The organism is Paenibacillus hemerocallicola (assembly GCF_006265175.1).
Classification (GTDB): Bacteria; Bacillota; Bacilli; order Paenibacillales; family NBRC-103111; genus Paenibacillus_AB; species Paenibacillus_AB hemerocallicola.
The window spans coordinates 1-57,671 of sequence record NZ_VDCQ01000061.1; the positions used below are offsets into that span (position 1 = coordinate 1).

Genomic DNA, 57,671 nt, shown 5'->3' on the forward strand with positions numbered 1-57,671 from the left:
AATATAACGGAACAAGCTTCCGCTATTTCGATCTCTCCGGGTGAAAAGGGGAGTGAACGGCGGGATAAAGGAACTGGCTTCGTTATTGTGCGGTCTGCGCTGCTTGGCGGTCCCATAACATACGCCAGTTCCGCTAATTGACGGATAGGCGGTTCGCGCGAGCGCCGGCAAATGCGGCAAGCCTTCACTTAGCATGAGAGGTATGTCTTTCTGTATGCGAATGATGCTGTCGTAGTTTTTTTCGAATGCATGCTTATCGAATCAAATAAAATCGACAAAAAAATCGAATTTCACAATAAAAATCGACTTATTTTTTGGTTTTGGAATTTAAAATATGAGCATTTTTGCCCCCATTCGCCAAAATGTTTAGAAAGTGTTTAGAGCCGATCCTTATAATGGAGGGATGCAGGGCGTACCAGGACATAAGCGCTAAAGGGGGCTTTTTACGTGTCGATTCGATGGCTCGTTTATGCCTGAATCACGAATGGATTCATGCATCCAAAGTACTAGTTTACGACTTTAGGAGGGAGCTTGCTTCGTGATTAAGAACAGAATTATATCCAAATGGATAGCCGTCAGTTTAATCATGTGTTTGATCGTATCGCTGCTGCCCGTGTGGGAAAGCAAGACGGCTTATGCGGCAAGCGACGAGACGATTTTGCTGGACGGTACAAAAATCGGCAATGCGACCGTAGCGGCGGATAATGCGTTTCGGAACTTTAATGTAAGCGGTGGCGGTTTTGCGAGCTCTGCAGGGTTTGTGCAGACGGAGCAGGACCGACATGCTACGATTTATGCCGACGGAACAGTGACAGGTTCCGATGAAGTGAATGTATGGTTCGAGATACGTGTGAAAGACAACCCTCTGCTGAAAACGATCGCGGAAAGCGGGGATGCAGAGGTTGTGGTTGGTTGGGAGTTGTTGGGGTTTGATGAAAGCTGCTTTTTGTTCATTTGCTCTGATTCCTATTCAAAGGCTGAGTTTTATGTTGACGGAACTCTTGTGCTCGGAGCCAATACTGACCACACTCAAGGTGAAATCGGATATACCGAACATACGGCAAAAATAACAGCCAATTCTGTAATTCGCATTTTCGCTGAACTGGAAGATGAGGACGTTACTATTAACGGCCTGTTCATCAAATTCCAAGACAAGATACGCCCCGAGTTGACAGGCTATACGTTTACGGGAGACGGAGTGAAAAGGACCAACAAAAAAGGCGAGCCCGAGCTGTACGCCAAGCAAGGGGAGAAAATTTCGCTTACTTACAACTTCAGCGAGGCGGTCCGACCGTTCGGACTGAACTCCGGCTACAACGATCATTTTCTTCGCCATCCGTTTTTCACGAATCCGCCCGGAGACGGGCTGCCCACGCAAGGTCTGGAGCAATTTTTGATCAATACGACTTATACGGCTGCCGATTTCGCCGGACAACCTCTCCATTTTCCGCTCCATAAGGACATCAATTATACATACACGGCATCCAAATACCATCACAGCGGCAATCTTCCTGTAAAGCCGCGGATGAGGCCGTCCGACGCTTTGGAGGGCATGAATCGCGGACCGCTCGATACGAGCATGGAAGAGAAGCTGCAAAGCGCGGATTTTATCGACGCGGCGGGGAACCGGATCAAGCCGATCTCTTTGCCGGTCAAGGGAAGCAATGACAGTTTGACGGAAGTTAGGGGCAAACAAATCAATCCTTTCGATTATGAGAGTAAAGGCTACCGCGTTATCGTCGATGCCGTTGCGCCGAAATATTCCAAGGTCGGCAACGGGATTCAGCCGGAAGTCGTCACCGGGGCTACGGTGAACGATCTGGACGTGATGGATTTTACAGTGCAGTTCTCCGAGGATGTGGTCCCAAGAGACGACCGCGACAACAATCCATATAATTCGGCCCAGATGTACCTTCTCTTCAACAACGGCATGAGAGCCTATTACTATAGTCAGGAGAATAACGACAATCTCGGCTATATCACGAAAAACGTACGTTTTCGCATGGTTATTCCCGACGGAGTGATCGTGGAAGCGCCTCTATTGAAAGTGCTGGCTCTGACGCACGACCGGAAAGACGCCCAATATCCGGCGGACAGCCAGTTTTTGGCCAAGGACAAGGACGTCATCCAGGATTATGCCGGCAATTTGTTGATACAGCCCGCCAACTACGAGGGAGTGCACGTCGATGGGGACAGCTCGAACGTCAACTCGAAGATCGACTGGGCCAGATTTTCGGTAGACAATACGAAACCGCTTATCAACTTCCACTATGAAAGCGATGGCGCCACCGATGCGGTATACAAGAAGCGCGGCAAAATAACGATCGATGTCAACGATCCGCCGGTGCCGGTGCCCGTAATCGATCCCGATTATAATGCGGCCACGAATTTCGAGCGGCCGAGCCGGGGCATTTACCGCCCTTCGAATATGACCGGTCCGTCTTCGCCTGCGGTAGGGCTCGTATACTACGCCTGGACGCGGAGCAGTCAAGACCCGCTCTCCGGTAAGGAGGAAGACAATTACGCGGCGATCAAGCGCTTCTCGCTGACGGCGAAGCAGCCGAGAGAGGATTTGTATCCGCAAGATACCGGCTTAGCCAATTTGAATTTGAACGTCGTCAACAACAAGACGAATATGATCGCGCCGCCGGCCGAAGCGTTCACCGCGGATGGCAGCGGGACTTGGTACTTGCATACGTGGTCGGCCGACATGACGTGGGACACGGCTCGGGAGCTGATGCAGTACAAGAAGACGAAGTCGTTCGCCTCCGATTTTCCGGACCGATACCATGCATGGATAAACGAGGCTGCGGGCTCGGAAGCCGACAAAATCACTTATGCAGACAGCAAGGTAGTCGCGGCGGTAGCCCAATACGACGATTTCGAAATATGGAAAGAAACGGACTTCAAGAAAAATAAGGATTCCAACTGGAAGTACGGGGTCGCCTCCTTGCTGCTCGACAACAAAGGACCGACGATCTCGATGACGGGGCTGTCTAACGACCGATCCGCCAATGTGGAGGTTACGGCGACCATCTCGGACGAGCACAGCGGTCTCAAGGAAGCTTATTACCAATGGGCAAGAAAAGGCGCAACGCCCGAAGAGATACAGTGGAAGCCGGTCGTCCTGAACGGCGGCCAGTTCGCGAGCGGCACGAGGAACGAGGTAGCCGAGGACGGGGAATATGTGCTGCATATTAAGGCGACGGATATGCTGGGCAACGCGTCGAGTCTGGCGAGCGAGCCGGCCACCGTGGATTCGAAAGCGACGGTGAAAGGCGCCTTCGTGAAAGGAACCGACGGCGTATACGCGCAAAGCCACGACGTTCTGTTTTATTTAAACCGGCCCGAGACGCTGACGGTCAACGCGGTTACTTATTCCGTCTATACTCCGTCCGTATCGATGTCGACGTACGGCATGATGCCGATGCTCGCCGCTATTCCGTACCAAGTAAGCTACGCATTCAGCCATAGCTCGGTTCGTCCGGAAGGCAGCTCCTTCTATACGCCGCTGAATGGAACGGCGGCGAGCGCGGGCGGTTACGAGTACGTAATTCCGGCCAACAAAGCGTTGAACGGAACGCAATATTTGCATGTAACGGTGAAGGAAGCGGCCGCCGATCGCTACTATTATTTCAACCAGGCTTATTATTTCGACAATCAGCCTCCTGCAGTAGAATTCTCCACGGAGGAGGACCTGTACACGAGAAGCAAGCAATCCGTCAGCTTCGCGGCGAGCGATACGCTGAATTCGGTCGTCGCGCGCAAGTACCAGTGGGTGAAAAAGGGTGACGCGGCTCCGGATGCAAGCTCCGTATCATGGACGGAATTGAAGGATGGCGAAACGGCTTCTTCCGTCGATTCCGCCAATCTGGCTCCGGGAGAAACGCAAGACTATAAGCTATACATGTATGCCCGCGACAAAGCAGGCAACGAAACGATAGTATCCACAACGGGTTATTTCAGAGTATCGAAGCCCATCGTTCAGCCTCCGGCCAATGCCAGATCCGATCTGCTCTACGTATTCGGCGACCAGGCGGACGGATTCACGGCGGTCGTACAGCTTAGCCTGGACGTTCTCGACAAGACCGGCTACGAATACTCCGTATCGCCGGACTATGGAAAGAGCTGGCTGAGATGGCGTTCGTATACGAACTTCGTAGCCGTGCAGGTGCCTTCCGCGAGCGTACAAAACGGTCAAATCCAAGTCCGCTACAAAACGGGACCGCAGGCCGACGGCAGCGAAGGGACGATCGGGGAAGCGAAGCCGCTGGATATCGGTTCCGTATCCGGGACCGAGCCGGTCTATGCGCTGTCGACGCTCAGCACGGATCGGCCCGTTACGCCGACGACCGGCGTGGATATCGATATTTCCACCCCGCTCGGCATCAAGGTCGTGCCTTCGGCCGTAAATCCTTCGGTGCCCGTGCGGACCGGGAACCGGTTCCATGTCGGCCAGAACGGCTACTATTCGTTCGATCTGACGGATGCGGCGAATCCCGACCGCAAGGCGACGCTCTACGCGGTCGTCAGCAACATCGATACGACGCCTCCGACGGGAACCATCGAGAAAGTATTGGGCGGCGACAAGACTGCCGGCAATGTGACCGTAAAGCTGAAGCCGTCGGAGCCCGTGCGCATTACCAATAATAATGGAAGCAATACGTACACGTTCAAGGAAAACGGCACCTTCACGTTCGAGTTTCTGGACGAGGCCGGCAACAGCGGCACGGCCGAAGCGTCGGTAAATACGATTGACCGGGAAGGGCCGAAAGTGAAAATCGCCCGCTCGTATACGAAGGCCGACGGTACGGAGTATACGCGTATCGGCGTCGGGAACGCGGAACTGATCGAGGGCGTCAGGCTGACGGTCGAGAAAATTACGGCGACTGACGACGAGTTCATCGTTCCCGCCGGCATGCCTACAACGATTTATATGACTGCGAACGGTGTCGCCGAGTTTACGGCATATGACGAGCTGAACAATATGACAATCGTCAAAGAAACGGTGAGCAACATCGTCGGTACGGCTCCGCAAGCGTCTGAGGTAGAGTATACGCTGGTGGACGACGAAGGGAATGCCTTGCCGGAGAGCGCCAAAGTGATCGTGAACGGTCAGGCGTATGCCAAAGGCAAGATGAAGGTCGAGATCCGCGGACAAACTTCGGCTCCGAACCGCGTATTCCTCGGAACGGCTCCTTACCGGCCCGATCCGGGCGTCGAGGAATATCCGAACCAGATCAGCTCGGCGGACGGGAGCTTCGTCACCTCGCGGCTGTTCACGGCGGACGGTACGCTCTCGATTGCGATATCCGATCTGCTGGGCAATGTGAACCGGATTCCGGTGACGGTCAAAGGACTGGACAACAAGGCGCCGGAGCTGACGCTGAATGCGGCGACGATCGGAGTAGCCCGGAACAAGCCCGATTTTGATTTCCGCAAAGATCTGGGAGGGTATATGGTTCGGGATAACGTATCGTCGCCGGAGCACATTCAGGTGTCGATCGGCGGGTTGGATCTTACACGGCTCGGGCGTCAAACCGTCACCTATACGGCGGTGGATCAGGTCGGCAATGCGGCCACGGCCACCCAAGAGGTCGTAGTTGTCGGCGGAGACGGCATGCTGATCTTCGGCAACGACATGCTGATCTCGGCTGCAAGCGCGGAGACGGCGATTTTCGAAAGCAATAAGGTAGGCTTCAAAATAACGGGCTTCAACCTGATGGAAGTGTCCGGTCAAAAGCTGACCAACGAATCGGGCACTTACGATTTGTACTATTACTCCGGTCTGTTCCGCGAGGGGCAGATGAAAACGATCGCGACGAAGCTGACCTATCAGGAACTGGTAAGCGGCAATTACGAGGTGATCTTCCCGAAAACAGGCTGGTACACCCTTATCGTACGGAATCAGGAGCGGGAGCGCGAGTATGCGACCTTCTTCATAAGCAAGACGGAGTAAGGAATCGATAAATACGAAAATGCTTCTAAGCTGCTGACAGGGACCCCCGCGACAGGAGGGGGTTCCCTCTACCATCCGTACGCGCAGGCTTTATTCAGAAGGAGGCTCTCACGTGAAGCTGTTTAAAAGAACGCTTGTGTCGGTCCTGGCTTTATTGCTGTTGCTCGGTACGTTGACCCAAGCGACGACGGCGTTGGCCGCCGTTGTTTCGCAGCCGCAGACGACGGTGCTCGAAAACAAATACATTAAAATTACGGTAAACAACAGTACGGGCCGCTTCGGTATCCGCACGGCGGACGGCCAGCCGATCCGCAAAAAAGACGACAATGTCAATATGCTGTTCCGCGGAGATGACCCGGATACGTCGTTCACCAGTTTCCGGATCGACGGGACGGACTACATATTCGGCAATCCGTACAAATTCGGAGCGGAGTTTTTCTCCGAGATTACCCCGCCGGTCATCGTCGAGAACAGCAACGGCACGAAGCAGATCGAGACGATATGGACGATCAAGGGCGTGGCCATCAAGCAAATCTTGATGCTGTATCCCGATCCGCAGGACAAGCTGAACGCCGGCAACGTCAACATCCGGTACGAGGTGCTGAACAACAGCGGCGCCAAAGTCGAGCTGGGGACGAGGATTATGCTCGATACGCAGATCGGCAGCAATGACGGCCCGGAATTCCAGATCGGCAACATATACAAGGCTCCGCTGCTCGTGGAGCGCAAGCTGGTGCACGATCCGGAGAACAACCCGAACATTTCCGAGGAGGATCGCGCGTTTTACAAGCTGCCTCCTTACTGGGTCATGAGAGACAAGCTGGATTTGACCAATCCGCTCGCAACTAATGTAGTGGCCTACGGCTTCAATAATTTTGCCGAAGCCAATATCAATATTGTCGACGAAATGATCGTCGGCCACTGGAACGGTCTGTCCAATACGAAATGGGACTATACGCCGAACGGCAATCTGGACTTTACGCGGGATACGAACGATTACGGGTCGGCCGACTCCGCGGTCGCATTCTACTGGCAGCCGAAGGCGATCGAAGACAAGAAAGTTCAGACGTTCGAGACGGTTTACGGACTCGGCGAAATTATCGAGCCGGATAAAGTGTTCTCGATCCGGTACATAGACCCGCCGCTGCAGTTGGCCACGAATGCGGACGCAAGCGCATACGACAATGAAGGTATTTTTACGATTACGGCCGAGCTCGAGAACTTGGCGATGTTCAATATGGAGCATACGAACATGACCGCCTCGCTGGAGCTGGAGAGCGGACTCAGCTTCGTGAAGCTGGACGATCAAGGCAAAATCGTCAGGGACGTCTCGACCGGCAAAGTCGTGACGGAATCGTACCGCAGCAAAGAGATGGTATATCGGAAGCAAGCGACGCCGGAGGAAGCGGCGAACGGCATCGAGCCGAAATACAAACCGGGCGACACCGAGACGATTTCGTTTATGGTCCAAGCGAAAGGCAAGCCGTGGCCGACAACCCGGCAATATATGTTGACCGTCAAGAGTCCCGAAACGGTAAAGAAAATCGAGGGCATTCAGGACGAAGGACTGAAAGCGCAATACGAATCGGTCAAATCCAACTTCATCCTCCTTCCGGCCGTAGGTCAAGCGACTCCGACTTATGTGTACGGACTCGCTCCGAAGGAGACATACAGCACCGACGTGAAGTATTTGACCGTCAATATTACGAATATTGAAGCTTACAATACGGGCAACGAGCTGATGGCGCCCAATTTCGACCTGTATTTGAAAGAAAAAGTCAGCGGCAAAAGGTACAAAGTATCCGTCAAGGATTCCGTCATCCTGCAGCCGGCCGACGACGGCTTCTCGGGCGACATGCGCATCACGTACAGGGGCGGTGAACGGGTAGACGCCAAGGGCAACGTGCTCGAAGCCGGACTCGGAGCGGAGCTTCCGCTCGGCGAGTACCAGGTGGAGATCGACTTCAAGGGCGATACGGGCGGCGACGAGGAAATCGCGGCCATGTACGATATTACTACGAAACAAACGTTCAAGGTGACCAACAATCAGGAAGCGCGCGTCCGCGAAGCAAGCCTGATGGCGGTTTACAAGCAATATGCGGACTTGAGCGGGGTCACTTCCTCGGTCGGCGGGGAGTTTCTGAAGGAAATCAACAAGGCGTTCCCGGAGCAGCCTTTCCAGAGCGGCGCGCTGTTCAAGGATGCGGTGGACTCATACAAAACTATCAAAATGCTGGTAGCGGCCGGCAGCAAAGCGTTGGACCCGAAGTTCGACACGGTTCGATATTTGGAGGAGGAATCTCTGAAGAAGGTCCCGGTCTACCAATACCGGTTGTTTGCTTCGGAAAAAGAATACGAGCAGTTTTTCGAGCAAAAAAACGCAAACAGAGAGCCGATCTACGAGAAGCTTGTCGATATTCGCGGAATGATCAAAGAGGTCGGCACCGGCGATCAGAAGCAGGTGATCGTCGATACGAAGACCGAGCCCGCCCTCATTAACGAGGCGGTTGCCTACAAAGGCAAAGATATGGTGTTCGTACGCGGCAAGCTTGACATTTTCGATATACCGAAAAAAATTAGCGGCTATGCCAATATTCCTTTTTTCAATACGTTGTTCGTAAAGGGCGAAGGGACGCTTAGCGTAGCGAACAGCGGCTTCGTCTTCCATTCCGGCGAATGGACGCTCGATTTCTTCAACGGCTTCGAGAAAAAGCTGGCTCCGAGCCTGATTCTGAAGCCGGAGGACGAAATCGAGGTGTTTCCGGACAATCACAGCAATCCGGAGGACACGAGCTTAAACGGCACGCTGAGCTGGGCGACGGGCGCGCTCGGCGACCGGTTGAATCCGCTGCGTCAGCTGATGCTGACCCACGTCTACTTCAACAAGCATAGCCTGTTTGCCGCGCCGGGCTTTATGGTCGGCGGCTTCGGCTTTACGTTCAACGACTTTATTTTGCGGCCGGGCGGCATCTCGTTCGGGGGCAAAGTGTCGATGAAGATTGTCGACGGCGAGGTTCGCAACGTCGTCTTCAACGACAAAGGCTTCGTCGGCGTGGATGCGCAGCTGCGCTTCGATCTGGGCAAGGATCTCGGCTTGTTCGAATCGAAGAAGAAGGAGAAGAAGGAAGGCGAGAGCAGCGCAAGCGGAAAAATTACGGTAGTCCACTACGTGCAGCAAGTGGACGATAAAATCGCCAACAAATACGGCATCGCGTTCAAGGCGGATGTGAAGGGCAAATTCGAGGTTCAAGCGGAGCTTGCCTTCAAGCAGGTGAAGGACGGCAGGGTGCTGCCGGACGTCGTGGCGTTCGGAACGACGCTGGGCAAGCCGGGCGTGCTCATTACGGGCGCCACCTACTTGACGGCCGTCCGCGGCGCGGTCCGCGAGCTGGCGGATACGATCGCCGGAGGAACGGCCGACGATCCGTTCCCGCTGGTCATCCAGGCCGGTGTGGATGTTACATTCGGGGTGCCGCCAGTGTACTTGCTGGGCAAAGTCGATATGACGGTGAAGCGGACAGGGCTTGCCATACTCGGCAAGCTGGACTACTCCTACAGCCCGGACGGCAGCAACAAGATCGATCTGATCACCAAAGCGCTGCTGGAAGCCCAGTGGGTTACGCCTTGGTTCGTAAGAGTGGAAGCCGAGGTCGATATCGGCGGCTGGGGAGTTATTGTGGGGAAAGCCGGCATCTTCGTCGGCCAAAACCTGGAGAAGCACCGGACGGACTTCGAGGGTTACATCGGAGCGCGTCTGCAAATTCCGGAAAGCGTCCCGGTCGTCGGGGGCATGCCGCTTGCGAGCGTATTTCTCGGACTGAACAACGATAAGATATGGGGCAGCGTCGGCATTTTGTTCATATCCCTCGGCATTACGTATTACTGGGGCGGCGGCGTCGAATTCGGCACCTCGCAGGCGGATATGCCGGAAGGCTTTGCCCATTTGCTGATCGAGGATCCGGAGAAAGGCTCGCAGCTGCTGGTCATCGGGGCGGGAATGAGCACGGTCGCCACTTCATGGCTCGATTCCGAGAAGGGCAGCCATGGGATCGTGTACCGCGACATCGCCGAAGGCGTCAAGCTGATGGACAACAGCGCGATGGAAGCGGGAATCGGCGGCATTCATGTAAAAGAAGGCGGCCGCGTTCACGAAGTGCCGATGGGCGGCATTTCGGGCAACGGCATCATCGAGATCGAATATGATCAAACGGAAATGCCGGCCTTCACGTTGAAGGACAGAAACGGCGTCCTGTATCCGGTAGTGTTCGACAATTCGAATACGAACCCGCAGGCCAACGCCTTTACGCAATTTATTCCGGCCGCCCAGTCGGCCACGAAGGCCGACGTGCGCAAAGCATTCGTCCTTATTCCGCAGGCGAAGGCGCTGGAGGGCGGAACTTGGACACTTACTTCGGCGAAGCCGGTCGCAACGCGACTGTTGAACGTGCCGACGGTGGCCGACCTGAAGAGCGCAAACGTGACGGGCAGCCAAACCGATCCGAACAAATTTACCGCATCGTGGCAGGTGGAACATGCGAAGTCGGGAGACACGGTCGACTTGTATTTGACCAAGGAGCCTGTTACTGCCGATAAAACGGTCGTAGGCGGCGGAGAAGTGCTGAACCCCGGCGACCCCGGAGTGCTCATTGCCAAGGAGGTTCCGGCAGATGCCGGAGGGCGCGTCGACGGTACGATCACCAGCGGGAAGCTGGACGTGGATGTGAGCCAGGTTTCGCTGATGGGCAAGGTGGAGGATTTGCGCGGATTGCTGCAGCAGGGCGACTATTACTTGCGGGCCGCTCTCAAATCTCCGGCATCGTTCAAAACCGTAACCTCTGCGGAAACATTCCGGATCGTCGATCCTCTGGCTCCCGGCGAAGCGACGGACGTGCGGATCGAGCCGGCCGGCAACGGCTACTTCAATCTTTCTTTCAAGCCTGCGGTCAAGAAGCCGGGCTTGGAGAACGCGGAGCACAGCTATTCTATCTCCGCGATGCAGCAGCAGGACGGCAAGCTGGCCAATTACGCGCATTTTGCCGAGCAGCTGTTTACGGAGGAGGAGCTTCGTCCGTACTGGAACGCGGCCAGCGGCCGGTATGAAGGCATCCATATCGGAGGATGGACCGAATTCTCCGATTCCAACGAAGTGAATACGGAGAGCTTGACGGGGCCGGTGCCAAATCAGGAAGAGAAGAAAACGTACCTGGGCCTGCAAACCGGACAGCATTACGTATTGGGCGTATCGTCCGCTACGAAGCCGGGCAAGGGGCTCGACCCGAACGACAATTATCATTTCGCGGGCAGAGCGGACAGCGCGAACACGCTCCTGCCGATACCGGCCGAGCCGAGACTTGGTTTGGTTTCGGGCCAATACCCGGATTATTTGGAGGTACTGACCAGTCAAACGAAGCAAACGATCCATCTTGTCGCGGATCAGCCGGATATCGAAGTCGAAGCGTTCCAGGACGGCAAATCGCTCGGGAAAACGGAGCTGACGAATAACGGCACGACGAGCGAAGGGGACTTGACCTTCGAGCAGTTCGCGACGGACGGCACGTTCGGCATCGAGCTGATGGCCCGCAACAAGCGGACGAAGGACAGAAAAGTGACGTTCCTGTACTTGAACGTCGATACGAGCGCGCCGATCCTGTATTTGGACGCTCCGGTTACCGGACAGCGGACGATTAACGGAGAGATAGGCGTGGCCGGGACGACGTCCAAGGACGCGAAGCTGACCGTCTATATCGATCGGGTGTCCGAAGGAACCGGCGTAAACGTTCCCGTAGCGGACAATGGCAAGTTTTCCGCCAAAATTCCGATTGCCGTCGACAGTCCGGAAGTACAGCTCCTGTTCGTCGCTCGCGACGGAGCGGGCAACGAGAATCGGGCGACGGTAGCCGTCACGAATAGCGGATTCAAAGTGCCGGCCGCTATCGTGCTGAAGCCGATCGGGACATTGAAGCCGGGCGAAACGGTCATCGTCGAGCCTGTCTTGAGAGTGCAGGAAGGCAAGACGGGGAACGGCAAGGCGGTCTTCGGCGAGGTGAAGATGACGCCGGAGCAGTCGCAGCGCGTCACTTACTCGGTCAGCACCGGCGAGGCCGTGACGATTGAAGAAATTCAGGTGCCGGATAACGGCAAGAGCAAAAAAGTGCTGCAGGTTACCGCGGGACCGGATACGGGCGCAAGTTTGATCCAAGCCCAGTACGCGATCGCGGCCGGCGGGGAAGCGGAACAACCGGCAGGCGATTCGGTCGTGCTGGACTCCATGCTCGTCGCCTCCGTCAAAGTGCCGGCTCCTGCCGCACTGGAGCGTTATACGGTAACGACCGAGGCGATATCGAACAATGCTTCCTCGACCAAAGTGAATGTGGGAGATACCGGGGAACCGTCCGGTTACCAAATCGTGTATAAAGTATTTGCAAATGCGACGCAAGCCGCCGCGCCCAAATTCGGAGAAGATCTGAGCGGCTGGGGCTTTCTGCCGCAAGACGGAATCGTAGCCGCCAAAGCGGGGAACGTTCTGGTCGTTGCCAAGAGAAGCTCGGCCAAGAAGGAAGCGGTCGGCGCATCCGCCGTCGTGAGCGCCAAAGTATGGAGCTCTGCCGGCGGCTTCGCGGGAGGGGGCGGAGGCGCGCTGCCGACAACGGCCAAAGATTCCGTCACCGTCAACGATCAGAAAATTTCGGCCGAGCGCAAAGGCGACAGCCTGACGGTCCATGTTACGGTCAAAGGCGGCGCCGATGCCGGCAAAGGCGACATTGTCGTCCGATCGGCGGACGCCACCGTCAAGGAGTTCGCGCTGCGCTTCGACAAGGAAGTGGCGCAGCAGGCGATCGCGAATAAGCGGAGCATCCGCATCGAGCTTCCACAGGCGATTCTGGTCATCCCGCCGGAGCTGCTCCAAGGCATGCAGCAGGATCTGGAAGTCAAGGTGCGTCCGAACGGAGCATCCTCGGTGCTCGCCATGCGGCAGCTGGCTGCCGATGCGAAGGGGATCTTGCTGGCGGACGGTCAAGGCGTCGAGATCGAGACGAACTTGCCGGAACAAAACCGTACCGTTTATTTGAAAACCAAAGTGCGGGTCCCCGGATCGATTCAAGCGGGCGATATCGACGCCGTTATTTTGCGCGGTCCCGGCGGGGAATGGACGACCGTTCCTTGGAAGCCGGAAACCGTTAACGGCGAGTCCTATATGGACGCGATGCTGACCGGCGACGGCAGCCTGGCGTTCCTGCACACCGCAGCGGCTTTCGGCGATGTAGCCGACGATTTCTGGGGCAAGCCCGGAATCGAGTCTGCGGCCGCGAAGCTGTTCATGCAAGGCAAAGGCGAGGGACAGTTCGATCCGGAGAGCAACATTACCCGGGCCGAATATCCGACCGTGCTGCTGCGGGTAGCCGGACTGATGAACAAATCGGCATCTTCGGAATTCATCGACGTTCCGTTCGACGCATGGTACAACCGCAGCGTATCGATCGCGGCCAAGCTCGGCATCGTGAACGGACTCGAGAACGGCGGCTTTGCGCCGCACGCCGCTCTGACGCGCGCCGAAGCGATGACGATGGTCGGTCGAGTGCTCTCCGCGCTCGGACTGAGCGGCGATATCCCGGACGACGAGGTCGATCGATTGCTAGGCGCCTTCGAAGACCGGCAGCTGATCCCGGATTGGGCGCGCAAGCAAACCGCGCTCAGCGTCAAGTACGGCATCATTCAAGGCGAAGGCTCGCACGTGAACCCGCAGGGACTTCTCACGAGAGCCCAGGCGGCGGCCATAGCGATCAGGCTGGATCGATGGATTACGGGAAATTGATCGTTTCATGACGGCAAGCATGCCCACACCAACGCGCAACGTTGGTGTGGGTACATTCCTTTCGCGTTTTGAATTCAAGAAGGCGGTGTGCAGATGGTACGGAAGCACAAAGCAAAAGCAGTGTTCGGAATTGCATTTGCTGCAATTTTGTTGGCCGTATTGGGAGTGGCCGGCGTATTTAACGTCAACGCCGATACGGATAAATGGACAGACCATATGGTTGACAATTGGTACAATTCAGATTATGTAACCTTTACGATCGATACCCCGGCCAAGCTGGCGGGTGCGGCCAAATTGGTCAACGAAGGAGCCGTCGACGGCTTCCGCAATAAAATTTTGGAAGTGGATCGCGATCTCGATCTGTCCGCTTACGAATGGGTGCCGATCGGGACCGACAAGCATCCGTTCCGCGGGACTCTGATTGCCAAGAACAACGCCACTTTCAAGATCAACGGGATGAAGCTGTCGGGCAATCTGACTTATGCCGGACTGGTCGGTTATATGGACAGAGGCACCGTAGGCGGCTTCGAGTTCACGAACAGCGGCAAAATCGAAATCGGCTCCGTCAATACTACCGGTATCCTGTACGTGTGGCAGTCCGTCTATTCGCAAACGTACGGCACGATATGGGACTACGTTCCCGTGCCGGATACGACGGCAGCCTACGCGGGCGCGGCGGTAGGCAAGATGGTGAACAGCAGCATCGTCTATAACATAACGAATCATAGTCCGGTCAAAGCGGACTTCGCCATCAAACATGTGTATGCGGGGGGCATCGTCGGCGCGGGCGAAGGCAGCATCTCCAACTCCAACAACTTCGCGCCCGTAACCGCCAAAGGACCCAACATCGAAAGCGGCGGGATCGTCGGTTACGGCGAGAGACAAGGGATTGTCATGAAAAAGGTGGCCAACCAGGCGGCGGTCCAGGCGAATGGCAGCGGCACGGTTCATGCGGCGGGCATTATCGGCCATGCGGCCGGGCGACTGGGCATGGCCGACGAGGATACGCCGATTGCGAATACGGGAGCCGTTCAGATTACGGGCGCACGAATCGCCTATGCGGCCGGTATCGCCGGCAGAGCGGGAGCGGCCGTAGACTTCTCGGATACGACCTCGAACGGCGGAGCCGTGACCATTCAGTCTCCGACGGCCGAAGGGTCATACGCGGCCGCCTTGATCGGCTCGATCGATGCGGAGCAGGCGAATCCGCAGTTCCGGAGCGCCTTTGCGAACTCCGCGCCGGTTACGAATCATGGCGGCGCGAACGTTCACACGGGCGTGCTGGCCGGCAACGTCAACAGCACATTCGTGTGGGGCAAATCGTACGTCAACACCGTTCCGGTCACGGTCAGCGGCTCGAATCAGGCCTATACCGGCGGCTTGATCGGAAGAGCGACCGGCAACGTTACGTTCGGCGATATGGCCAAAAACAGCGCGGCCATTACGGTAGGCTCGGGCGCGCTGAAGCCGAATGAAGCATATACGGGCGGACTTGTCGGGTACGCGGGCAACCGGGTGCTGCTCGACAGCACGGCGGGTCAAGCTTACGTCAACAGCGGAGAGATTACCGTGAACGGCGGAACCGGGGTTTATACGGGCGGCATCGTGGCGAACAAAGCCTATGCCAGAACGTCGGGAGACCCCGGCAACAACGTATTCAGCACGGCGGATATTCGCGTCAACGGGCTAAGCAAACTGTATACCGGCGGTTTTATCGGACTCGTTCCCGGGGATGGAGCGGATAAAGCGATCTCGGGCGCCGTATTTAATAAAGAAATTACGGTCTCGGCGGCATCGTCCGCTCCGGGGGCAACGGTCAGCACGGGAGGCATCGTCGGCTATTATGTCAATCAAAGCGTCGGCGACCGGGCAATCGATCTCGCCGTCTTCCAAGGCAAGATCCAGTCGACCGGCGGCGGAAACGAGTCGTATACGGGCGGTATTGCCGGGTATGTGGACGGCGGCGTCATCAAGAACGCCAATATGGGGAATACCGCAGCCGAGTTTGCCAGGTTGACCACGGACGGAAATGCGGGAGGCATCGCCGGCTACATGAACGGAACCGTGGACACCGCAACCGTCAAACATGCCGCCATTGTCCTGCAGACGGCGGGAGGCATCGCCGGCGGAATCGCGGGCAAAGCGCAAGGCGCGATCACGGCGGCGACGGTAGGGGACGCGGCATTCGCGACCGACTACAGCGTCAGTCTGGAGGCGGCGGCAAGGGACGCGATTGGCGGCGAGGACAGAATCACTTTCGGCGGTATCGTCGGAGCGAACACCGGCGTCTTCTCGCTGACGAACAGCCAAGCGGCCAAAATCGGCCTCTTGAACCAGCCGGGGAAAAGCTACTACACGCTCGGTTCCGTGGCAGGCTCTTTGACGGCCGACGCGCAGGTAGGTCAGGCTGGGGCGCCAGTCGTTGCAAGTCATATGAATATCGGGCTGCTGGCCGCGAACAGCCAAGCGGGCGGGGCAATCGGATATAACCGCTCGGCGAAAACTTACGTCAAGGCCGAGCAGATGACGTTCGGCATCCAAGGCGCGCAAGCGAAAGCGGGCGGCATTTCCGGTATCCACGACGTTGCCGCCGGAACGATTCCGGGCTCGGACGGCCAAGGCGCGGCAGGCTTTGCGTTGGTTGCCAGCAACATGTCGTTTACATCGACCGGCAGCGGGGCCTCCGTAGGCAGCGTAATCGGGGAAAATCTCGGGGATACGCCGAGAGCATCGGCGGATAGCGTTACGATTACCTCCGGCGGAGCCGATAGCCGTTTGGGCGGGATCGCCGGTACGAACCGGGGAATCTTGACGGAAAGCAGCGTTTCCCGGACGACAATCGCGACTAGCGGGGCGGCTGCGGAGGCAGGCGGCATCGCGGGCCGTTCGGACGTCGTCGTCGTCGGACCCGTCGCAGCCAAGATTATTGGTCCTCATGTCCATGTAGAGGATGCCGTGCTGATCGCCTCTACCGGGGAGCGTTCCTGGATCGGCGGTATCGTCGGTTCGGCGAAGCAAACGGAGATCGTGAATCCGCGCGTGGAGGCCGTCACTCCGAACTATGTGTCCATGACGGTCAATGCGGCGCAAAACGGCGTAGGCGGACTTGCAGGGCGGATCGAGCAGGGCAAATTGCTCGGAGACTCGACGCTGGCCAATATCGAGAATTTACTGATTACGACGAGCGCCGGCTCGACCTCCGCCTATGCGGGCGGTGTAGCCGCTTATCAGGACCAGACCTCGATGGATAAAATAACGGCCAGAACGGCCAACCTGGTCGTGAACGGCGCACAGTCCTCAGTCGGCGGGATGGCCGGCTACAACCGGAGCTCGGCTTCGGCTTTCATCTCGAATACGTTTATGGACGGTCTGAACATCAAGACGAGCGAGACGGCCGCGCAGTCGAAGTCCGGCGGGTTTGTCGGCATCAACGACAAGCAGGACGTCGACCCGGCCGCCAACCCGGCTTCAGGAGTCAGCTCGATTCAGAACAGCCGCTATGTCGGCTCGGTGCAGGTGACCGCCCCATTCTCCGTCACGGGCGGCATGGTCGGAGAAAACCGCAGTCTGATTGCCAACAACAGCATCACGGATAAAATTCCGGTTTCCTCCAAAGGACAGAGCGGCATCATCGGCGGTCTGGTCGGGGTGAACTCGGAGACCGGCACTTTATACTATACGTACTCCAACTCCACCCTTGCGATCGAAGGGGAAGGAACGCTTGCCGGCGGCTTCGTCGGCGATAACAAAGGGAAAGTGATCGCCTCTTACGTCGATATCGATGTGCTCGGCAATGCGCATGGAACAATCGGCAGCCCGGTATTCCTCGGCGGACTTGCCGGACGCAACACGGGAACGATCGATAAATCCCATTCCGTTTCCAAGGTGACGGCGAACGGCGGCTATACGAACGTCGGCGGCCTCGTCGGCGACCAGGCGGGCGGGACGATCTCCAACTCCTATGCGGGCAATGTCGTCGCGGCTGCGGCTGAAGGCTCGTTCTCCGGCGGCTTCCTCGGCCGAATTACGGGCGGCGAGGTGACTACCGTTTATTCCGCCGCACTGGTTCAGGCGTCGAACGGAGCTTATGCCGGCGGTTTCGCCGGACGGTACGACAATGCGAGCAAGGAGCTGCTGTACAAGGCTTATTATATTAAGGATGAAGGGCTTGAGATCAACAAGGATTTGCCGGACTTCGCGGACGGCAATCACCGCTGGCTCCAGGTTCATGCGCGGTTGAGCACGCTGCTCTCCTCGACGTTGATGGATCGCGCGACGTTCCCCGGACTGTCAGGCTGGGATTTCGCAGGTACGTGGAAATATGGCTCCGTTAATGCGGAGTACAAATATCCGGAGCTCCAGCGGAGCGCGAATACCGGCGGAGACGGCGGCAATGGCAACGGCGGCGAGGTCAACGCCAACATCGCCTGGTATATGCGCGACAAAAACGCTTTTACGTACGACATCAAGACGGAAGCGGAGCTGGCCGGACTGGCGGCGCTGGTCAACGGCACCGTAACCGGCGCGGAGCGGTTCGACTTTGAAGGACGGACGATCCGTATCGCCAATCCGATTCATATTCAGTCGAGGCAATGGGTTCCGATCGGCAAAGCCGAGAATACGCCTTTCCAGGGAACGTTCGACGGCGGCAGCCATTTGATCGACGGGCTGATGCTGCAGCCGGACTACGGCTACTCCGGGCTGTTCGGGGTAATCGGCGAGAAGTCCAAGGCGAGCCATATCGTCATGGAGCCTCTCTCCGTGGCCGGCACCGGCTACACGGGCGTACTGGCCGGTTACAACAAGGGCCAAGTTTCGAACGTGACGATCAAGGTAGCGAAAGATATAACGATCAGCGGCGGCACGGTCGGCAGCCTGATCGGGAAAAACACGGGCACGTTCCAAAACGCGAGCGTTACGCTGGAAAGCGGCAGCAGGCTGGAAGCCGTCGGGGCCGACGCCATCGCGGGCGGCTTGATCGGAGACAATGCGCAGGCGCTCGATCCTAGCTTCTTCGTCTTCCGGTCGACGGGCGCGGCATTGAGCGGCTCGGCCGAGCATGCGACGATCGGCGGCTTGGTCGGCAAGCAGACGGGCACTGTCCGTTCGTTCAAGCGGGACATGGACTATACGATATCGACGTTCGGTCCGAACAGCGTGGCGGGCGGCTTGATCGGCCGGCACGTCTCGGGCAAGACCGAGGATGTGACGCTGACCTACGCCTCGGGCACGATCGCGGCGCAAGGCGCAGGCTCCATCGTCGGCGGTTTGACCGGACTGTCCGATGCGGGCAACGCTTTGAGCGACGTATCGGTTACCGCCACCCAGACGGGCCGTCAGCTGACAGGCAGCGGCACGCTCGGCGGCTTGATCGGCAGCAAGACGGGCGCGGGCGCGAACAGCTTCGATATCGAGCGGGCGAAGGTCGATAAACTGCTGATCGCTTCGCTGGAAGCGAGTCCCGAAGCCACGCTCGGAGGCATTGCGGGCAAGCTGTCGCGCACAGCCGTGCATCAAGCGACGTTTAATGCGCTCATTCAGGCGGCAGGCGGGCAAGTAACCGCCGGCGGAATCGTCGGCAGCGGGCATGATTCCATTCTCGATCAGGTGGATGCCGTCTCCAATATGACGTTCGCGGCCAAGTCGGGCGAAAGCTCGCTGGGCGGCATCGCCGGCATCATGTCGGCGACCGATATGGACCAGGCGTTCGATTTCGGAAGAAGAGCGCCGTTGTATCCGGGCATTTATGAAGCCAAGGTGCACGGTAATTCTCTGAATGCCCAAGGCAGCGATAATGGCGCGGACCTGAACGTAGGCGGTATCGTGGGCAAGCTGATACAAGCTTCCGTCTATTACGCCAAGACGAACGTCGATCTGGCTGTGCATGGCGGCAAGGTAGCGGCGGCAGGCGGCATCGCCGGCGCGAGCAGCGGCACCATCGTAAGCTCGGAGCCATTGCTAAGCATCAAGGCGGATTCCAGTGTCGTCTACGATATCGGCGGCGTCGTCGGACGCTCGACGGGCGGGCAAATCCACTTTACGTCCGCGGCCTCGCCGGACGGACAGAACATCGCGGTGGAACGGGCCGTAGCGAAGCAGGGAACGGTGCCTGCCGCGCATGTCGGCGGCTTGATCGGACGCGGCGACAATACGAAGGTGACGAACGCTTACGCGACGATGCCGGTGAAGGTAACCGACGACAATCCGGACACGACGATTTACGCGGGCGGATTTGCCGGATTGCTGGGCGACTCGGATATCGGCAGCAGCACGATGGAGCGGGTGTATGCGCTGGGCTCCGTCGAAGCGAAGGGCATTACCGGCTCGTATGCGGGCGGCTTTGCCGGCTCCGTCGACCGTTACGCCATTGTCGATGCCTATGCAGCCGGTCAGGTGTCGAATACCGGCTACGATACCGGCAGCGGCGGATTTGCCGGGGCAGTGGAACGGCGCGCGGTCATCCGGCATGCATACGCGATGCAGGACAGCTTGACCACGACGGGCGTCAATCACGCCACCCGCTCTTATACGGGCGGCTTCGCCGGCTACAATGACGGAACGCTGGACGGCGCTTTTGCCAAAACGGCGGCTCTGACGGTAAACGTAACCGGAGCGAACGTGTACAAAGGAGCGCTCGTCGGCTACAATTTCCGCGACGGCAAGGTGCTCTCATCCGCCTACACGGCGGAGCTGAGCCCGATCGGGCATAATCTGGGGACTTCGACCGGCAATGTCCAGGGTGATGCATCGGAATCGTATGGAGAGTTCCAAAGCTGGAATTTCGACCTGGACGCATCGTTTTTGAACAAGACGATCGCAACCGATTGGATCATCATGAACGGGAAGCAGCTCGCAAGCGTCGTCCGGCTGTATAACGCGGATACGGGGCTTGGTTATTACAACCTGTTCCATAGAACGGCGGCCGAGAAGCCGGCAATAGACAAAATCGTGCTGGGTGCGGATATCGATCTGGCGGGCAAAAAATGGACGCCGTTTGGCGATTTCCGCGGGCAATTCGACGGACAAGGCTACAAGCTTAAAGGCTTTAAGCATTCGGCCGCTTCGGCGGACTTACAAGGTTTTATCGCGGAAAACCACGGCCTCGTTTCACGGATTGCCTTTGAAGACGCGTTTGTATCGGCCGGATCGCGGGCGGGAATCGTTGCCGGCATCAACCATACAGGAGCCGCCATCCGCGACGTCGTAGTGGGCGGCCGGGTAGAAGGCCGTGAATACGTCGGCGGTGCGGTCGGAATCAATAACGGCCAGATTAGCGGCTCGACGGTGAAAGCGGCGGTAACCGCAACGGGGAACTATGCAGGCGGTATCGCAGGCTGGAACGAGGGCGAGCTGAATCAAGTCGAAGTGCAAGGCAGCGTCAAAGGCGCCGAGAACGTAGGCGGCGCGGCAGGCGAGAACAAGAACAAGGTGATCGCTACCAAGGTCAAAGATCTCCGTGTCGACGGAGTGTCAGGCGTCGGCGGTCTGGCCGGATTCAACAACGGATCGATCGAAAGCTCATCCGCGAAAGCGGCTGTTACGGCAACAGGAAGCTATGCAGGCGGTATCGCCGGCATTCATGAGGGTTTGATTAAGCTTTCGCATGCTGCGGGCAAAGTTACGGTCGACACGACGGAGCGATCGGCATCTGCCGGAGGTATCGCAGGCGTTCTTAAGCAAGGGGGCAGCGTGGAGCAGTCGTTCTCCTATGCGGACGTCCATGCGAAGGGCGACGAAGCGTCCGCCGGAGGAATTGCAGGCGTAAGCGACGGCTCCATCAGCAACGCGTATGCATCCGGAAAGGTGTACGCTCAAGGCCAAACGGCGGCCAAGGCAGGGGGCATCGTCGGCTATGCGGCGAGTGGAACGATTAGCGGCTCGTTAAGCTACGGAGAAGTCATTGCCGGCGTCAACGAGCTGATTCATCGCAACAAAACATTTTATGGCGGTATCGCCGGACAAAAGGCGGCCGAGGCAAGCATCGTCAACAGCTTCTTCCACAAGCAAGCGCTGAAAAACGATGCGGCTTATTACGGCGCAGACGGCAAGCGGGTAAGCGGAGCCGTTTCCGGCGCTGCGGGCTTGACGGCTCGGCAGCTCGCGCAAGGCCAACTGCCTCAAGGATTGGACGGCGCCGTATGGGAAGCGGCTGAAGGATATTATCCGGCCCTCAAGCCGTTCAACGGCTCGAATGCTTCCAAGCTGAGTACGGCGGCGGTAATCTTGAATGAAAGCGACCTGATGAGCCGAATCGGCAGCAGCTTCACGCTGACCTCCGATACGGCGATCAATTGGCAAGCGGACGGTGCGGTGCAGTTGATTCGGGACAACGCGGGAGTGCTGACCGGAAGCCTGAAAACGACGGGGCGTGCCGCAATAGCGCTCCAGGCGGGCGACGAAAGCCGCAGCATCGAGCTTAACGCTCCGTCCTTCAAGTACGCGGAGACGGTGCCGATCCCTAAAGCGGCTTCGGCCGGCTCGACGTTCACAGACAAGGTGGTGGTGACGCTGACCGTCGACGAACCTGCCGCCAACATCTACTATACGTTGAACGGCACTCAGCCGAGCTCGAGCTCGCAGCTCTACACGGGGCCGATTACCGTATATTCTACTACGACGATCAAGGCGATCGCGATCGCGGAGGACATGGAGAGCAGTCCGGTGATGACCGGGGTTTGGACAAAGCTGACCGTCTCGATGGGTGGCGGAGGAGGTTTCTATGTAGCGCCTCCGGCCATTGAGGCCGCGATAGGCACCGGCAAAATTGCCGTCGGAGGCTCCGAGCCTGTCAAGGTAGCCAGAAACAGCATTTTGCAGTTGAAGGCTCCGGCCGGTCAAGTGATTTACTACACGACCGACGGCAGTACGCCGACCAAGGAAAGCAAGGTGTACAAGGAAGGTTCCATCGTCATTACGGGTGAAATGACGATCAAGGCGATTACCGACAAAGACGATCGCGTCATCACGATCAAGTACGAAGTGGAAAACGCCAAGTTCGAGCTCAAGAAGGACGCTGGAGAAGTGAAATATATAGCGGGGTATGGAAATAAGGAATTCAGGCCGGACATGGCGATCACCCGCTATGAGCTGCTCGATGCGCTCGCTCCCCTGCTCGATAAGGAAGAGGTCAGCGTTGACAACCTGCTGGCGGAAGTGAAGGAAGAAGCGAAAGCCGAGGTTGCCTTCTTCACCTCGGCCGGCATTATCGAAGGCTACCCGGACGGAACGTTCGGCGGAGAGCGCGGGCTGACGCGCGCCGAGTTCGTCGTGATGATGTCCCGTGTGCTTCAGCTGGATGTGGCCGCGAGAGGGAATACGGTATTGACGGACGTGGTCGGACATTGGGCCGAGTGGTATGTCAATGCATTTACGAAGGCGGGTTATGTGGACGGGTTCCCTGACGGAACGTTTCAGCCGGATAGCGAGATTTCGCGGGCACAGGCCGTAGTGGTCATCAACCGGATTATCGGCACGAAGAAGCAGAACGTGCCGGCCGCATTCAGCGACCTTACGCCGGATCATTGGGCCTTCCAAGATATTATGGCGGCTAGCAAGTAACCGACAAGGGATCGAGAAAGGCGGCGGAACGGAACGATGAAACGAAAAATCGCGGCTTTATGCATCCTGATTTGTTTATTGTCCGGCGCGGCCGTGTGGCTGAATGTCGAGGCGGACATACCCGTCTCGTATAACGCCGAGGATATTTTCGGACAAAGCGAGCAGGCCGTCTTCTACATCCGGATTCTTCGGGAGGACGAATCGTTGAAAGCGACGGGAACCGGAGTGATCCTGTCGCCGGAAGGGTTGGCCGCGACCGCCTATCACGTGGTGAAAGGGGCGGAGCGTATCGAGGGTACGCTCCGCGACGGCCGCGTCGTTAGTCCGATCGAGGTGCTCGGCTATGACGAGCAGACGGATGCGGCGATTCTTCGGCTGCCGGCTCCGGAGAGCGGGAAGAAGGCTGCGTACGATTATTTGCCGGTTCGGGACACAGCCGTCCGGTACGGCGAGAAAGTGTTTGCGATCGGTTACCCGATGGCGAATACCCCTATTATTACCGAGGGCATCGTCAACAGTCCCAACGCCGAAGTAAACGGACGCAACCGGATTCTGACCTCGGCCCAGATTGCCAGCGGCATGTCGGGAGGCCCCGTCCTCGACCGGCTTGGCCGTGTGGCCGGAGTCGTCTCCGGCTCGCTGCGGACGATGAACAACATTCACCTCGTGATCGGCATGGACGATGTGCGCGCCTTGCTTGCGGCTCGGGCGATATCACTTGAAGCGGCATGACATGAATGCGAAGAAGACGGTACCTATGCGGAAGCATCCGCTGAAGGTGCCGTCTTTTTTACGCCACAATTAATAAGTTTCGGGTTCCCGCAAAGTAGCTGGATAAGCATCGGAGCAAAAGCCCCGGTTAGTGGGGCGAGGTTGTTGAGAAAGCAGGCAAAAAGAGGAAGCGATGAAGCAAGGAGTCGGGGAATACACTCCACTTCCGTTAAATCGAGTTATTTTTATGAGCTGCAGCGGTAATAACTCGATTTTAAAGTCAGACGCTTCGCTTTACGTACATTTCCCCAACTCCTTTTAGACGGTTCTTTCACTTTTGACTTTCTCAATAACCTGGCCCGCTTTGTGGGGTTACTTTCGTACAGGAGCCGTTAAATTACGCTAGGCGCTCCGTCTGCAGGCGGATTGAATCGAGTCGGCCGTTAGACTATAATTACCGGGTAGAGAAAAGGAGGAGAAAACCATGAATACGTCTGGCGCGGCAGCCGCACCGGCAGCTCTCGATCTGGGAGATGTCAAAAGGCTGCCGATTATGATTTCGCTTATTATCGGAGCGTTTTTCTCGATACTTAATGAAACGCTGTTGAATATCGCGTTTCCCGAATTGATGATCGAGCTGCAGGTAACGGCTCCGACGCTCCAGTGGCTGGCGACCGGCTATATGCTCGTTGTCGGCGTGCTCGTTCCGGCGTCCGCTCTGCTGGTGCAGTGGTTTACGACGCGGCAAATGTTTTTGGGCGCGATGACGTTGTTCGCCGTCGGAACGCTCGTGTGCGGAGTCGCGCCGCAATTTTCCGTTCTGCTGATCGGCCGTTTGCTGCAGGCGGCGGGAACCGGATTGATGCTGCCGGTTCTCATGAACACGATTCTCGTGCTGTACCCACCGGAAAAACGGGGAGCGGCAATGGGAACGATAGGGCTTGTCATTATGTTCGCTCCGGCTATCGGCCCGACGATATCCGGTCTCATTCTCGAATCGTTGCATTGGCGGTGGCTGTTTTTCATGGTGCTGCCGTTTGCGATTTTCTCCATCGTGTTCGCGTTCCTTTATTTGAAGAACGTATCGAAGCCGACAAAACCGAAAGTGGATGTCGTGTCCATTATTTTGTCCACGATCGGATTCGGCGGTATCGTGTACGGCTTCAGCAGCTCGGGCGAAGGGCATGGCGGCTGGACAAGCCCTCAAGTGTACGGCACGGTCATCATCGGGACCATCTCGCTCTTGCTGTTCGTGCTCCGGCAGCTCAGGGTGAAAGAGCCTCTGATGGATCTGCGGGCGTTCCGTTATCCCATGTTCACTCTGACTACGCTGCTGCTTATCATTATGATGATGACGCTGTTCTCGACGATGTCGCTGCTGCCGTTTCTGTTCCAGGGCGCTCTCGGCCTGACCGTCTTTGCATCGGGCTTGCTGATGCTGCCGGGCAGCCTTCTGAACGGGCTCATTTCGCCGCTGATGGGCAAGCTGTTCGACAAGTTCGGTCCGCGGGCTCTCGTCATCCCGGGAACGGTGTTCCTGGTAGTCGTTATGTGGTTTTTTACGCGGGTATCGGTGGACACGTCGAAGATTACGTTTCTGGTGCTGCATATCTGCATGATGGTCGCCATCTCGATGATCATGATGCCGACACAGACGAACGGCTTGAACCAGCTGCCGCAGCGTTATTATCCGCACGGCACGGCGATTTTGAACACATTGCAGCAAGTCGCCGGGGCGATCGGTGTCGCCTTCTTTATCGGCATCATGTCTGCGGGACAACGCGGCTTTCTGGAAGGCTCCTCCGATCCGACCTTGCCGGCGCAGCAGGCCCAAGCCATGGTGGCGGGCGTGCATAACGCCTTCATGATCGGGTTCGGTTTTGCCGTTGTAGCCGTAATATTGGCATTGTTCTTGAAACGCACCAAAGCACCGACGGAGTAAGAGGTGCTCCCGGGGAGTCCGGAGGTTTTTCCGGGTCTGCCAAGGGGCACTTCATTCCCGGGCGAGGCTCCGTCTCCTGACTAAATCGGTCAGAGATACGGGGCCTCTTTTTTTTATAAGACCGCATAATCCGCATACAATTTGGAGGCCTTTTGGTGAACGTGGGCAACACGTTGCGCCTGTATAGCGGCACTGAATTCCGTTATTGTCCCGAATTTCGCTGCACTACGGAATATAGCGGCACTGAATTCCGTTATTGTCCCGAATTTCGCTACACTACTGAAAATAACGGCACTGAATTCCGTTATTGTCCCGAATTTCGCTACATTACTGAAAATAACGGCACTGGCTTCCGTTATCTTGTGCTTTCGGGGCGAATATGACCGATGAACCGCGTTATAGAGGAATGGTTTTCCGTTATTTTGCAGTCGACACTCCTATTCGGGGCAATAGCATACGCCAGTTCCGCTATGTTATGGATCGCGTTCTCGCGAAGGCCGGCTAAGGCGGCAAGCCTTCACCGATCATGCGATGCATACACTTCTGTATGAATTATGCTGTGGTAGTTTTTTCGTTCGCCCCATACCATGCTCGTACGGTGCTGGCAGACCTCGGATAGCCGTCGGCGGCGGCATTGGCATCGCATTTGGCACGATTCAGACATCAGTGAACCGGATTTCGTCCTACTGAACTTACGTTCAGCAGTAGTGAAGTCCGGTTCATTCATTTTGCCCGCAGCCCAGATGTCATTAGAGCGGCAAGCCGATAACCGGATTGTACAAAAAAACAGGTAAGCGTATACATAGATACGCCCACGGCTTTGATCTATACTTTAAAGCAGGAAGGATTCGCTTAAAAGGAGTGGTGAGTCGTGAAATTCGGAGTTTGCGCAAAAATCGAGCAGGCGCCCGTCGTCCGCGCGGCGGGTTATGATTTTATCGAATGTACGGTAGTTTCCTTGCAGCCGGAGGAGAGCGATGCGGCGGTGCGCGACATCTTGTCCCGGTTTCTCGAAAGCCCGGTTCCGGCGGAGGCCTTCAACGTTCTGCTGCCAGGCGATCTGAAGGTCGTGGGCGAGAACGTCGATGAAGACCGCGTCCGCCGGTATTTGTCCAAAGCGCTGGAGCGGGTCAAGACGGTCGGCGGGGAAATCGTCGTATTCGGCAGCGGGAAAGCCAGAATGGTGCCGGAAGGATTTCCCCGGGCCAAAGCGGAAGAGCAGATCGCCCGATTCCTCGAATGGATCGCCGATATTGCGGATCCGTTGCATATTACGGTGGCGATCGAACCGCTGAATACGACGGAATGCAACATTATCACCAGCGTTCCCGAAGCGGTACGCTTCGCCAAGGAAGCGAACCGCAAATCGATACGCGTGCTGGCGGATTTTTACCATATGCAGAAAGAGAACGAGCCGTTGGAGCATATGGTCGCGCATCGGGAGCTTCTGCACCATGTCCACGTATCGGACAATCGCGCCGCCCCCGGAAAGGGAGATTACCCTTACGACGCTTTCGTCGACTGTATCCGGCGGGCGGACTATGACGGCCGCATTTCCCTCGAGTGTGCGTGGAGCAGCTTTCAGGAGGACATTTTGTCGGCAAAAGCGTTTTTGGACCGGAAGTTTTAACGTTTCGCGTTCGGCGGCGAATGCCATCTGGATATTGTTCGCTGAATCGTCCTTGGAAAATGAGAGCAAACATCCAAAAGGTGCGGGGGCAACTCGATTTTAACGGAAGTGGAGCGCATTCCCCCGCACCTTGTCTTCCCAGCCACCTCTCTTTGCAGACTTTATCGAATTCATTAGGAAGTCGGCACTTTTCGAAGTACCGATCGTATGTTATAATTAGATTAGTCGACTAAACTGTTAAGGTTGTGAATAGAATCGGATGGACAATCGGAATGAGGAGCTAATCGCCTGCGTCAAAGAAATGAACGAGGCCAACTACGAGATCAACACGCTGCTGCTGCAGGAATACCGGTCCCTTCTCGACGACGAGATCACGACCAAGCAAGCGATCATTCTGGAATGGGTTCACAAGCGCGGCAAGCTGACGGTCAGCGAAATCGCCGAGTTGATGCAGGTATCCTCGAGCGCGGTCAGCCAAATTATCGGCAAGCTGGAGAAGGGCGGCTACGTGAAGCGGGAAATCAATTTGCAGAACCGGCGGGAAATATTCGTGCTCTCGGGCGAACGCGGGGATGCCTATTTTGCCAAGCACGAGCAGGTGGAGCGGAGCATCGTCGAACGGTTTTACACGAAGCTCGACTTCGAAGAGGCGGTACTGCTGAAGAACATCATGTTGAAGCTGAAAGGAATCGTCGAGAAGGAGCTGGGCGTCAGGTAAGCGGTCTTAGAAGGGCGCGATCCGGCTTACTTTTTCGTCAAATAGGTTAGAAAACTTAACTATTAATTACGCTAAATATAAGGAGCCGATGTTATGAAAGCGAAACGGCGGCAATTGCAGGAGCTGTTCGAAGCTTTGGCGGACAAAGGACATATGAATGGCGCGGTACTGGCCGCACAGGGCGGCGAAATCTTGTATAAGTCGGCTTTCGGAGTCGCCGACTTGGCCGACGGGAGGAAGCTGACGACGGGATCGGTGTTCGAGCTGGCTTCATTGTCCAAGCCGTTCACGGCTATGGGCATCGTTTTGTTGAACGAGCAAGGCAAGCTGAGCTATGAGGACGGCGTGGAGCGTTGGATTCCGGATTTCCCTTACCCGGGCGTTACGATCAGGCATCTGCTGTGCCACACGTCCGGCTTGCCCGATTATATGGGACTGCTGTTCGAGCATGGGGACCGGTCGAAGATCGCCGACAATGGGGACGTTTTGCGGATGCTGACCGAGCATCGCCCCCCGGCCTACTTTGTGCCGAACGAGAGCTGGGCATATAGCAATACGGGCTATGTGCTGCTCGCCATCATCGCGGAAAGAGTGGCGGGGCAGCCTTTCCACGACTATTTGAGGGACAGTTTGTTCCGCCCGCTCGGCATGGACAGCACCCGCATACACAACAGAAGGCACCGCCCTGCGCATATTGCCGATTATGCCTATGGGTATGTCTACGATCCCCATACCGGCCGCCACGAGCTGCCGGATCGGATGCCGGAAACGGATTATGTCGTATTTCTCGACGGAATCCAGGGAGACGGGACGGTAAATTCGAATTTGGATGACCTATTCACATTCGACCGCGCTTTGCATGAGGGAAGCTTCGTCGGCAAGCAGGCGCTGGAGCAAGTCTTTACGCCAGTACGATTGAACAACGGAGACACTTTCCATTACGGCTTCGGCTGGATCCTGGAGCAGACGAACGACAGAGGAAGAGTCGTCAGTCATAATGGAGGCTGGCCCGGTTATGCGACTTCCATGAAAAGGTATATCGACCGGGACATGACGCTCATCTACTTTGGAAATATGGAGCAGCAGATCGAATACGAGCAAGCGGTCTTGGAAGCGGCGGAGCATATATTGTTCGGCGAGCCGTTCGAGATTCCCGAGCGTGCTCCGGACAAGAAGGCGGCGAATATCGATACGGCGGTATACGGGCAATACGCCGGAAATTACCGGTTCGATTCCGCAGCCGAAATGACCGCTTCCATAACGATAGAGAGCGGAGACAGGCTTTATTTGCAAATAACCGGGCAAGTTCGGTTTGAGCTGTATCCTTACTCGGCAACGCGTTTCTTTGTCCGCAATCTTCCGGTCGAAATCGAGTTCGTCGCCGAAGCGGGCTCGCAAGCGGAAAAGCTCGTCATCTACCAAGACGGGCAAACGGATTCAGCGCTTCGAATCGATTAACCGCTGACGAAAGTCCGGATGAAACTTCCGTTTCAACCAAGCTTTCCGATTCCCGCATATCGGGGTGCTGTGCTAAGATGATGGGACCATGCACGGAACGTTCGCGCCGCCGCTCCCGAGTATACGACCCGCGAGTGATGCCTTCGGACGGCTGCGCACGGGATAAGGGGGAATACGGAAATGGATTTGGTTCAAGTTCGGCAGCATATCCCGGCCATGCGGCATGCAACCGACGTTCGTCCGATTCATCGGGGGTTTTCGGCCGACGGCAAGTATTTTCTATACGAAAGCGGCGGCGATCGGCCGGCCTACGTGCTGCGAACTGCCGCTTTGCGGCATATGGAGCGAAAGCGAGGCGAATTCGATATTATTCGCCGCGTCTATGAGACCGGGGTGCTGACCTCCGAGCCGATTTTGTTCGGAACGATCGAACCGATGGACATTTGCTATATGATTCTACGCTATGTGGAAGGCGAGGATGCAGCGGACGTGCTGCCCGCCTTGACGTCGGATGAGCAGTACCTCATCGGCGAGCAAGCCGGTCGCGAGCTGCGGCTTATGCACGAGATCGAGGCGCCTGCCGATCTGCCTCCTTGGCATATTCATCGAGCGGCCAAGCATAACCGGCAATATGCCGACTATCGCGGCTGCGGCGTCAAGCTTTCCGAGGAGGCTGCGATCATAGCGTTCATCGACGAACATTCGGCGCTGATGACCGACCGCCCGAACCGGTTCCAGCACGACGATTTCCATCCGAGCAACCTGCTCGTCCACAATCGCCGCTACGCGGGAGCTATCGATTATAACCGCTACGATTGGGGCGATCCTTACCACGATTTTTTGAAGGTGGCGTATTTCGGCAGGGAAGCGAGCGTTCCTTTCTCCATCGGACAAATTTACGGCTACTTCGACGGACAAGTTCCCGATTCGTTCTGGAAGCTATACGCGCTGTATACGGCGTTGATCGTGTTCCCTTCGGTTACATGGACGCTTCAGGTCGTACCGGAGCAGCTCGATTCGATGCTGGAACGCATCGGGGTCGTACTGGAGGACCATCGCGGCTTCCGAAGCGTTGTTCCCGTCTGGTACAGGCCATGACGGTCCATACATGCATTAGCGCAGAGGGCTGCCTTTCGGCAGTCCTCTGCGCTTTTTTGGATAATACGGCCGGCCATTAATCCTCAATTTCGCGGGTGCGGACCTTGGGCTGGAATAGGCTCCAAAACGTCTTTTTCTGCGCCGGATGCCGCTCGGAGCGTGGAGGAAGAATGGGCTTCGGCGCATCGAAGCGGTGCCCGAGCGCAAGCGAGGTAACCGCAACGCTTGTCCATTCCGGCTTGGGGTTATCGGCTCCGGATTTCGGCAAAAGCGACAGTTCGGGCATTTCCGTCGTGGCCGCTGCCTCCCTGCGGGCGGCAGACTGTTCGGACAACCTGTCTTCCAACGCATCCAAACGTTCGGCAAGCTTGCGGTTCTCCCGGTGAAGCTCGAGTATGAGCTCGTGCAGCATTTTCATCGAGAGCTTCGGTTTCTTTGGCGCTTCCTGGACTTCCTGGGCGAGATGGGAAGGCAGCGGCGGCAGCGGACGGTCGGCGGCGATTTCCAATTGGTGTTCCACGATACGGCCTCCTTTATGGAATAGCTAGATGAATGGGGTTGTACGTTCCATCCTACAAGAACTCAGGTAAAGATGCTGTCGAAGAGCGCTGTCAAAACGAATGAGCTTATCGCAAAAAAAAGTACCTTGCATTTTTAAGTACTTTACCCTATTATGGTTATGTACCTAAAATAGTTAAGTACTTTCAAGGCGGGGATGCATCGATTGAATGCGGAGATGTTAAAAGGGACCGTTGACCTTCTGATCCTCTCGGTCATTAAGGAAAACGATAATTACGGGTACGAAATTTCGAAGGCGATCAAGGAGAGGACAGCGGGATCGTTCGAGCTGCAGGAAGCGACGTTGTACTTATCGTTGAAGCGTCTGGAGAAGCAGCGCGCAGTCGCTTCCTACTGGGGGGATCAGACCCACGGAGGAAGGCGGAAATATTATTCGATCACGGACGAGGGAAGAACGCTGTTGGAGAGGTACATACAAGATTGGCGGCAAACGTACGAAATCGTCAACCGATTTATTTAAGGGGACTGAGCCAAGATGAAATGGTGGAATAAAGCCTTCAGCTTAAACGATATCAAGTATTACTGGCTGCTCGTTCTGTCCATCGTCCTGTGCGGCGCGTTCGTTTACTGGGATCGTATGGACAGCCCGGACAAAACGCTCTGGTTGTCCGTCGGTTACGGTGCATCGTTCGGATTGGCGGTATTATGGAGCGGCGCCAATTACGTCGGCCATATTCGAATCAATGCGATGTACCGGAAACATAATGACATCCAGGCCTATGTCGAACAGCTGGCGATGAACGATGAGGACAAGATGGAGCTGCGCAATTATTTGGAAGACTATACGCAGGATTTGATGAGCCAAGGGAAAACGAAGGAGCAAGCGACTGCGGAGGCTATCTCGCAATTCAAAGTAAAGGAGCTGCTCTCTTTATCGAAGCATACCTCCCTGTTCGATTTGCATGCCCATCATTATTTATTGGGCTGGGCCGCGGTCGCTTTTGTTCTGCTGCTCTTGCTCGAGCTGCTGGACGGGCTCCTGTTCTCCCATTCGCTGCTCACGATGATTGTAGAGTCGATACTGGCCGCTTACGGCGCTGCGTTCATTATGCTGTTCTTCATCTATAAAGTGTTGGATGTATGGGTTTATCGGAAATTGAATAGCCATTTGTCTTAAAAATTCGGATATCGAGCGGAGTGTTGCAGATGGAAAAATGGATTACAGACATGATGAACGAGTTCGGCTATATGGGCGTCTTCCTCTTAATTGCACTTGAGAATTTGTTCCCGCCGATTCCATCGGAAGTCATTTTGACGTTCGGAGGCTTTATGACCACCTATTCCGATCTGAGCATTGCGGGCGTAGTTATAGCTTCGACAATCGGATCCATAGTCGGGGCGGTCGTCTTATATGGGATCGGGTATTGGATAGATGTTAAGAGAATGGAACGATTCATAGGCAAGTGGGGCCGGATTTTGCGTCTGACCGAGGCCGACGTGCGTAAAGCTTACAATTGGTTTGCCAAGTATGGGGTTTGGACCGTATTTCTTTGCAGGCTCGTACCGCTGCTCCGCAGCCTGATCTCCATTCCGGCAGGCAGCACCCGCATGAACTTCGGATTATTCATGCTTTTGACGACTGCGGGATCCCTGATCTGGAATATCATTCTCATCAGCATCGGCGCGGCGGTAGGCTCTTCCTGGGAAACGATCGTGGCCTACATGGATGTATACTCCAACATTGTATATGTCTTTATTGCCCTTGTCGCACTGGCTGTATTGTTTGTCCTGTTTCGGAAAAAGAAAGCGACGTACAACCGGTAAAACACCGGGTCCGGCATGAGAAAGAGGCCGCCGGGGCATTCGGCGGCCTTCTCTCATACGCGTCAGCGGGCCAGCTCGGCCAGCCGTTCCTCCAGTCGATCGAGCGTCGATTTGGCTCCTTCGATCGCTCCGTACTCGTTGGCCGCTCGCTCCAGCTCTTCCGCCGATTTGAACAGCGTCCGCATCTTAAGCTCGGTTTGACCGTCCTTCTCCTCGAACGTCACGGTCACATGGAAGTGCTCGTCGTCTCCGTCCCCGCCGTGGGAATAGACGAGACGCTCGGGACGGACGACCTCGCGATAGGTGATTTTATTATCGTAATCGGTGCCGTCCGGACCGTGCATGATGTAATGCCATACGCCGCCCGGCCTTACGTCTATCTCCAGGACGGTAACCGTAAATCCTCTCGGTCCCCACCAATGGGGCAAATGCTCGGGATCCGTCCACGCTTTGTACACAAGCTCGCGCGGCGTGGCGAAAGCACGGGTAACGAGGAGCTCCCGGTCTTTGATGGACGTTGTAGTGTTGGATGCTTTCGATTCAAACATGGTTAGATCCCTCCATTTGTTCTCGTCGGTTATTGGTCAAAGTATACAATTTACAGAATATTCCTGTCAAGGAATATTGGAAACATTGAAATCAAGGCCGACCTATGTTAAGCTTTTACATATTCATTTCGGAATGGAGGGTTACGTGTGGTAGATTATGCCCGATTGAGAAAGCAATGCAACTAATTGCAGCTTGCTGTTCGGCTCTGCCTGTGCGGAGCAATCGGGATAGGTCTGTCTATGCACGTATACTCCTGCTTGTGTCAGGTGAGTGAGAGGGCGTTCTCCGTCGACATTCGGGGAGAGCCGTCTTCCTTTGCGCACGGGCGGACCATTCGTTCGTGCATTCCTTTTTCGATTGCGATCACACAGGCGGCCATCCGTCTGTGTTTTTTCAATTTAATAAAAAGGAGTGTTGTTCCTTATGACTACGCCGCATTCAAACGAACGTCAACAACTTATAGATGAAATGGTATCCGCCGCCGGTCAAAACGGTTTGAACGTAAACCCCGGACAAGTGGAATTAAACGAATCGGGGATGGATTTTGTCGTTGCCTTCGCAACGGACGACGCCGGCAAAGCATGGGTGCTGCGCAAGCCGAGGCGCTCAGACGTATGGGAGAGAGCGGAGAACGAACGCAAGGTGCTGTCTCTCGTTCGGGAGAAGCTCTCGGTTCACGTGCCGGACTGGCGTATTTTTACTCCCGAGCTTATCGCCTATCCCTTGCTGAGCGGGCGGCCGATTGCGACGGTAGATCCGGCGGGAGGCGGATACGCGTGGCAGTACGAGCAGCAATCGCTGCCGGAGCTGTTCTTCGATTCGCTCGCCGAGACGCTCGCGTCGCTGCATAACGTCGATCCCGGAGCGGCCTCCGAGGCGGGACTTCGCGTGAAAAGTCCGAAGGAGGCCCGCGAGGCATTTTCCGCCAATATCGAAGAGATCAAGGGCAGCTTTGCGATTCCCGACAAGCTGCATGAGCGTTGGCAGGTTTGGCTGTCCACAGACTCGTACTGGCCCGGTCATTCGACGCTGAATCATGGCGATTTGCACCCGCCTCACATTCTCGTGGACGAGACAAGGCGGGTGACGGGGCTGATCGATTGGACGGAAGCGGAGTGCGCCGATCCGGGCAAAGATTTTGTCATTTTCTTCGCTCTATTCGGCGAGGAAGGTCTCCGGGATTTGCTCCGTCGCTACGAGAAGTTCGGGGGCAAAGTATGGCCCCGCATGCAGGAGCATATCGCCGAGCAGTGGGCCGCTTATCCGGCGCTGGTCGCCAAGTTTGCCCTGATTACCGGGAAAGAGGCGGATATGGAGATGGCCAGAGGCATGCTAGCGAGCTGGAGTGCAGGTTGACTTGCGACTGTTGAATCGCATGGAGAACGATTAGTTCTACCGATCAAGTTGGCTTTGGTAAAGTCGGCGTAACGGTTATAAATGGAAAACTTGCATTTATTTTCGGGGGACAGCCCGGTTCTGGTCCGATAGATGGAAAACATGCCGTTATTTTTGCCGCATAGGTGCTTTTCCCGGTATAGCGATGAAATAACTGCTAGTTTTCCAGTTAAAAGCACTCTCCGGCCGATAGTGCCGCGATTACCTGCATGTTTTCAGGTTGTTGAAAAAGTCAAAAAGAGAGAATTGTCATACAAAAAGAGGTGGGGGAAATGTGCGGAAAGCGAAGCGGTTGACTTTAAAATCGTGTTGTAACCGCTAAAATCATATAAACAACACGATTTTAACGGATGTGGAGCGCATTCCCCCACCTCTTGTCTCCGGCGCTTCCTCTCTGTGCAGACTTTTTCAACAGTTTCATGTTTTCCATCTATTCGCTGGAGAGCGAAGAGTGGATAGCGCTGCCGACTCCCTTAGCTCCATCTAATAGGCTGGAAATTGAAGTCGGGTCGGGGCCTCGGCCTCCTGTGCAGCTTCTTGTGAGGGCGGGAAAAACCGCTTAGAGCATTTCTACGGAATCGGAAAGCGATACTTCTCCACCCTGAATAACATTGGCATAAACGCCCAAGCACAGCCCGTAAGTATCGGATAAATGCTTCAGCAAACGCGGCTCGCGTCTCAGCTCGGCCTGGGCAAAAGTGGTCATGCCGCATCGTTCGGTCGTCTCGACGATCTCCAGCGTTACTCGGTCGCCGATGCGCAGCCGCCGGCCAACCCAACCGTGCTCCGACGGCTCGCTGCCGGCTACGTCGAGCAGCAGGTTGGGGCGGAACCGGCGCTCGTCGATCTGCATGCCGGGCAAGGCTAGGCGAAGTGCGGCGAGAGCCGCGCTCGTAACGATATGGACCGGCCCGGCATCGAAATGAGAGATGTCGGCCTCGCGCGTCAGTGCTACGGGCTGCCCAAGCACCTCCGACATCGCCGCATCCGTGTCGGAATCCGGCCCGGCGCGTTCCGTTCCATCGGGGAAAACGACCGTAAGCACGTCGTCCCGGTAATACGACCGAAATTCGAACAGACCGTCGATTTTCTGGAACCGGCGAGTCGTCTTGCCGCTGCCGAATTTGCCCTTCGCGTCATATACCGCATACAACCGATCGCCCTCAGCGCCGCGCGTGTCGAACTTGAGATGCCGGCAGGACTCCCCCAGCAACGATTTGACCGGGTAACGCCATAAGGCGCCCACCGTGCCGAAATGACTCATTTTATCATCTCCCGCATTTTTTCTTGTTTCAGTATAAACGGAAAATCCGATTATCGATACGGAAATTCCCGACATGCATATCGCATAGCTGACGTTGGCAAGAAACGACATCTCGAAATGGCGGAACTTTACACAAATTCCATACGTCTACTTAGTAGTAAAATTGGCGGTATTGGGGGTTGGGGAGAATGTCCGGGACTGTAGCGCGGGTCATGGCATGTCTGTTGGTTCTTGCAGTGTTGACCGCCTGCAATAACTATACGTTGCAGGAAGCCAAGAAAAATGGCGATCTTATAGAAGGAACGCCGGATGGGCCTCTCAACATGGAAAAAATAACGCAATTCATAAAGGACGCAGATCAATCCAAGGACAGCAAGCTGAGAATAACAAGCTACACCAAAGAAGGAGACGCTATCATTAGCGATCTGCATTTTGACGGGAAGAGCATTCATTACAGCTACGATGATTCCAGGGATAAGTTTGGAGGCAAAACAAAGGGGAAATCGGAAACGACTTGCGTGAAGATGGACAAAAGGGATGCCGCCCGCGGCAATGCGAAAGGGACCCAATACGTCCTGACGGGCTGCATGGAAGCAATCGGCATGCCAAATGAAGCGGATCGACAAGAAGTCGTTGTCCTATTCGTTTACGACTAGCGAAGGCTTGGCGTCCGTTCGTCGGCGCGAGCGGCTCCCGGGGCGATTGAGTCGTCTTATTACGGTATCGAACCGCACGCGGCTCTTTTCTTCGGATAAGTCGGCGGATCATGCGACCCGAGTTGGAGCATTGGCGAAAACGACTATAGATGTACTTTACTATAAATTGAAGAATCGGCTTGTGGTACACTTATACGAAACAAGCTCCTGCGCAAAGGGGGAAATTCGCGTGAAATCATTCAAGCCGGAGATGAGTATCGAGTCGGCGAAGCAATATTTGCAAGAAATAGAAACGGGCGACATTTCCGATATAACTCCGATCGAGATGGGGGAGCTCAGCAGAGTTTTCAGTTACCGCAAAGGCGACCAAGAGCTCGTTATCCATTTCAAGAGCAGCAGGGATAGTCTGGATAAAGCGAAATGGATCTACGATCGTTACGCCCGAGAACTGCCTGTTCCGAGGGTCGCAGAGGTTGGCACGCGCGGTCAGTTGCATTATTCCATTACGGAGAAAGTGCAGGGCAAGCCGATTATCACCTTGCCTAAAGAGGAGATCGGTCGATTGATTCCCGAATTGATCGAACGGTTTGGCGCCATGAATCGGATAGGCGTCGACAATTCCGCGGGGTATGGGTGGATATCGCCATCGGGAGAAGCCTCCTTTGCGAGTTGGACGGAATTTCTCGCTTCTACCTTTAAGGAAGAGCAGGAAGGATTTTACGAAGGCTGGACGTCGCTTTTCGAAAATGGATTTCTGGAGCGGGATTTGTTCGAGGAGATGTACGGGATCATGATCGATCTTGCCCAATATGCGCCGCGGGAGCGGTATTTGGTACACGGCGATTTCCACCTCGGCAACATGCTGTCCGACGGTCAAGGGATAACGGGCATCGTAGATTGGGAAATGGCAATGTATGGGGATTTTATGTTCGATGCGGCGGTGCTGCACTTATGGGTTCCCCAACTGCAATTTCCGCAGCGCCTCCGCGAAGCCTGGGAGGAGAAGGGGCAGCCGATTCCGCACTTTGACAAGCGGCTACTGTGCTACCAGCTGTTAAAGGGTGTCGACGGGTTGAGATTTTACGCGAAGAAGGGAGACAAGCCCGGTTACGATTTTATAAAAGCCCGGTTGCACTCTTTGGCCGAGGGAAGATAAGGATGACCGCCGGTATTCGGGGAAATCATTTCGACGAGTGCTTTATCGGTTGAAAAATCAGCAGCAGCGTAATTCGCGCGCACGAATCCCCGTGAATGGGGAGGAATAGCGGAACGAGCTTCCGCTATTTACCCGAAACCGGAGGATTTCCGTATAATAAAGGAACAGGGTTCCGTTAATTTGGAATTCAGGCCCTTTTCCATGCCGAAAAAGTCGAATTAGCGGATTCCCGTTCCGCTATGTTTCGGAGCGTTTCCAAACCCGCGACTTTAACGGAATACCTTTCCGCTATGCTTGCTTCAGGAGTAGACCGGGAGGATAGGATAGACACGGCCGGAGAAAAAAAGGCTGACTGTACATGGTGTCCGCCTAAAGGAGTCCCTAAGGAGCCCTAAGGAGCCCTAAAGGAGCCCTAAAGGAGCCCTAAAGGAGTCCTAAAGGAGCCCTAAAGGAGCCCTAAAGGAGCCCTAAAGGAGCCCTAAAGGAGCCCTAAAGGAGCCCTAAAGGAGCCCTAAAGGAGCCCTAAAGGAGCCCTAAAGGAGCCCTAAAGGAGCCCTAAAGGAGCCCTAAAGGAGCCCTAAAGGAGCCCTAAAGGAGCCCTAAAGGAGCCCTAAAGGAGCCCTAAAGGAGCCCTAAAGGAGCCCTAAAGGAGCCCTAAAGGAGCCCTAAAGGAGCCCTAAAGGAGCCCTAAAGGAGCCCTAAAGGAGCCCTAAAGGAGCCCTAAAGGAGCCCTAAAGGAGCCCTAAAGGAGCCCTAAAGGAGCCCTAAAGGAGCCCTAAAGGAGCCCTAAAGGAGCCCTAAAGGAGCCCTAAAGGAGCCCTAAAGGAGCCCTGAAGGAGTCCTAAAGGAGTCCTAAAGGAGCCCCAAAGGAGCCCTAAGGAGCCCTAAAGGAGTCCTAAAGGAGCCCTAAAGGAGCCCTAAAGGAGAGGGCCCATTATTTCAAGCAAAAGAACCTGCAAATCCACATAAAGTGGAGATGCAGGTTCTTTTTTTGCGTAAATTTTGACGGGAGCTGCCCCATACCGTGCGCGCTATACCGTGCCGCATGGCAATGGCTGCGGCCGGATCCGCGCGCCTTGAAGCTTACTCTCCCGCCCAAGCGCTTTCCAGTACGGCGCGGTTCCGCAATATCCAGGCGGCGGATCGGGCTTTCCAGGCGAACCCCCAGAGCGGACCGTGACTGTCGGGAACGACATGGCGCTCGATCGCTTCTTCGGCGGTTTCGTGAACGATGACCGCTACGATGCGATCCAGCAGACCGCGCCGCTGGTCCGCGGAAGCGCCGTAAGCATCGGCGAGCAGCCGGACTTGCCGGGCCCGGACTTCCAATGGCGGCAAACCGGCCATCGAGGCGACGTCGTCGTCGTGAAGCTGCGGAAACAGCCAGCACACTCGCGCGAGCTCCACCATCGGGTCGATGGGGCCGGCATATTCCCAGTCAATGAGCGCGACTGGCATGCCGCCTCTTGTAACCGTATTCCATGGGGCTACGTCGCCGTGGCTCATGACATACCCGTTCTCGCCGCCCAGCTCGCGCAGAAACCAAGGCTGCCATTCGGCCTCCGCCGACGGCCGATAATCGGCAGTCGCCCGATGGAGCCGTCGCAGCAAGCGGCCGACTTCCATCAAGGCTTCGTCGCTCCAAGGACCGGGATGCACGAAGTCGCCTTCGACATAACCGAGCATCTCTCGATTGTTCGAGTCGAATCCCGAATCGACGATGCGGGGAGCCGCCCCGAATCCGATTTTTTCCAGATGCCGCAACAAAGTATGGACGCTGGACGTCCAACGATGTACGGGACGGAAGACGACATTGTCCCGTCGGTGCACGGATTTCGATGGCGACAGCAGCTTTTCGTTTTCGTTGCCGGCATCGTTTGTGCCGCCGTTTTGACTCGTCCCGTGATTGAAGTCGTTTTGCAACATGTAAGATCCCTTCCTTCTCGGAGGGGAAGCACGCAGTTTACCGGGCGACTATGCGCCAGTCCCTCCATTATTCGCCCTGAGCTTCAAATGGCTATCCATCACAACGCCTCCTTTTTAAACTAAACATAGAGTAGCATCCGAAAAAGACGGAGGTCAACAAGCTTGTGCCTGTCGAATCTGCATTGGCTCGTCGTGGAATCGGGATGGCATTATTGAACCAATGATCACTATATGTAAACCTCAATTCGCTAATCGATTGCTGGATGTGCGTAATCAGCGAATAGTGAACCTAATCTCATTGTTAGTGAACTTGAGTTCAGTAACAGCTACTTTTGGTTTACTATCGTTCCATTTGCCGAGAAACGGGGCAAAATAGCGTAATGGGGTTCACAAATAAGCAAATTTGGTTCACTATCGCCAGCCCGTGACATGAGTGGCGTATGTCCGATCTCCGTTCCCGCACCGCAGACGTGAAGTCGGTTGTATCAGCGATTGTGGATGAAATATTTCTTTACAGGTATATAACCGAATGGTAATGTAAGAAAGTGAGCTTTACTTCATTTCGAAGCAAAATCGTTTCGCTTTGCCAATCCAGCGTATGACAAAGGAGGACTTGCCATGTTGGCCGTTATTCAAAAAGCGGAAAACGGATATACCGCCCGCTACGAACGTCGTCTGAAGCATTCCGTCGAAAAGGTATGGGCATCGCTCACGGAAAACGAAAAGCTTGCCAAATGGTTTTCCGAGCTGCGGGTCGACGATCTTCGGGAGGGCGGGAGCATCAAGTTTGACATGCAGGACGGCACCTTCGAGGAAATGATCATCCTCGAGCTTAAAACGAATTCCGTATTGGAGTATACATGGGGCGAGGATCGCGTCCGTTTCGAGCTGTATCCGGAGCCGGAAGGCTGTCGGCTCGTGTTCATCGAGTTTATGACCAAGCTTACGGATCACACTTCGAAGGATCTCGCCGGCTGGCACGTATGTCTCGATGTGATCGAAGCGCTGCTGGACGGCAGGACGATAGAGGATCGGAAAGAACATTGGGCGGTATGGCACGTCAAATATGTCCGGGCATTGGAGGAGTTTAGGTCTGCGCAGCCGTAAGGGCTGTTCTTCGGTTGAAGGAGGGAGAGCGTTGGACGATTTCCGGAAGAAGCTGAGAGAACTGCAGCACGGAGAGGTCAATTCGATTTTGGATGACGTTCTGCGGATGACGGCGCAAAGTGCCGCCGAAGGGGAAGCGGAGCGGAGGACGCTTGCAGACCGGATCCTGCGGCTGTGGAGCGAGCGCGAGCAACAATCGCGGAGAAGCAGGCTGGGTGCGGACGAGATGCGACGCCATGTCCATATCGTGTTCGCCTTGTCCGACGCCGGTTCGTTAAAAGTAACGTTAAGCGAGCTCGGGAAACGTCTGGAGAATGAAGTGTTGGCGTTTAACGACTTGTTCTCCGTCGGACCGATCGGGAATTTGGATCAAGAGGAGGGGCAGCGGTGCAGGGAGCAATGGATGAACGAGCGGTTCCCCTCGCACAGAGGTTCCAGCTTCGCTAACCGGGAGAATCGGATCGAGCAAATGATTCAAACGCTCGGTAGCATACCCGAAAGCAAGTCCGTGACGATTTGGTGCGCCGATAATGCCCATGACCAGACAGGCTTGCGATTCGCCCTGCATCTGCTGGGGGATCGCAAGGGGCCGGTGCGCGTCGTGAACGCTTCGGACGCTTGCAAATCGTTCTCGCCTTATGCTGGAGACGAGCCGCCATACGCCTTGGGCCTTATTCCCAGGGAAATTTACGGGGAGATCGTGGGACGCTTCGAGTTGTTAGCTCCTATGGAGTCGGACGAGAGGCGGCAATATGAAGCGGAATGGCTGGAGCTGTCCGGGCAAGCGCATACGCTTCGCTTTTGGCGGAACGGGCGGATTGTCGGAGTCGCGGAGGAAGTGCTGGATAGCGGTATAACGGGTGCGGTGCGCAAGCTTCGGTATGAGGTTGGTGAGGACGGATTCGTCAAGGCGGGCCGCGTCGTCGCCGAGGTGTTCGAGCATACGAATCAATTGGTCGGCGACTCGTTCCTCTCTTACCGGATGTGGAGGCTCATTAGCGATGGCGTCTTGGAATTCAAAGGGCTTCCGGGCGAGCTGTATCAGTACTCCGTTCGGCTTCGATAGTAGAAAAATGGGCAGCCGCGATTGTGTCGCGGCTGCTTTTCGCTGTGCGCGGCGGGAATTTCCTTCGTAGCGTATCGTTTGTTGTCGGGTCTGCCCTTTACTCCTGATTTTGGCCGTGAGTGGATGACTGAAATATACAAATAATTTGCGCATGCCGTCAATGGATGCGCTCTCATTTATACTCTATACTCAAAAGTATCGGATCCGATAAGCGTTAAGGGCATGCTGACATTTTCGCGAATGCGCGGCTTGCTGTTGAACCGTTTTTACAAGGCGTTGCTCTTCTTGAATTGAGCGGGGGTGACGTTCATCTTCTGCTTGAAAAATCGCGAGAAATGCGCCTGATCGAAAAAGCCCAGCGTTTCGGCGATTTGCTTCATGCTCAGTTCCGAATGGAGCAGGAGCGAGCACGCTTTGTTGAGCTTCAGCTGATGATACAGGCCCATGACGCTGCAGCCGAACTCCCGGTTGGCGATTCTTTCGAGGGTGGACGGACTGACGGCGAGACGGGACGCCAGCTCGCTAAGGCTCAGGTTGTCGGCCAAATGGAGATTCATCAGAACGACCATTTTCGACCGGAAGCTCGTCTGACTGTCCAGCATCTGCAGGCAGCTTAACAGCATCGAATCCAGCAGGGCGGCCGTCTGCAGCTTGGCCAGCAGAGTAAACTGCCTGTTCTGCTCCTCCAGCTCGGGAATCGCGGCCAGTCGGTCGGAGCGGTCGAGCACGACGAAATCCTTGACCTGCTTCTCCATCAGGGCGACGATCCCCCTCTTGTCGTGCTGCTCGTTCAAATCGATGCCGATTTGGAGGTAGCCGTCGTCCGAAGCGAGCGCATGCGGGTGAAAAGGAGGGATGATGCACAGCTGCCCCCTCCCCAGACGGTGATGGACTCCGTTATGGGTCACGTACAGGACGCCCTTCGTCACCCAGATGATTTGGAACATCGGGTGGTCATGCTCGGGTAAGCGGTAACCCTTTTCCCGGGAGAGCAGATGCACGAGCTTGTATGGCTCGGGCAGCGGAGTGAAGGTTATCGACATTGCGTTCACCTGTCCACGGTTCGAATTTGCTGTAAATTTACTTGAATTGTCCACGATTGTCAATGACCCGTACGAATGCAAAGGGAGGTCAAGACGATGAAGATGCGAAGACCCGGACTGCTGCTGGCGGTCATGGCCGGGCTGCTGGCGGTCATGGCCGGGCTGCTGGCAGGCTGCAGCGGCAACGACAAGGGGGAAGAGGGAAAGCCGGCGGCGGTCGTCAACGAACCGGTCACGATCCGGATCGGCGCGTCGGCGAGCGCCCATTTGAACAACGAGGTCCAGTTCCAGGAGACGGTCGTACAACCGGTCAAGCGGAAGTACCCGCATATCACGATCGAATATATCCCGATGGGCGGCAGCAATCCGGTCAAATCGATCGGCGATTGGATGGCCGGCGGCAACGTTCCCGACATCATTTTGCACGCGAACGGCTCGATGGGCGAATTGTTCGCCTATGACCTGATGACCGATATTACGCCCCAGGTCAAGCAGACGGGCGCCGACCTGAACCGGTTCGACAAGGCGGTGCTGGACTCGGTGCGCGTCGCTTCCGATGAAGGATGGCTTGTAGGCATGCCTTTCTCGCAAAATTTCAATGCGCTGTACTACAACAAAGACATTTTCGACAAGTTTGCCGTCGGCTATCCGACGGACGGACTTACGTGGGACAACGTTATCGATCTGTCGCGCCGGCTGGCGAGAAATGAAGGCGGGGTGCAATATACCGGGCTGCATCCGGAATGGGTGCTGCGTCCGGCCTACCCGCTCGCGCTGACGATTGTCGATGCCAAGACGGGCAAATCCCAGGTGACGAACGCCGCGTGGAAGCAAGTCGCCGAGCTGCTGCAGCGCATCGTGGCCATACCGGGCAATTGGGACGGGAAAGCGGGCCGCGGCGATTTCTGGGGGAAGAAGACGGTCGCGATGCTTGCCACGACGAACGTCTTCACTTCCATCGAGCCGGAAGCGCGGAAAGGCTTCACGAATTGGGACGTGGCCCAATACCCGAGTCACGCGAATCGGCCCGGCGTCAGCGGAATGGTCGACGCGTGGGTGATGATTATCGCCAAGACGAGCAAGCACAAGGAGCAGGCGATGCAGGTCATCAACGTCGTCACCTCCGATGAGGTGCAGCTTCTCGCTTCGGCCAAGTTCGCCCAGATGTCGACGCTCGCGAATCCGGAGATGAACCGGCAGTTCGGCTCGCAGCTGGACAGTCTCAACATCAAGCAGAAAAACCTGGCCGGCATATTCAAGGGCCGCATCGTCGCCGCACCTAAATTCTCGCCTTACGAGAGGCAGGCGCGAACGCCATATCAGGATAATATGTTGAAGGTGTTCGGCGGACAGATGGACGTGAATACCGCACTGAGAGATGCGGACGATAAAATCAACAAGCTGCTGGCCGAGCTGCAGAAGTAGTCTGCGGACGATCGGCAGGCCGGCAGCGATGAAACGGAGGTATCGCCAAATGATCGAACCCGCATTCCGAAAACGGGAGCTTGTTCCGTCCGAACGGATTTCCGACGGAGATCGCCATGCGTTCTATGGGTATTACGACAATCCGGCATTCAGCGGCAGCGACCGCCGTCATCTCGTCCACCGGGTACCGTTTTGCGACCGTTTGCAGCAAGCCGGAGACAGAGCCGAGATCGGGTTCATCGAGCTTGACGGCGGCAAGTATACGCCGCTCGGGGAGACGGGCGCCTGGAATTTTCAGCAAGGCTCGATGCTGCAATGGAACCCTGCGGCTCCCGACGACGAAGTGATCTACAATAGGGTCATGGATGGATGCTATCACGGCGTCGTGCGCCATGTGCGGACCGGAGCCGTCCGGCATTTGGAACAGCCGGTGGCCAACGTCGATCCGGCGGGGAGAAACGCTCTGGGCATCAATTTCGCCAGAATGTTCGATTTCCGTTCGGGATACGGCTATGCCGATATTGCGGATCGTTACCGCACCGAGCTGCATCCGGCGGAGGACGGCGTGTTCCTGATCGATCTCGGTACGGGACAAAGCCGTCTCGTACTGAGCCTGGAACGGATATGGGCGTTTCTGAAGCCGATCTTTCATATGGAAGAAAGCAAATTGACCTTGAACCATATTACGTTCAATCGGACCGGAACGAGATTTGTGCTGCTGGCCAGATGGGTTCCTTCGATCGGCAAAGGACATCGAACCGCGCTGCTGACGGCGAATACGGACGGCAGCGGGCTGCGCTGCCTGTCCGGGGATACGATGCAGTCCCACTATCACTGGCGGGACGACCGCCGTTTCGTCATTTATGGCGGGGGGAGGAAGGGGAGGCAGCTGTATGTCTACAAGGATGAGGAATCCAAGGACGGAGAACCGGAGGTCGTAGATGAGGGCTACTTTACGAGCGACGGCCATTGCAGCTATTCGCCCGACGGGAGATGGATGCTGTATGACAGCTACCCGGACAGAGACAGCCTGAGGCATCTGTACGTATACGATCTGATCCGCAAGCGCGGGATTACGCTAGGCTCCTATTACTCTCCTCCCGGCATAACGGGCGATATACGCTGCGACCTGCATCCGCGCTGGAATCGGGCCGGAACGGCAATCAGCTTCGATTCCGCGCATGAAGGCCGCAGACATGTGTATCGGATGGACTTGCGGGAGCTGCTCGGAGGGCATGGTCTTTAAGGGCGGCTGCGTGTTGATACGCCGGAACGGCGGGACCTTATCCTGTTGCGTTAGCCGGGAGCCTAAAAGCCCGGGAGCCGCGACGGTATTCGGAAGATGGCAGAAAAGCGTTTTCAAACCGGGACTTATCTGCTAGGATGGATTTGGCAAACATGTGCAGTTATTGCCGTCATGGCTGAATACCGAAGGAGGCCGGCGCGTTGAAATACGCAGCGATCCCGTATACCGATTTGGTGGCTTCCCCCATCTGCTTGGGGACCTCGCCGATCGGCAGCAGACTGAAGGAGGAAGAGTCCTTCCGATTGCTCGACCTGTTCGTCGAGCTGGGCGGCAACTTTTTGGATTCGTCGCACAACTATGCGGACTGGGCTTGCGAAGTTAAAAGCATCAGCGAGAAGACGATCGGGAAATGGATGAAGGCGAGAGGCAATCGAAGCCGGATTATCGTCGGAACGAAGGGGGCTTGCCCGTCAGGCGAGCGCTTCTTCCGGCTCACCCGCGACGAGATTATGCACGATCTGCACGGCAGTCTGCAAAACCTGCAAACCGACTGCATCGATTTGTACTGGCTTCACCGCGACGATCCGACCGTACCGGTGGAGCAGATTTTGGAGATTTTGCTGGATGCGGCCGATGCGGGCAAAATCCGGCACTTCGCCTGCTCCAACTGGTCGCTACCGCGAATACGGGAAGCGCAGAGCATCGCGGCCGAGAAGGGCAAGCCGGGGTTTTGCGCCAGCCAAATCATGTGGAGCTTGGCCCAGCCGAATACGGACAATATGTCGGACAAAACGATTGTCGTCATGGATGAGGAGACGAAGCGCTACCACGCCGAGGCCGGTATGGCGCAGGTCCCGTTCTCGTCCCAAGCGGGCGGTTTTTTCGGGGGACGCTACAACCGCGAAGATGCCGGCGAAGGGCGCAAGCCGACTTCCGTCGGCAAAGTGTACTTCAACGAGACGAACTTCGGCAGGCTCGACCGCGTAAGAGAGGTCGCTTCGCGTTTGAATGCGTCGCCGTCCGAAGTGGCGCTGGCGTATTTGTTCGCGCAGCCGTTTCCCGTCTTCCCTATTATCGGCTCGCATACGCCCGAGCAGCTGACCGACAGCTGCAAAGCCGGAGATTTGAGGCTTGACGAGCGAACTGCTCTTTATTTGGAGACGGGTCGCTTGGAATGAGCACGCTTCATGATTGGCCAAAAGACGCCGGGAGACCGGCGTCTTTTGATTTGGCGGCCGCCGAATGGTTGGATCCGACGGGAGTAGCGTATAGTGCGGTATGGCGACGCCCCTCTTCAAGCCGTACATTCATCGGCGCATGCCATTGACAAGCCATGCCGTCATAGCGCCGGCGCCTTGCCGCCGTCAATGTTGACAGACGTGCCGGTTACGTATGAAGCCGCATCGGAGGCGAGGAAGGCGATGACTCGCGCGGCTTCGGCCGTATCGCCGATTCTTCCCAGCGGCACGTCGTGCTTCGGGTCGCGCGCGTACGCTTCCCAGCTCAGCCCGGGAGCTTCCTTCTGCCAGCGCGCCTCGATCTGGCGGCTGCGGATCAAGCCGATGCCGACCGTATTGACGCGGATGCCGTCCGGAGCCAAGTCGCGGCTCATCGCTTTCGTCAGCGCCATGCCCGCCGCTCGGCTGACGCTCGTCGGCAAAGAGGAGGCACCCGGCGTTTTGGCGAACGAAGCCGTAACGTTCACGATCGAGCCGCCTCCGACTTGGCGCAAATGAGGGAGTGCCGCCCGGGAGAAATGGATCGCTCCGAACAGCTTCAGGTCCAAGTCCCGCGTCCAAGCGTCCGCATCCACCCGATCGAACGGAGCGGCTGCGGAGGTGCCGGCGTTGTTGACGACAATATCGAGTCTGCCGAACGTCTCGACCGCCTTCGCGACCGTCCGCTCCGCATCGTCCTTGGACGTCACGTCCCCGACGACGGCCAGCGCATCGGCGCCTGTCCGTTCTTTGATGACGGCGACCGCCTTGTCCAGATCTTCCGCTCCCCGCGCCACAATGACCACATTCGCTCCCTCCTCGGCCAACACGATCGCCGTGTGAAGCCCGATTCCTTTGCTGCCCCCGGTAATAATAGCCGTCTTGCCCTTCAAGCCCAAATCCATATAGCAAGCCTCCAGTTTGTGATTAGATACAAATATTATTTTCATAGGGATAGTAGGATTAAACTCGAATAAGGTCCATTATAGTACATATCCGCTAATTTGTCGCTATCCCGGTTGCTGTCTGCTGCCATCTTGTTAGTGCCCAAGCGACATTACTTTATAGCCGAGCGAATAAGGTCGGTTTGAGCGCTATTCGGCGGTTGGGTGTGGTTTTTCGCGAAGATAAGGTCCGTTTGGGCACTAACCGTCAACCGGACAAGTATTAGTTTCACGAGCATAGATCCGACTCTAACTATCCACGCTTTGCTGCGATGACACTGACTCCCCGGAGGCCGACGCCGCATGCCGGTTCGCTGGCCGGGCGAGGCCGAGATGGTCGCGGAGCGTGCTTCCTCCGTACTCGGTCCGGAACAGCCCGCGCTTCTGCAGCAGGGGAACGACTTGCTCCGCGAAATCGTCCAGGCCTCCCGGCATGTGCGGAGGCATGACATTGAAGCCGTCGGCTCCGCGTTCGAGGAACCATTGCTCCAGCTTGTCGGCGACCTGCTCGGGCGATCCAATCGCGACGAAATGGCCGCGCGATACGGTGATGAACTGGTTGAGCTGACGGATCGTAAAGTCGTTCCGCTTGGCGATGTCCCGGAGCAGCTTGGAGCGGCTTTTGATCACGCCGGTCTCCGGCAGCTCGGGCAGCGGTCCGTCCAGCGGGTAGGCCGACAAATCGGCTCCGATCAGCCCCGACAGTCCGGTCAGGTCGACGGCCGTATCGGCATCGACGAGCGCCTGAAGCTGCTCGAGCTTGCCCCTTGCTTCGCTCTCGGTTCCGCCGATAATCGGCAGCACGCCGGGCATGACGAGCATGTCGTTGTCCTTGCGGCCGTTTTTGCCCAGCCGTCCTTTGATAGCGGCGTAAAATGCTCGAGCCTCCGCGATATTGTCCTGCGCGGTGAAAATGACCTCCGCCAATTCCGCGCCGAGCTCCTGTCCGGGCTCGGAGGACCCTGCCTGGACGATAACGGGATAGCCTTGCGGGGAACGGGCGATGTTCAAGGGACCGGCTACGGAAAAATGCTCGCCTTTATGGTCGAGAACGTGCCGCTTCGTCGTATCGACGAAAACCCCGGACGCTTGATCCATCGGAAAGGCGTCGTCTTCCCAGCTGTCCCACAAGCCTTTCGCTACCTTCACGAACTCGCGCGCCCGTTCATACCTCAACGCGTGGTCCATATGCTCGTCTTTGCCGAAATTTTTGGCGCTATCCCGATGGCTGGAGGTGACGACGTTCCAGCCGGCCCGGCCCCCGCTCAAATGATCCAATGACGCCATCGCCCTGGCAAGGCGATAAGGCTCGTCGTAGGTGGTGGACGCCGTGGCGACCAGTCCGATCCGTTCCGTAACCGCGGCCAGATTGGACAACAGCGTGAGCGGCTCCAGCATGACGATATTGGAGGAATGGTAGCCGGATACGAGGAAATCGGCCAGGAAGACGAAGTCGAACTTGGCACGCTCCAGAGTTCTGACGGTCTGCTGCAGCGTCGGTACGTGGAACGGCCCGCCCGTATGGGCGTCCGGATGTCTCCAGCCGGCCCGATGGTGGCCGCTCGTAAAGTAAAACATGCCCAAATGCATCATCCGGTCCCGGTTGGACATAAGCGTGATCCCCTTTCCAGCAAAATGTTTGACTTGCTACACCCGTGCGGCGGCTCCCCCGCGCTAGGTGACGACGGCGCGTGACGGCTGTCCTCAAGGTCGAACGCACTCACGAACGTACTAGCGAACAAACCAGGCATTGTCGTCAAGACAAGAAAAGGCCGCCATATAGAAATGCCGCCACAATAAGAAAGGCGGGGTGAATCTTCTTGCGGTTCATCAGCCAATAGGAGACGGCGGCGATTCCGCCGAACTGAATCCAGCCGATCGACAGGACGGACGTTCTGGAGCTTTGCCAGGTCATGATGATCATCATGGAGGCGATAACCGGTTGGACGAGGAGCGTCATCCCTTTGACGACGGACGAGGTCCGGTAACGGTTAAGCGCGCGGATAAGCAGAATGAGAGCGATGGCGGAAGGAACGACCGTGGCCGCGACGGCGACGGACAAGCCCGTCCAGCCCCAGACATCATAGCCGACATAAGCGGCGATTTTCGTTGCGATCGGACCGGGAAGCGCATTGCCCAGCGCCAGCATGTTGGAAAATCCGGCCGCATCGAGCCAGCCGTAGTGGGTGACGATTTCCTTGTACATAAGCGGGATCGAAGACGGACCGCCTCCGTAACCGAACACATTGGCGACGAAAAAACCGATCGCAAGCTTCAGCCATTCCAATGGGTATCCTTCTCCTTTCCGGCGCGGTTTTTCCGCCACAGGGCCGCTATGCGGCTATGGACGGCTCCGTAAGCGAGGAAAAGGACGATGACGCCGGCGGGGTGAAGTCGAAGCAGCTCGAGCAGGACGTAGGAAATGACGATGCAAGCCGCGCCGAACGCCAGGCCGAGCCCCTTGACGGCCTTCTCCCCGAATTCGTAAGCCATCGTTGCCAGCATAACGGCGACGACCGGCACGACCGCGGCGATCATCCCTTGTACGACGCGGGAACCGCTGAACGTCGAGATCGCCGAGACGAAGACGACCATGGCCAGACAGGTGGGCAAAATGTGGGCGAGCACGGCGACGCAGGCCCCGGACCATCTTTTTTGCCGGTATCCCAAATAGGCGGCCAATTTGGTGGCGATCGGACCGGGCAAAGCGTTGGCGATGGCCAGCACCTCCCCGAATTCTTCGCCGCTCAGCCATTGATATCGTTCGACCGCTTCATGCCGAATGAGAGGGATGGTGGATGGACCGCCCCCGTAACCGAGAAGTCCGGTCCGCAGCATGGACATGCAAATCTGGGCGTAGCTGGCTGTTTTCATGAGCGCTCCTTCCCGGGTATGGATTCGTTGCGAACGTTACAGCTTCATCCCCATCCGACTCTTATAACGTTTGATCAGGATTTGGCAGTCTACGCTCGTAATGCCCGGCAGAGCATACAGCTTGTTTTGCAGAAACGATTCCATCTCCTGATTGTTCCGGAACAGCCCGTGCATATGAAGCTTGCTGGGTCCGGTCATATGGTACAACGAAGTGACCTCGGGCTCGTCGGCCAGCGTATCGGCCGCCTGCATCAAATATTGGGGCTCCACCTCGACGTTGAAGAAGGCGGATACGGTAATGCCGAGCTTCTCGGGATTGACTACGCACGTAAACCGCTCGATCGTCCCGTTCTCGATCATGGCGTTGATTCTGGCCTGTACGGCGACGCGGGACAGCTCGACTTCCTTCGCCAGGTCCGTATACGAGATGCGGCCGTTCTGATGCAGGACGGAAATAATCGCCCGATCGATATCGTCGACATGGGCCGTATTCGCTTCAACCGGAAGTTTGGCATTCATGAATTCGCAGCTCCTTTACAGGTTGATAAGGGATGGGAAAATCATTTCGGTTACAAACAAAAAGAAACCAATAACTGGTTTTAAGTTGCAATATGAACTAATATATACCGATAAACCAACGTAATCAACAACATTTTTAGGAAAATGGTTATAAACTGTTGACAGTGGCGGGATCAGGTGATACTCTGTTAACTAATTAATCCGATTTACTTAGTTGGTTATGGTGAATCGGATACGAATATGCTGACCGTACGGACGGAGGCATTCTCATTCAAGAGGATGTCTCTGTTTTTTTTTGTCCATTACAAAGGGGGAACTCACAGATGAGCGCTGTTTTGCTGGACATCGCGAATTTGAACAAATCATTCGAATCGAGCAGCGGAACCGTACACGCGCTCCATAACGTCCGGCTCCAGGTCAAGGAAGGCGAATTCGTCACGGTCATCGGACCGAGCGGCTGCGGCAAAAGCACGCTGCTGCGCATCATTGCCGGATTGGACGTCGGGCACGACGGGCAAGTCGAATTGTCGGGACGTCCCATTACCGGGCCTGGTATCGACAAAGGGGTCATCTTCCAGGAGCCCCGGTTGTTTCCTTGGCTGACCGTCGAGAAAAACATCGCCGCCGATTTGTCCTTGAACAAGCCCGAGGTGCGGCGCGAGGTCGACGAATTGATCGAGCTCGTCCGTCTGCAGGGGTTCGAGAAAGCTTATCCGCGGGAGCTGTCCGGAGGCATGGCGCAGCGGGTCGCGATCGCGAGAGCGCTGCTGCGCAACCCGCGGATTTTGCTGCTGGACGAGCCGTTCGGGGCGCTGGACGCCTTCACCCGGGCGCATATGCAGGACGTGCTGCTCGACATTTGGCAGCAAAACAAGACGACGATGATTTTCGTCACGCACGATATCGACGAGGCGGTTTTTCTCGCCAACCGGATCGTCATTTTGAAGCCGCGGCCGGGCGAGATCCGCAACATCGTGACCGTCGACCTGCCTTTTCCGCGCAAGAAGGCGAGCACGTCGTTCCAGCAGTTCCGGGTGAAGGTGCTGAGCCAGTTCGAGAAAATCGAGGAGCTCGAATTGATCGACAGCTCCGGCATTTAGATGAGAAGAAGAGGGGGAATCGGCGGTGGCGGCTAATCAAGCGAGTCTCGCTCCGCCCGAAATCGGGCGAAGATCGGGACCCGGCAAACGGGACGGCGGCAAACGTGCGTGGCAGACTTGGCTGGCAGGCGCTTTGCTTCCGGTAACGGTGCTTGCCGTATGGCAAGTTTTGGGCGACTTGGGCTATATCTCGTTCTTATTGTTCCCTACGCCGCAGCGCATAGGGAATGCATTCATCACCTTGGCCAAGACCGGGGAGCTGTGGAGCCATCTGTGGATCAGCCTCGCTCGCGCGATGGCGGGCTTCGCACTCGGGGGAGGCCTCGGCTTTCTGTTCGGCGCACTCGTAGGGCTGTACCGGTATGCCGAGAAGACGCTCGACCCTTCCATGCAAATGATCCGCATGGTTCCGCACCTCGCGGTAACCTCGCTGTTCATCCTATGGTTCGGCATCGGCGAAACGGCGAAAATTCTCATGATCGCCAAAGGGGCGTTTTTCCCCGTCTACATCAACACGTTTCTCGGCATCCGCAATGTGGACAACAAGCTGTTCGAGGTAGCCCGGGTGCTGGAGTTCAGCCGTTTCAAGCAGCTGGTCCGGCTCGTGCTGCCGGCGGCTTTGCCGAATATTTTGCTGGGCGTGCGGTTGTCCGTCGGCATCTCGTGGCTCGGCTTGGTCGTAGCGGAATTGATGAGCTCCACGTCCGGCATCGGTTATTTGATGCTGGATGCGCGGGCTTCGAGCAAGACGCCGATCGTCTTCGTAGGCATTATCATTTTCGCCGTATTCGGCAAAGTGACCGATTCGATCGTGCGCCGGCTGGAACGGAGGCTGCTCGGATGGCGAGACAGTTATCAAGGGTAAAGGCGGGAGGGGGCACCCATGAGTGAGCAAGCGGAAGTATTGGCCGTACCGGCGGCAGCGGGCGAGAGCAAATCGGCGTTCGGCTTGAAATGGAAGGAGCGGCTCGTCACGGCGGTACTCGGAGGGCTGCTGCCCGTACTTGTCGTGCTCGGCTGGCAATGGATGGGGGACGCCGGACGAATCGATACGTTTTTCATTCCGACGCCGCTCATGATCGCGGCCGCCTTCCGTGAGCTGATCGCGTCCGGCGAGCTGGTCGGTCACCTCATCGTCAGCTTGAAACGCGCGGCGGCGGGATTTGCGGTGGGCGGCGCGCTCGGTCTCGCGTTCGGCATCCTCGTCGGTTTCTCGCGGCGGACGGAGAGCTATCTCGATCCGACCTTTCAGATGCTGCGGATGATTCCGCATTTGGCGCTTTCTCCGCTGATCATTCTCTGGTTCGGCTTCGGGGAGACGTCGAAGGTGTTCATCATCGCGAACGGAGCGTTTTTCCCGCTCTACATCAATACGTTTCTCGGCATCCGCAATGTGGACAACAAGCTGTTCGAGGTGTCGGATGTGCTGGAGTTCAGCAGGTTCAAGCAAATTACGCGGCTCGTGCTGCCGTCGTCGGTACCGAACATTTTGCTCGGTCTCCGGCTGTCGCTGGCGATTTCGTGGCTCGGGCTTGTCGTAGCCGAGATGATCGGCTCCAAGGAAGGAATCGGCTATTTGATCCATTTCGGGCAATCGAATTCGCGTACGGAGCTCATTTTCGTAGGCATTATTATTTTCGCCATTATAGGAAAGCTGGTCGACTCGCTCGTCCGGCTGCTGGACCGCAAGCTGCTGGGCTGGCGGGACAGCTATAAAGGATAGACGGCCGCTTCCGCGACCAACAAACGATTATTACGGGAGGAACGACAACGATGAGCAGGGGCAAACGAAAAAACGGAACGGCAAAATTAGGACTGGCATTGGCACTACTATTGATCCTTCTCGTTCTGCAGGCATGCGGCAAAAGCGGGGAATTGACTCAGGGAAGCAGCGGCGGAAGCGCGGCTCCCGCAACGGGAGAGCCTAAGCGCGATGTGCCGGCCGTACTGAACTTCGGCTTCGTGGGAAGCACGAAATGGCCGACCGGCGCCGAGGGCTGGGGCTTCTACAAGGGCATCATCCAGGAGGAGCTGAAAAAGTACGGCATTACGGAAGTGAAGGTGACCGGCTTCAAAATCGGCCCGGACCTGAACGAAGCCGTTATAAGCGAGCGGGTCGACCTCGGCAGCTCCGGTGACACGCCGGCGATTAACGCGCGGGCGACCGGCGCCAAGACGAAGCTCATTACGCAGCCGGATATCGAATCGGTCAGCGTCCTGATCGCCAAAAACGACGGTCCGAAATCGGTCGCGGAGCTGAAAGGCAAAACGGTAGCGGTCGTCAAAGGCTCTCTCATGCACCGGTATATCGTGGGCTTGCTGAAGGAGCAAAACGTCAAGGACGTCAAGCTGATCAGCATCGGCAGCAACACGGCGGATTCGCTGGCCGCGCTGTCTCGCGGAGAGGTCGACGCGGTGGCCGCGACCGATTATCTGGTCTATAACCTGATGCAGAAGGGCGGCTACACGATATTGGACGATGCCCGCAAGCATCCGGACCTGCTGGCGACGACGGCGATCGTGGCGACGGACAAATATTTGTCCAAATTCCCCGACTTCCCGAAAATTTGGAACGAGGTTCGCTTGAAGGCGCTGAACGACCTGAAGGCCCATGCCGAGGAGTATTACAAATTCGTCGCAGAGAATACCGGTACGCCGCTCGAGGGCGTCAGGGAGCTGTACCCGGTCGACAGCATTTCGGCCGTCAATTTCACCGATGCGGGACTGAAACGGCTGGAAGGCTCCAAAAAGTTTCTGGTCGAGGAGAAGCTGGCGGAAAAAGATTTCGATCTGAATCAATGGATCGCCAAATAACACTCACATACGAGCGGGAGGGGCAACTATGGGAAACGGGATCAACAAAAAGAAACAGCTGAAGCTGGCAACCTTCTTATCCGGCTTCGGCTCCAATATAGCCGGGTGGAGGCATCCGGGTACGCCGTCGGACGCGGCGGTCAACCTGGATCTGTACATCGAGGTGGCGAAAATCGCCGAGGCGGGCAAGTTCGACTTTCTGTTCAACGCCGATTCGGCCTATATAACGAAAGACTCGACGCCGTATTTTCTGAGCCGGTTCGAGCCGGCGACCGTATTGTCCGCCATTGCCGCGGTGACGAAAAACCTCGGCTTGGTCGGCACGTTCTCGACCTCGTACAGCGAACCGTTCACGACGGCCAGACAGCTGGCGTCGCTCGACAAGCTGAGCGGAGGCCGGGCCGGCTGGAACGCCGTCACCTCGGCGCTCGAAGGCGTGGCGCGCAATTTCAGCCACGATACGCTGATGGAGCACGGCTTGCGGTACCGGGTGGCGAGCGAATATATCGAAATCGTGAAAGGGCTGTGGGATTCGTGGGAGGACGACGCGTTCGTCCGCGACAAGGAGAGCGGCCAATACGTCGATCTGGACAAAATGCATACGCTCGACCATAAAGGCGAATTTTTCTCGGTGCAAGGTCCGCTCAATATCGAGAGATCGCCTCAGGGCAGGCCGATCGTCTTCCAGGCGGGCGGCTCGGAGGAAGGACGGGATTTGGCCGCGCGCGAGGCGGACGGCATTTATTCGAGATATACCGATTACGAGCCCGCCCGCGCGTTCTCCGAGGATATCAAGCGCAGAGCGGTCGCCTACGGGCGTTCGCCCGGCGACATTCTCATCTTCCCGGCGATTACGCCGATCGTGGGCGAGACGAAGGAAGAGGCCGACTACAAATACGAGCAGACGAGCAAATACGTCGACATCGATTTGGCTATTCAATATATGAGCCGATTTTTCAGCTTCTTTAACTTCAAGCAATTCCCGTTGGACGAACCGCTCCCCGAGCTGGGGGATATCGGCAAAAACAGCTTCAAATCGACCGCGGAGCTTTATTTGAAAATGGCCAAGGACGAAAATTTGACGCTTCGCCAGCTTGCGCTGCGAGTCATCAGCCCGAAAGGAAATTATATCGGCACACCGGTTCAGGTGGCGGACAATATCCAGTCGCTGTTCGAGACCGGCGTCGTGGACGGCTTCGTGCTTTCGCCGCATGTCAATCCGGAAGGGCTGCGCGATTTCGTCGAGCAAGTCGTGCCGATTTTGCAGGACCGCGGCGTTTTCCGCGCCGATTACGAGTCGTCGACGCTGCGCGGCAATCTCGGTCTGACGTACCCGGAGAACCGCTATACGAAGGCGCGCAGGGAACAATCCGCTTCCGCTACTTTGCAGGCTTGAACGATCGTTATTTCATTAAAGCGAGGAGAGATCCGTCATGACTCAACAAGGCGCCCAGCCCGGCATAGCGAGACCCCAGCCGCCCGTATTCGCCAGCTTCGAGGAGGAGAGGCAGCATCGCAAGGAGCGGCTCGCGGCCGCCTGCCGCATTTTTCACAAGCTCAGCTTCGAGGAAGGAGTAATGGGGCACATTTCCGTGCGCGACCCGGAGAGGACCGACCACTACTGGACGAATCCTTACGCCTTCAGCTTCGGCGCCATCCGGGCCAGCGACCTGGTCCTTTACAACTTCAAGGGAGAGATCGTCGAGGGCAACACGAAGTTCATTCATCGCGGCGGCACGCTCATCCATATTCCGATTCTGGAGACGCGCCCGGACGTCATATCGGCGGTCCACACGCATTCCATCTACGGCAGAGCCTGGTCTACGCTTGGCCGGCTGCTCGACCCGATATCGGCGGAGGCGGCGGTGTTCTACAACAAACACGCAATTTATGACAGCTTCGAGCACGGAGAGGGCTACAGCCTCGCTCAAGCGATCGGCGACAACCGGGCGCTGCTGCTGAAAAATCACGGCATCGTCACTGTCGGCCAAAGCGTGGACGAAGCGGCCTATTTGTTCGTTTCCATGGAGAAGGCGTGCCAGGTGCAGCTGCTGGCCGAGACGGCCGGAAAGCCGGTATCGCTCAGTCCGAAGCATGCCGAGGAGGTGGCGAACCGGGTGACGCCGTACGTCGGTTGGCT

The 57,671-nt window shown here is 56.5% G+C and carries 37 protein-coding genes (1 of these 37 running past the window's edge); 27 read left to right on the forward strand and 10 right to left on the reverse strand.

Annotated features, from left to right (window positions below; all coding sequences use genetic code 11):
• Window positions 1-538 precede the first annotated feature (538 nt).
• From FE784_RS31045 to FE784_RS31090, 10 genes are all read left to right on the forward strand, one after another.
• Window positions 539-5,959, forward strand: a complete 5,421-nt coding sequence (locus tag FE784_RS31045) for a hypothetical protein (protein WP_139606154.1) — start codon at window positions 539-541, stop codon at window positions 5,957-5,959.
• A 112-nt stretch (window positions 5,960-6,071) separates the two neighbouring features.
• Entirely contained in the window at window positions 6,072-13,772 is a 7,701-nt protein-coding gene (locus FE784_RS31050; protein WP_139606155.1) for an S-layer homology domain-containing protein, read from the forward strand.
• A 93-nt stretch (window positions 13,773-13,865) separates the two neighbouring features.
• Window positions 13,866-23,330 carry a chitobiase/beta-hexosaminidase C-terminal domain-containing protein gene (locus tag FE784_RS31055; protein WP_139606156.1) on the forward strand — a complete coding sequence of 3,155 codons (9,465 nt, stop codon included), beginning with the start codon at window positions 13,866-13,868 and terminating at the stop codon, window positions 23,328-23,330.
• A gap of 36 nt (window positions 23,331-23,366) precedes the next feature.
• Window positions 23,367-24,062: a S1 family peptidase gene (locus tag FE784_RS31060; RefSeq protein ID WP_139606157.1), complete on the forward strand. Its 696-nt coding sequence runs from the start codon at window positions 23,367-23,369 to the stop codon at window positions 24,060-24,062.
• Between the two features lie 463 nt (window positions 24,063-24,525).
• On the forward strand, window positions 24,526-25,983 hold the full coding sequence (locus FE784_RS31065; protein WP_139606158.1) for an MDR family MFS transporter: 1,458 nt from the start codon (window positions 24,526-24,528) through the stop codon (window positions 25,981-25,983).
• A gap of 155 nt (window positions 25,984-26,138) precedes the next feature.
• Window positions 26,139-26,366: a hypothetical protein gene (locus FE784_RS31070; protein WP_139606159.1), complete on the forward strand. Its 228-nt coding sequence runs from the start codon at window positions 26,139-26,141 to the stop codon at window positions 26,364-26,366.
• 488 nt (window positions 26,367-26,854) lie between these two features.
• Window positions 26,855-27,613 carry a sugar phosphate isomerase/epimerase family protein gene (locus FE784_RS31075; protein ID WP_139606160.1) on the forward strand — a complete coding sequence of 253 codons (759 nt, stop codon included), beginning with the start codon at window positions 26,855-26,857 and terminating at the stop codon, window positions 27,611-27,613.
• 259 nt (window positions 27,614-27,872) lie between these two features.
• Window positions 27,873-28,331: a MarR family winged helix-turn-helix transcriptional regulator gene (locus tag FE784_RS31080; protein WP_139606161.1), complete on the forward strand. Its 459-nt coding sequence runs from the start codon at window positions 27,873-27,875 to the stop codon at window positions 28,329-28,331.
• A gap of 93 nt (window positions 28,332-28,424) precedes the next feature.
• Window positions 28,425-29,789 carry a serine hydrolase gene (locus FE784_RS31085; protein ID WP_139606162.1) on the forward strand — a complete coding sequence of 455 codons (1,365 nt, stop codon included), beginning with the start codon at window positions 28,425-28,427 and terminating at the stop codon, window positions 29,787-29,789.
• A gap of 180 nt (window positions 29,790-29,969) precedes the next feature.
• The gene (locus tag FE784_RS31090) at window positions 29,970-30,887 is read left to right on the forward strand and encodes an aminoglycoside phosphotransferase family protein (protein ID WP_139606163.1); all 918 of its coding nucleotides are present in this window, start codon (window positions 29,970-29,972) and stop codon (window positions 30,885-30,887) included.
• A gap of 76 nt (window positions 30,888-30,963) precedes the next feature.
• Here the strand turns inward: FE784_RS31090 and FE784_RS31095 are convergent, their stop codons facing one another.
• The gene (locus FE784_RS31095) at window positions 30,964-31,407 is read right to left on the reverse strand and encodes a hypothetical protein (protein ID WP_139606164.1); all 444 of its coding nucleotides are present in this window, start codon (window positions 31,405-31,407) and stop codon (window positions 30,964-30,966) included.
• A gap of 195 nt (window positions 31,408-31,602) precedes the next feature.
• On the opposite strand from FE784_RS31095, the gene FE784_RS31100 reads away from it, so the two are divergent.
• From FE784_RS31100 to FE784_RS31110, 3 genes are read left to right on the forward strand one after another with little or no spacing between them, the layout of a single operon-like run.
• Complete coding sequence (locus FE784_RS31100) at window positions 31,603-31,926, forward strand: PadR family transcriptional regulator (RefSeq protein WP_246132275.1); 324 nt, start codon at window positions 31,603-31,605, stop codon at window positions 31,924-31,926.
• A 15-nt stretch (window positions 31,927-31,941) separates the two neighbouring features.
• Window positions 31,942-32,583, forward strand: a complete 642-nt coding sequence (locus tag FE784_RS31105; protein WP_139606166.1) for a hypothetical protein — start codon at window positions 31,942-31,944, stop codon at window positions 32,581-32,583.
• A 29-nt stretch (window positions 32,584-32,612) separates the two neighbouring features.
• Window positions 32,613-33,230, forward strand: a complete 618-nt coding sequence (locus FE784_RS31110) for a DedA family protein (RefSeq protein WP_139606167.1) — start codon at window positions 32,613-32,615, stop codon at window positions 33,228-33,230.
• A 62-nt stretch (window positions 33,231-33,292) separates the two neighbouring features.
• Here FE784_RS31110 and FE784_RS31115 read toward each other — a convergent pair whose 3' ends face one another.
• A complete protein-coding gene (locus FE784_RS31115; protein ID WP_139606168.1) occupies window positions 33,293-33,778 on the reverse strand; it encodes an SRPBCC family protein in 486 nt (161 codons plus the stop codon).
• 424 nt (window positions 33,779-34,202) lie between these two features.
• Here FE784_RS31115 and FE784_RS31120 point away from each other — a divergent pair, with 424 nt between their 5' ends.
• Window positions 34,203-35,135, forward strand: coding sequence for a macrolide 2'-phosphotransferase (locus tag FE784_RS31120; protein ID WP_139606169.1), 933 nt, complete (start codon window positions 34,203-34,205; stop codon window positions 35,133-35,135).
• A 598-nt stretch (window positions 35,136-35,733) separates the two neighbouring features.
• On the opposite strand, the gene FE784_RS31125 is transcribed toward FE784_RS31120, so the two are convergent.
• Complete coding sequence (locus FE784_RS31125; RefSeq protein ID WP_176706653.1) at window positions 35,734-36,438, reverse strand: MOSC domain-containing protein; 705 nt, start codon at window positions 36,436-36,438, stop codon at window positions 35,734-35,736.
• 188 nt (window positions 36,439-36,626) lie between these two features.
• On the opposite strand from FE784_RS31125, the gene FE784_RS31130 reads away from it, so the two are divergent.
• Window positions 36,627-37,094, forward strand: a complete 468-nt coding sequence (locus tag FE784_RS31130; protein WP_139606171.1) for a DUF4362 domain-containing protein — start codon at window positions 36,627-36,629, stop codon at window positions 37,092-37,094.
• A gap of 229 nt (window positions 37,095-37,323) precedes the next feature.
• Window positions 37,324-38,250, forward strand: a complete 927-nt coding sequence (locus FE784_RS31135; protein ID WP_139606172.1) for a phosphotransferase family protein — start codon at window positions 37,324-37,326, stop codon at window positions 38,248-38,250.
• Window positions 38,251-39,333: 1,083 nt separating this feature from the next.
• Here the strand turns inward: FE784_RS31135 and FE784_RS31140 are convergent.
• A complete protein-coding gene (locus FE784_RS31140) occupies window positions 39,334-40,176 on the reverse strand; it encodes an aminoglycoside phosphotransferase family protein (protein WP_139606173.1) in 843 nt (280 codons plus the stop codon).
• A 618-nt stretch (window positions 40,177-40,794) separates the two neighbouring features.
• On the opposite strand from FE784_RS31140, the gene FE784_RS31145 reads away from it, so the two are divergent.
• Both FE784_RS31145 and FE784_RS31150 read left to right on the forward strand, forming a co-directional pair.
• Complete coding sequence (locus FE784_RS31145; protein WP_139606174.1) at window positions 40,795-41,283, forward strand: SRPBCC family protein; 489 nt, start codon at window positions 40,795-40,797, stop codon at window positions 41,281-41,283.
• 31 nt (window positions 41,284-41,314) lie between these two features.
• Window positions 41,315-42,349, forward strand: coding sequence for a DUF1835 domain-containing protein (locus tag FE784_RS31150; protein WP_176706654.1), 1,035 nt, complete (start codon window positions 41,315-41,317; stop codon window positions 42,347-42,349).
• Between the two features lie 266 nt (window positions 42,350-42,615).
• Here FE784_RS31150 and FE784_RS31155 read toward each other — a convergent pair whose 3' ends face one another.
• Entirely contained in the window at window positions 42,616-43,392 is a 777-nt protein-coding gene (locus FE784_RS31155) for a helix-turn-helix transcriptional regulator (protein WP_176706655.1), read from the reverse strand.
• Between the two features lie 96 nt (window positions 43,393-43,488).
• Here FE784_RS31155 and FE784_RS31160 point away from each other — a divergent pair, with 96 nt between their 5' ends.
• The 3 genes from FE784_RS31160 (at window position 43,489) to FE784_RS31170 (ending at window position 47,241) form a co-directional block, all read left to right on the forward strand.
• Window positions 43,489-44,817, forward strand: coding sequence for an ABC transporter substrate-binding protein (locus FE784_RS31160; RefSeq protein ID WP_176706656.1), 1,329 nt, complete (start codon window positions 43,489-43,491; stop codon window positions 44,815-44,817).
• Window positions 44,818-44,866: 49 nt separating this feature from the next.
• Window positions 44,867-46,063, forward strand: a complete 1,197-nt coding sequence (locus tag FE784_RS31165; RefSeq protein ID WP_139606178.1) for a TolB family protein — start codon at window positions 44,867-44,869, stop codon at window positions 46,061-46,063.
• Window positions 46,064-46,263: 200 nt separating this feature from the next.
• On the forward strand, window positions 46,264-47,241 hold the full coding sequence (locus tag FE784_RS31170; protein ID WP_176706657.1) for an aldo/keto reductase: 978 nt from the start codon (window positions 46,264-46,266) through the stop codon (window positions 47,239-47,241).
• A 161-nt stretch (window positions 47,242-47,402) separates the two neighbouring features.
• Here the strand turns inward: FE784_RS31170 and FE784_RS31175 are convergent, their stop codons facing one another.
• The 5 genes from FE784_RS31175 to chrS form a co-directional block, all read right to left on the reverse strand.
• The gene (locus FE784_RS31175; RefSeq protein ID WP_139606180.1) at window positions 47,403-48,185 is read right to left on the reverse strand and encodes an SDR family NAD(P)-dependent oxidoreductase; all 783 of its coding nucleotides are present in this window, start codon (window positions 48,183-48,185) and stop codon (window positions 47,403-47,405) included.
• Window positions 48,186-48,473: 288 nt separating this feature from the next.
• Complete coding sequence (locus FE784_RS31180; protein ID WP_139606181.1) at window positions 48,474-49,835, reverse strand: LLM class flavin-dependent oxidoreductase; 1,362 nt, start codon at window positions 49,833-49,835, stop codon at window positions 48,474-48,476.
• A 145-nt stretch (window positions 49,836-49,980) separates the two neighbouring features.
• On the reverse strand, window positions 49,981-50,511 hold the full coding sequence (gene chrA, locus FE784_RS31185; RefSeq protein ID WP_139606182.1) for a chromate efflux transporter ChrA: 531 nt from the start codon (window positions 50,509-50,511) through the stop codon (window positions 49,981-49,983).
• Window positions 50,499-51,098 (reverse strand): chromate efflux transporter ChrB, encoded by a 600-nt coding sequence (gene chrB, locus FE784_RS31190; protein WP_246132276.1) that lies wholly within the window; start codon window positions 51,096-51,098, stop codon window positions 50,499-50,501. The genes chrA and chrB overlap by 13 nt, the downstream gene beginning before the upstream one ends.
• Window positions 51,099-51,134: 36 nt before the next feature.
• Window positions 51,135-51,617, reverse strand: a complete 483-nt coding sequence (chrS, locus tag FE784_RS31195) for a chromate efflux transcriptional regulator ChrS (RefSeq protein WP_139606183.1) — start codon at window positions 51,615-51,617, stop codon at window positions 51,135-51,137.
• Between the two features lie 323 nt (window positions 51,618-51,940).
• On the opposite strand from chrS, the gene FE784_RS31200 reads away from it, so the two are divergent.
• The 6 genes in view from FE784_RS31200 to FE784_RS31225 are tightly spaced (at most 50 nt apart) and all read left to right on the forward strand, a layout consistent with a single transcriptional unit that may run on beyond the window.
• Complete coding sequence (locus tag FE784_RS31200; RefSeq protein WP_139606184.1) at window positions 51,941-52,717, forward strand: ABC transporter ATP-binding protein; 777 nt, start codon at window positions 51,941-51,943, stop codon at window positions 52,715-52,717.
• A gap of 25 nt (window positions 52,718-52,742) precedes the next feature.
• The gene (locus FE784_RS31205) at window positions 52,743-53,582 is read left to right on the forward strand and encodes an ABC transporter permease (protein ID WP_425465578.1); all 840 of its coding nucleotides are present in this window, start codon (window positions 52,743-52,745) and stop codon (window positions 53,580-53,582) included.
• 18 nt (window positions 53,583-53,600) lie between these two features.
• Window positions 53,601-54,440: an ABC transporter permease gene (locus FE784_RS31210; RefSeq protein ID WP_139606185.1), complete on the forward strand. Its 840-nt coding sequence runs from the start codon at window positions 53,601-53,603 to the stop codon at window positions 54,438-54,440.
• Between the two features lie 50 nt (window positions 54,441-54,490).
• Entirely contained in the window at window positions 54,491-55,531 is a 1,041-nt protein-coding gene (locus tag FE784_RS31215) for an ABC transporter substrate-binding protein (RefSeq protein ID WP_139606186.1), read from the forward strand.
• A gap of 28 nt (window positions 55,532-55,559) precedes the next feature.
• Window positions 55,560-56,927, forward strand: coding sequence for an LLM class flavin-dependent oxidoreductase (locus FE784_RS31220; RefSeq protein WP_139606187.1), 1,368 nt, complete (start codon window positions 55,560-55,562; stop codon window positions 56,925-56,927).
• Between the two features lie 37 nt (window positions 56,928-56,964).
• Window positions 56,965-57,671, forward strand: the 5' portion of a protein-coding gene (locus FE784_RS31225; protein ID WP_139606188.1) for a class II aldolase/adducin family protein. 58 nt of this gene lie beyond the right edge of the window; only the first 707 of its 765 coding nucleotides appear in the window; it begins with the start codon at window positions 56,965-56,967; the stop codon falls past the right edge of the window.

Excerpts from the sequence above, each read along its gene's own strand:
- FE784_RS31175 (WP_139606180.1), bottom strand. The coding sequence starts at position 48,185 with ATGGATTTGGGCTTGAAGGGCAAGACGGCTATTATTACCGGGGGCAGC.
- FE784_RS31140 (WP_139606173.1), bottom strand. The coding sequence starts at position 40,176 with ATGTTGCAAAACGACTTCAATCACGGGACGAGTCAAAACGGCGGCACA.
- FE784_RS31055 (WP_139606156.1), top strand. The coding sequence starts at position 13,866 with ATGGTACGGAAGCACAAAGCAAAAGCAGTGTTCGGAATTGCATTTGCT.
- chrB (WP_246132276.1), bottom strand. The coding sequence starts at position 51,098 with ATGAAAACAGCCAGCTACGCCCAGATTTGCATGTCCATGCTGCGGACC.
- FE784_RS31105 (WP_139606166.1), top strand. The coding sequence starts at position 31,942 with ATGAAATGGTGGAATAAAGCCTTCAGCTTAAACGATATCAAGTATTAC.
- FE784_RS31065 (WP_139606158.1), top strand. The coding sequence starts at position 24,526 with ATGAATACGTCTGGCGCGGCAGCCGCACCGGCAGCTCTCGATCTGGGA.
- FE784_RS31080 (WP_139606161.1), top strand. The coding sequence starts at position 27,873 with ATGGACAATCGGAATGAGGAGCTAATCGCCTGCGTCAAAGAAATGAAC.
- FE784_RS31060 (WP_139606157.1), top strand. The coding sequence starts at position 23,367 with ATGAAACGAAAAATCGCGGCTTTATGCATCCTGATTTGTTTATTGTCC.
- FE784_RS31160 (WP_176706656.1), top strand. The coding sequence starts at position 43,489 with ATGAAGATGCGAAGACCCGGACTGCTGCTGGCGGTCATGGCCGGGCTG.
- FE784_RS31130 (WP_139606171.1), top strand. The coding sequence starts at position 36,627 with ATGTCCGGGACTGTAGCGCGGGTCATGGCATGTCTGTTGGTTCTTGCA.
- FE784_RS31115 (WP_139606168.1), bottom strand. The coding sequence starts at position 33,778 with ATGTTTGAATCGAAAGCATCCAACACTACAACGTCCATCAAAGACCGG.
- FE784_RS31085 (WP_139606162.1), top strand. The coding sequence starts at position 28,425 with ATGAAAGCGAAACGGCGGCAATTGCAGGAGCTGTTCGAAGCTTTGGCG.
- FE784_RS31210 (WP_139606185.1), top strand. The coding sequence starts at position 53,601 with ATGAGTGAGCAAGCGGAAGTATTGGCCGTACCGGCGGCAGCGGGCGAG.
- FE784_RS31145 (WP_139606174.1), top strand. The coding sequence starts at position 40,795 with ATGTTGGCCGTTATTCAAAAAGCGGAAAACGGATATACCGCCCGCTAC.
- FE784_RS31220 (WP_139606187.1), top strand. The coding sequence starts at position 55,560 with ATGGGAAACGGGATCAACAAAAAGAAACAGCTGAAGCTGGCAACCTTC.
- FE784_RS31120 (WP_139606169.1), top strand. The coding sequence starts at position 34,203 with ATGACTACGCCGCATTCAAACGAACGTCAACAACTTATAGATGAAATG.
- FE784_RS31200 (WP_139606184.1), top strand. The coding sequence starts at position 51,941 with ATGAGCGCTGTTTTGCTGGACATCGCGAATTTGAACAAATCATTCGAA.
- FE784_RS31165 (WP_139606178.1), top strand. The coding sequence starts at position 44,867 with ATGATCGAACCCGCATTCCGAAAACGGGAGCTTGTTCCGTCCGAACGG.
- FE784_RS31180 (WP_139606181.1), bottom strand. The coding sequence starts at position 49,835 with ATGTCCAACCGGGACCGGATGATGCATTTGGGCATGTTTTACTTTACG.
- FE784_RS31215 (WP_139606186.1), top strand. The coding sequence starts at position 54,491 with ATGAGCAGGGGCAAACGAAAAAACGGAACGGCAAAATTAGGACTGGCA.
- FE784_RS31110 (WP_139606167.1), top strand. The coding sequence starts at position 32,613 with ATGGAAAAATGGATTACAGACATGATGAACGAGTTCGGCTATATGGGC.
- chrS (WP_139606183.1), bottom strand. The coding sequence starts at position 51,617 with ATGAATGCCAAACTTCCGGTTGAAGCGAATACGGCCCATGTCGACGAT.
- FE784_RS31125 (WP_176706653.1), bottom strand. The coding sequence starts at position 36,438 with ATGAGTCATTTCGGCACGGTGGGCGCCTTATGGCGTTACCCGGTCAAA.
- FE784_RS31155 (WP_176706655.1), bottom strand. The coding sequence starts at position 43,392 with ATGTCGATAACCTTCACTCCGCTGCCCGAGCCATACAAGCTCGTGCAT.
- FE784_RS31090 (WP_139606163.1), top strand. The coding sequence starts at position 29,970 with ATGGATTTGGTTCAAGTTCGGCAGCATATCCCGGCCATGCGGCATGCA.
- FE784_RS31100 (WP_246132275.1), top strand. The coding sequence starts at position 31,603 with ATGCATCGATTGAATGCGGAGATGTTAAAAGGGACCGTTGACCTTCTG.